This window comes from Enterococcus sp. AZ109 (genome assembly GCF_051714625.1).
Taxonomy (GTDB): domain Bacteria; phylum Bacillota; class Bacilli; order Lactobacillales; family Enterococcaceae; genus Enterococcus_A.
The window spans coordinates 634,388-692,058 of the sequence record NZ_JBIOSF010000002.1; the positions used below are offsets into that span (position 1 = coordinate 634,388).

Below are 57,671 nucleotides of genomic sequence, written 5' to 3' on the forward strand. Positions count from 1 at the left end.
TGACTCATTTGCTTCATAAATGCCCCATTGTAAAGGATGGGTGTGTTCTGGCAGAACTACCTCATGCTTGTGCGCTGGTAATTTGACATTATGTTTATGACTTGGCAAGGACACATTATGCGAATGGGCGGGGATCGATAGATTGTGTGAGTGGGATGGAATATTAATACTGAATCGATGGCTATGGGTTGGAATATTTACCGTATGTGAATGCGCCCCTGAAGCCGACGCCGTCACTAAGTCTCCACCAGCACCCAAAGTTTCAATCATAACTAATGGTACAGCATGTCTTCCAATATACGTTTCTTTTGTAGGGACACCGTGTCCAGTGTTGTATCGCCCGTGATGGTCAAGAACAACATGGGTATGGTCGCCGCCACCTCCAGATGATTGAGTAGAACCTCCACCACCTTCTGTCGTAGAACCATTCGAATAGCCACCACCAGCCGTACTGGTTTGCGTTGTTCCCCCACCGCTATGACTAGTTACTACTTTAGAGCCGCCATCTTCACTCGTTACGACATTTGATCCCCCACTTTCACTAGTAATCGATCGTGCACCGCCACCTTTAACGGCTTTTGTGTATCCCCGATAGCGTTTTGTTTTAAAGGTTAATTCAACAGTATTCACATGAAAAACATCATCATCTAAATAAAAATCGATAACTGCAGGATAATCTCTCTCGCAATTATCCTGATAAGAGTAATTCAAAATATTGGTTGCCCCTTGGGAGTAGGTTTCATTGATTTGCTGCTTTCTGCTTATATCTGACATTGTAGTATTAATATCCCCGCTAAGATTGCCAAGTTCTAATTCAATATCTTGCGGTGCGCCAAATACGTCTCGTTTGGATTCCCTTTTGATACGTAAATCAACACTGCCAAAGTCGTTGGTATTCACCATTACTACGTTGCCAATTCGCAGCTGATCAATGGTTAGCGGTTGATTAGTCAGCTTCATAAGATCTGTCGCTTTGATCGTCCAGGAAACTTTCGGCTCCGACCATTTTTTTAATAAGCTATGTGCACTCTCCTTTAGCGCCTGAGCTTGAGTGAAGCGTGTGTCGGTCCAAACATATTCAATCAAACCATGTTTTTTTATGCTGGCTTGATTTTCAAGGTGAGCAATCCCATTGTTGACTGATCGGATGTTTAATTGATTGACCCCTTCTCCTGATCCTAGGGGGTACACGCGATTAACTAAATTGTTGGGATCGCGTTCAATTTCAAACCCTTGCATGTTATACCCTTCTTGAATTCGTGCCACAGCAGTCATTGTTGGTTTCATTAATGACAATTCAAAAGGATAGGTTTGAGTATTCCATGTCCAGAGGTACTCTTCATCAAAAACTTCTGGAATCGAAAAAAGCGCATCTGCCAAACCATTTTCGTTTTCCCAGGAATAAGAAAAATACTTGTTAAACTGACAATTTTTCAACACCCAATGCTTAGTGGTTTGCTTCGATAAAATGAAATTGATCACATCAGCTGTTTTCTTGTTGATTGTTTCGTAATAGCCAAATAGCACCGTATCCAACAACGTACATAATGCATGATTGGCTGAATAAGTAATGGTATTGTTAGCTGCATCTTTTTGAATTGTTGAAGGCATTACTCGGTACAGCCCAATGTACTCATTTTCGTTATCGGTTAGTTCGACCCACAGCATCTCTTGCAAAAAAACATTTTTAGGGTCATCTAGTGGCATGGAAAAGGTTAAATTCCCAATCTGGTTTTCTATTTTTTCGTAACTCACATTAAATGCACTCTCAAGGATTGCTGTATACTCTCTCGAGAGATTCATTGCCATCAGCATCTAATCAGCCTCCTATAAGAATCGATTTGGATAGCGAATGGTCAAACGAAAATCGCTATCCTTAGCTTGAACATACAATGGTTCGTTGGGATAAATGTAAAAGTCATTCATCGGTCGAATCATCGCCTGTCCATTTTTAGTAATCGTAAATGACTGGGTGTTAATCACAATTTCCGAACGATCAAAATCACCTAAATCAATCGTATCGTTACGGGTCTTAATCCATACACCTCGACCAGTGCCTGATAAAGTGATGGTCGGCTTAACTTTTAAGCCTTCCACTGTTGGATAAATTTCAATCGGTTTAATTTCTTTTCCTTCATCACCCATCAAATAAGCTCGGTTTTGGAAGGTGATCATGGTCGACCCCCAGTAAGCCCCACCTTCGATTTTGATCGGCAGATTGACGGCACCCGATCCGGTATTTCCCATTAAATAATTTGCCTGGAAGGTGATTGTGGTTGATCCCCAGGTCACACTGGTGGCATCTGAACGGGTATATTTATACGGATCATTTAGTAAAATAGTAAACGTACCCGTTACTTGATTGACACCTTCTGGAACATCACTGGCAGCCAATTTACTTCCGGTCCAGCGCATTTCTGGTTCATCATTGAACCAGATGTCTACATCTCTTTCGGAAAACAAAACCACATTTAGTCGATTAAATTTGTCGCGAAAGGACTCATTATTTGATGCGATCAATTGATACTTGATGGTCAACAAACGATCAGGAATTCGAGCATAGACATGTCTTTTCCCATCACGTATGCCTAATTGGTAACTTTGAACTTCGGTTGCTGCTAGCTCACGGCCGGTAACATTTAATGTACGATAGCCGGGAATTAGCGTTTCTAAAAAGTATCCATTAAAATTCAGTGCCTCAGAAGGAAGAGAACGTTCCTTTTGAGTTGTGGTAGTATCTATAAATTCATACAAGCTCACCGTTTATCCTCTCCTTCCTAACTGATTGTTTCGCCGGTCTTGTTGTTTTTGTAATAATTTCGGCATGAACGGTGCCGTGGTTTCAGCAATGATTCGACCATCTGGTAAAGTGACATAAATGGGTTGGTCATTTCCGATAATGATTGGTTGGTTTAACGAATCACCTGAAAAATTAGCACCGATACTGCCCATACTTTGGTTCATGGCATATTCCATTGGCTGCATGTCAGGAATAGCGGCTTGTGCCAACTGTTGAGCGGTTTTTTCGACGTCTGAGATCATACTGTCCATTCCTAGAATAAATCCTTGTCCAGTGTATTCACCAATTTTTCTAAACACTCGAGAAGGTGATTGAATCCGCAAGAACTCTTTCACTTTATTCACCGCTGCTGAAGCTAATTCGGCTGCTTTATTGACAACACTACTAATCATTGAGCCAATGCCGTCGATAAAGCCGTTTACCAAATCTCTACCGGCAGCTGCCATATTCGATCCTGCTTCACGAATTTTTGCCACAAGATTTGAAACGACTTCCCGTGCTTTTTCCTTCACCGCTGAAATTTTGTCAGCAATGGACTGAATAAACCCTTGCATTAGGCGCACACCGGATTCGATCATCTGTGGTAATTTTTCAAGCAGTCCTTGAATCAATGAACCTACAACCGCACCGCCCGTATTGACTACCTCAGCCATTTTTTCACCTATTGTACTCAACAGTTGATAGATAATACTGATGGCAACCGGAATTAGCTGCACCACCGTTTTTGCAATTGCTGAAGCTAAGGTGACTAATATTTCAACCCCTTTAGCAAAAATAGTTGGTAAGTAAGTTGTAATCCCCTCAGCAAAGGTCGTTAAAACATTCGTAACCGTCTGAACAATTTGATCGGTATTTTGACTAATCCCTTGAACGATTGCCAGCAATAAATTGAGTCCTTGAATCATTAACTGCGGAGCGGCCTCGATTAAACCAATTGCTAAAGCTTCAATCATCTGTAAAGCTGCTGGCATTAACTGAGGTAGCGCTGCAATCACCCCTTCGATTAGTGAACTGATAATCGCAACTGCACCAGTAAAGATCGGTTCAATATTGGTCGTAATTGCGCCCATTAATGATGTTAAAATTTGAGCTCCAGAAGCAATCAAAGCGGGTAATGCCGTGGTAATACTGGTTACTAGTCCGTTAATTACTTCTGGTCCTTTGGTGGCGATTATGGCGATCATCCCTGTCATTTCCTCGCCAAATTGTTGGTTGGCTAATCCTAAACCTGCTAAAGCAACCCCCAAGATGGCCCCGGGACCTAAGACTTTTAAAGCTAGACCAAAGACATTGCTTAGACCGCCGATCATACCATTGACGACTCCTTGAACTTTTTCAAAAGCACCTTTCGACTTTTCAACTTCTTCGCCGATTTTTTCCGCCGGATTCGTGCCACTCGACTTGTTGTCGGCTTGGCAGGAACAGTTTTTTGCCTCTGCACCGCCTTTGCAATCGCCGGCTGGTTGCTCTGCTTTTTTACCCGTCAACAGACCGGCAGCTTTTCCAACGGTTTTATCAATTGCTCCATTAAACTTGCTCAACACCTTTTCAACTGGTGTAACGACGCCTTTTATGTTATTGACTAATTCGATAAATTTAGCAATACCACTGTTATCTCCCAATGTTTGAAATGCTTGATTGACTTTATCTACGCCATTTAAAATCGACTGCCAAGCTTTCGACAGTTCATCCACACTAGTATTGACTGATTTGCCTAGATTAGTGATTGCTTTTCCGTAATTATCTAAACTATTGGTTTGAACGGTGGAGCGATTCAAGGTATCTCCAGCGGCAGCGTCTGCCAGATTTGAAGCTACTCGTAAAATTCCTTTGACAGGTTCTGCTTTGTCACTTGTTGTCTGGGATCTTTGGAAAAAGCCACCCATATTGGAGAGTGTTAGTTCAAAATTGTACATATCATCCATTTAGTTCCCTCCTTTCCCGTTGTAATTGGCGATAAACCGCTGCAACTGATCTCTATCTGATTCGGTTGCTGATAAGTCTTCTGTCGCTCGTTTTACCGCCTTTTTATAATCAAAGAACTTCTCAAAACGTGTGTAAATCGGTTTGCCCTTTTTAGTCGCCTGAGCCATCGCATTAGCCCACGCTTGGGAATGGATCACGTATTGTTCATCTACTTGCCGCAAACGAAAGGCCTTCATCCGTATTTCATATTCACGAATCGTCATCCGTTCAATATCTTCAAAATGAAAGAAGTTCAGGCAACGCAACGCGTTGACTTGAACTTCTTCGTAATACTCGCAAAATAGCCTTGGTTTTATCCGATTTTTTGGGCTTCCTGTAGGGTTTGGTTCACTAGACGTTTTGTATATTCCGACTTTTTTAACTCTTCAATCACATCATTAATTAAGGTTTCGGCTCCTACTTCTTTCAAATACTGATCCAACACATCCAATGTGATTTTTAGTTTTTCGGTCTCATTTGCCATCTGTAAGGTTTCGAAAACCGTCTGCATATCCCCTAAGGTCAAATTGGTAATAATCATCCCAATTCCTAACCGCAGTTCGATGCCGTTTTTATCTAATGAATACTTTTCGTTGATGCGGGCTAAAAAACCATAGCCAAACTTAAACTGATATGTTTTTTCATTGACAGTAATTTTCACAAAAAATCCTCCTATCGACTATGGTGCCGCTTCTACTTTAACAGTGTCCTTGAAGGCGTAATCACCGCCGTCGCTTTCATCAATGACTAATGTCGCATACCCGCTTTTGCCCGTTGACTCGATTGACCATTCTAATGTATATTCCACTTTATCTTCTGCGTTGTCGGTTGGTTCAAAGGTTGTCAAATATCCTTCGAAGTATTTTGCTTTGTATTTAGAGGCGTTTTCGCCAGCTCCGACTTCTTTTGTGCTGATACGCCATAATTGCATCCGTTTGCCGGCATCGATGCCTTTTTCTTCTAATTCATCGATACGGGTATCACCGACTTTATATAACGTGGTCGCTGATGCCGTTGTTTCCACAGTGCCGGGTGTGACAACTGTGCCATCTTTGGTTACAGTAGTTTCACTGCTTTTTGATTTTGAATATCCACTTTCCGTTGTATAAGCTAATCCCCATGCGGCTTCATTTCCTTCTTCTTCGGTAAAACGGTAACGCCACAATACATCAATTCCATCTAATGCTGCCATTTTTTATTCCTCCAGTTTTATTTAGTTTAGTGGCAAAGTAAGCTTTATCCACTGATAGATTTGTTCTTTCAATTTTGATACTTCAGTCTCTAAGACTGCTGATGCCAGTTCCTGTGATTGATCCGCCAACAATAATTCGATTGTCAATTTGCGTTGAAATTCCTGCCAAATGGTTTCAACTTGCTTAACAAGCAGTTGCTGCTGATAATAGGCATCCAATCGCAGAAGTTGTTCTTCCTGTTTGTTTTTTTCTTGTAGTAATTTCTCTTGATTGCTCTCAAGCTGGCGAATGTAAAGCTGTGCTTCTGTTAATCGTCGCTGATGTACATTTTTCAATGCTTGTTCTTTACCAATTCGTTTTTGCAATTTACGAATCACTTTTTCTGAATCCAATGATTAGTCCTCCTTTTACCTCTGCAGCGGTTTGTTTAGCAACTAATTCGTTTCAGATACGCTCATTTTTGGTCACTGGGAGACCCACACAGGTTTTATTTAATGTCCACAACAGATGGAAACGGACCGGTTTCGTTTATTTGTTTGCCAGGTTTTAATGAACTATTTGACATTACCAATTTAACGCAGGTAATTGGTAGAAAGATATATGTGTTATTCTACTTTTAACAAAATACCTCGCTCAATCGCCAATTTCTCTAATATTCGATGGCGTTTTTTGTAAATCCCGGCGGTTGAACAATAGGTTGCCTTAGCGATTTCCGACCAACTCATATAATCAAATTCCCCCCATAGATAATCGTCGACTAACTGTTGTAAATCTTCACTCAGCTGTTCGTACGCATTCGTAATATCGTCATACAAAGTCGCATAATAGGTATAACTCTTGTTTTTTTCTTTGCGAATCAGATCATTTAAGGCTTTTTCTTGGTGCCCAGCTCCTTTTATCCAGGCATTTACATCACTTGGCTTCCATTCCTCGGCGATCAAGGCTGCTGCCATTTTTCTAGGTAATTTTTTGTAGGAACGAAAATCTTCTTCTAAATTTGCCAATTTTGCTTTGCTTAATTCTGCCATATTGCTTCCTCCTTTATTTGAAACACGAAACGTTACTAATAAACCGCCAGTCTTCATTGCTATTTTTTATACAATTGTGTAAAATGGGTGTATAGGAAACTTTTTACTAGCTGTAAGTTAGTGAGTAAGCCTCTTACAGTATTCAATGTTAGTACATATTGTGTAAAACATCAACAATAAAGTTACGTTTTGTATAAAATATTTTAGGAGTGTGCATCATGACTGTTTTTGAAAGGATTCAGGAGTTGGCAAGAAAACGTGACAACAGCCTACAAGATGTCGCGACCCGTTTGAATTTTAGCAAGAACTTGTTTTATCGCTGGAAAACAACCGAACCCAAAGCCAAAGATTTAGAAAAAGTCGCCGATTACTTTAATGTCTCTGTTGATTATCTTTTAGGACGGGAAGACAAAGCACCTATCACCGATAATCAATCCATCGCAAGACAAATTATGCTTCGCTCGGATACTGGGGATCTCTCAGAAGAAGATGCCGAAGATATCGAAAAAGAAGTGGAACGCTTTTTGAATTGGCGGTTGCAAGAAATCAAACGAGAACGTAGAGAAAAGGATTGATTGCATGTCAGGCGAATTAGAGGAATACCTTCAGTTTTCTACAAAAATTAACGAATATCTTTCGGCAACCATGCTAGGATTAAGCATGAACGTCGAAAACTATAACCACGAAGACATTTGGCAATGTATCATGGGGGAAAAGGTAAAAATCCGTGGATTTCACTTTGAAGGAAAAGCGCGGCAAGCTCTTTCTGGTATGATAGTGAAGGATGAAAACGAAACGACTATCACGTATAATAAGTACATGAACCAGAATCGCGTCAATTTTACGATTTCCCATGAGCTGGTTCACTATTTGTATCATTTGGATAATGAAACCCCTTATTATTATGATACCAAGCAGACTTTGACCACTTATGATCACCATTCTTTGGTGGAATTCCAGGCCAATATTGGCGCAGCTGCGATACTTTTGCCTGATCCTGTTTTTATTCATGTATTAAAGCAAGGAAAAAAACCGGCGGATATCTCACAAGAGTTTGGTATTTCGGAAACGGCCTTGAAGCTGCGGTTGATTCAGACGATGCAAGCAGAATTCAGTGCCTCTTACGAAGCTGCCAGCAAAACCAGCTTTAAAATTTTGAATCAATTTGGCTACACCGGTGAAACGCTAATGAAGGATTTAGGTGCTAATCTGGAAAGAAAGATCATTTACACCAACCCTTTTTATGAGGCGTTGTGTGTTTCTTAGAAAGGCTTCACAAAGCTGAGCAGGCTTATGAAGTAGGACATCGTTAACTTGGTTTTGACAAGCTTTATAATTACGATAGATTTATAAAAAAAACGGACAGAAAAGAGGGAGACAGCATGGGATTATTTGATGGATTAATGGGCAACGCCTCTGAAGTAAAACAAGCAAAAGCCGATAAAGATTTAGAAGATGTATTGGTACCTGGTGAGACAGTTGACTTGGCGTTTGTATTAGTAAGAGATTTGATTGTCTTCACCGATTATCGCTTGATTATTGTCGATAAACAAGGGATGACGGGCAAAAAGACGGAATACAAAAGCTATCCTTACAAGAGCATTTCCCGTTTCAGTGTCGAAACTTCTGGTCATTTTGACTTAGATGCCGAACTGAAGATTTGGGTTTCAAGTGCTTTAGAACCGGCTGAAACCTTGCAATTTAGAAAAGATAAAAATATTGTCAAAGTCCAGCAAGCATTGGCCGCTGCTGTGATGAAATAACCAATTAAGCTAGCAACCGACTCGTTTTGTTACGAGCCGGTTGCTAGCTTTTTTACTAAACAATCAAACAGTCCATGTTTACAAACAATTTACACAAACTCCATCTTATAAACAAACAGACTCATTATACTGAAGTCATGGGAGACCTCCCACCAAGGCAACAAATTGGTCAACGTAATCCATTTGTGCTATAATAACTAATGGAATTTCGTTATCAACGTGATAGTTGCCTTTCGTTACTACCAAGAAAGGAGAATAAATATGACATTCTATAACACAGAATTAAAATATCGTGTAACGCTAGATACAGATTTGAACGTCTTTGTTGTTATCAATCAAGATAATGCAGACCAATTTGCTACTGGCGTGACGATCGAACAAGCAGTACAAGAATTGAAAAAAATCGCATAAGGAGTGCCATCCTAAATGAACGGTTCCAGTTCGCTGTAAAGGCATCTACTGTAAGTCAACGGTAGATGCCTTTTGTTTTGCTTTTTTACATATTCAAGTCAAAAAATTGATATTTTTTCAGAAATAGTTTGAATTTTCATAAATATGGCGTAAATTCAAGGAAATCGGATATCAAAATTTCCCCAAAATCTAAAAGTATGCTATACTATAACTATACGAAAGATATTTTTATGCGACAACTTTAACTCATTTTGATGAAATTTAATCAATCTGGCGTAACTAAAGGGTTACAAGGATGTATTAGAAGGATTTGGGAATACATCGTTTAAACGAGAAATAGTTAATTTTTAGTAATAGTCAACACCCTCAAACTTTAAGATATAAATATTGATTAGTTAGATAGCCTTCTCTTAACAGAGAGGGCTATCGTTCATTTTATAGGTGAATTAGGAAGGAAAGGCTCCGCAACCTTGCGCACTAAGATTAAACTTTGGAGAAACTGCTCCTTAAGTTTTTACCAATTTTCTCTTAGTACCAACAAAACCACTTTTGGGGAAACGGATATCGACAGACATTGGTTCATCGGTGGTTTCACTCTACATTGATAATATCCTTCATCAACCTATCAATTGATTCCACCGTATCCTGATAGGAAATATCAATTGTGTAGATGTTGTCTTTTTGATAAGCCTCCCAGGAACGCCGCAGGTCTATACTGTTCTTGATAATTTCCATGCCTTCTTCATAGTATTTTTTTAAAGGCTCCGGTCTCCCGCGCTTAGTAAATGTATTTCGAACGCTGTTTTTCACTTTCACCATGTCTAGAGGTTCCATTTTAGGAATTTTGTACAAATCATAAAAATCTTTGGCGCGACTATTTACATCTAAAAAGCCGAAAGTAGTACTTAGTTTCTCAGCCAAGATTTGTTCGGTTGGGTAGGCAGCAATCTGGATTGTTTTATTTTCAAAAAGAAGTTTATGTTCGGTTGTTACTATATTAGGATAGATAGAATCACCTGTAGTAATATCTACCTTGAAGTCAGTTGTCATTTTTTCCAAGTGTGCCAAGATATTTAGTCTAAAGCCTGGGTAAAAATCAGCTTCTCGGGTTTCTTTAATAGAAACAATTTCAAATCTAATTCCGTCCTTTGTAGTTTTAGAAAATATCCGCTTTAAAACAGCTTCAAGTGTTTTTCTGGTTAATTTCAGATTTCTGATTGTAGTATCTATATCCTTAGTTGTCCGGTTTTCAATACCATATTTCGAACCAATCAAGAATCCGCCTTTTAAGACAAAATTATCTCTAAATTCAGATTCAGAAATTTCTTCTAGAAACTTCTCCATCATATAATAACGAAGGACAAGTTGAGGATTCAACTCTTTTTCCCTCGCTAAATTCCTTACCTTTGCCTTCAATTGTGTTGGTGTCATCACTAATCCCCTTATACCAATGACTTAATATAGTACTTCATCTCATCCGAGGTTGGAATAATTTTCCTATATCTGCTAAGTTTGTTCAGGTCCCGCTCTTTTTTAGTCATATATCCCTGCAAACTTTTAATCTTTATCTCTTCACTACTTTTGCTCCACGGATTCCAAATGTCGCAAAGCGTTCGTTCCATATCGTAGGCGATAATTGGGTTGCCGACATAACTTTGGGTTACTGTTTTTCCAACTGCGTACCACTCTGGCTTAGTATAGTGTACTTCAACAGCATACTTCTTCAAACTTTCGGCAGAAATATGGTAATTATAAGGTACCGTTAAATGGATTTTTTTAGGAATATCATCGGATAAATCATATAGATCCAAGGCCGTAGCGTGGGAAATAATCCCTTTGTCAAATTTTGCTTGCGCCACCAGCAATTCGTCTGCGAATTGTCCGGGCAGCGTATAAACACCTGGGTATTCCCGTTCGATTTCCCTATTGTCCACCATTCGTTTAAGCGTCACTCTCGAAACTCCTGCAGCAGTGGCATCCTTTAAAATCAACGTTCCATTGTACTTTTTCAACAAATCGTATACTGTTTTCTTCATACTGATCCCACCTTTTTGTATACGTAATAACTGAACTTTATAATAATTATACGTTTATTCGTTAACAAAGTAAAGGTGGCATCATCAGCATCAAACGTTTTAGCGGGACAACAGGGTCTTTGAGACTAAACAACCTTTGATTGACCTAACCAAAGTATGAAGCAGATAAAGAGTAACTAATTTCCACTTTAAAACAATACCTGTACTCAAAAAAGAAAGACGTAACAAAATTGACGGTGTAAGCATGGATGTTTAATATGTCTATCGTGCCTTCTCTTATCAGAGAGGGCTATCGTTCATTAAGAAAGTCTTCGCAAACTCGCACAGCTTTGGAGCATTAAGACTAAAATTTGGATAAACTGTTCCTCAAGTTTATCCAAATTTTCGCTTATTGCCGACAAAGTTAGCTCCTTAATGTGGTAGTGAATTTTCTGCAAAAATTCACTTTATTCTCGTACACATACCATTTCCACTAAACGGTTCAAACTTAATACTCGTTAATGACTGATTATCTGATAAACCAGCTTTTTTAAACTGTTAAAAGTGGAACTGGCAAGCTAGTTTGGGAAGCCGGACATCGTTACCTACTCTTACAAGCTTTTTAATTGTGAAATACTTATACTTACTTCACTTGGCAACAAATCTTCTTTTAGTTATAAAAACGGTTGCTTGCAATTGGAAAGAATGATAAGATTATCTTGTTTCGGGAGTGGATGGGTTCTGGTGTGCCCTCTGGTCTTCAAAACCAGTATGAGGAGTTAGTAGCTTCTTGGGTGGGTTCGATTCCCACACATTCCCGCCAATTATGCCTATTCTGCGATGGACTTTACTTAAAGTTCATCTTTTTTTGTGCAAAAAAGCTGATTAATCCATTGTTCCATGTCCAGCTTAGCAAACTAGCTTTGTCGGCATTAAGCAAACATCGGGAGAAACTGTTCCTCAAGTTTCTCCCAATGTTCGTCTTAATGCTCCAAAGCTGAGCGAGTTTATGAAGCCTTTCTTACGGATCAGTCGGGTACAAATCCGCCGTTGTTTGATTCCCGTTTTGGGAGTAAACACTGGTTGATTTTTGCCCTTTTTCTTTTTCGATGGCTGCGTTCTTATCATCCAAATTGTGGTAGTCATATTTTTTGGCATCCACTGGCGTAAAGTCTTGCGGCGTGTAGAAGCGTAGCAGGTTTTCTTGGTTCAATTTGTCAGACAAGGACAATTCGGTTTTGACTTGTTTTTGATCCTGTGCCACTTGGTCGACTAAACCAGCAGCTGAAGGATCAATCACCTGCCCAGTTTGATTGTCATAAGTCTGTCCACCTAATTCTGTGTACTGGGGTGTAACATAATCACCATTTCGAAAGGCAATCACTTGATTATGCTGCGGTGAAAGTAAATCCGTTCCAAAATGGATATAGTTTTTGTCGTCAATTCCTACTAAATGCAGCAACGTTGGCAAGGCATCAATTTCGCCGCCGTATTGGTGTTGGATCCCGCCATTTTCAAAACCGGGAATGTGGAACATCATGGGCACCCGCTGCATCTGAGCATTGTCAAATTTGCTCCAAGTCGCCGGATCTTTGCCTAACGCCTGTGCCAAATCTTTGTTGTTGGTATCAGAAATGCCAAAATGGTCCCCGTAAATCATGAAGATCGAGTTTTGATAAATACCCGCATTCTTCAAATAAGTAAAGAACTGCTGCAGCGATTCGTCCAAATAATGAGCGGTTCGTACATAATCATCCACCACACTGTTCCCCGTATTCAAAGATGGGAAATCGAAATTCGTGTCATCGGTATAATAGGGTGTGTGATTAGTAACGGTTAAGAACTTGGCATAAAACGGCTGCTGCAAATGCTCCAAATGCCCAACGGATTCTCGCAGCATATCCTTATCCAAAATCCCATAGCCCAAACTTTCGTCAGACTCATCAAAATAGGAACGATCAAAGAAATTTTGGTAGCCTAAATTTTTGTAGACATGGTCTCGATTCCAAAAGCTGCCAACATTCCCATGAAAAACGGCACTTGTATAACCTGCTGATTGATTCAAAATCGCTGGTGCACCTTGGAATACGTTGTCGGAACCTAGTTGCGTGAACAAAGACCCCTGAGGTAAACCATACGTGCCGGTTTCCAGCATATTTTCCGCATCACTGGTTTTTCCTTGCCCGACTTCATGGAAGAAATTGTCGAAAGCTAGTGTCTGCTTGTCGCTATAAAGACTGTTCAAAAATGGCGTAACCTCTTGACCGTCTACTTTCATGCCAATCAAAAATTGCTGGAAACTTTCCAAATGAATCACGATCACGTTTTTACTTTTTGCCACGCCGAACAAATTAGGGTTCGGCGCCGCATAATGGCTGTCGGTGTATTGCTTCACTTCATCCAAGCCATTGCTGGAAGCATGCGCCCGCACACTATTGGCCATTTCAGTAGTAATCCCATCGTAAACAGTAAAAGCATCCAACCCTAAATATTTCACAATATAAGACCGGTCAAAGGTCCGTTGCAACAACTGCGGACGATTGGCTTCACTTAAGGATAAATTCACGGTGAAAAACAACACCGATAAGGCCGTCATAGCAACAGCCGTCGGTTTCTTCACTGGTCGACTAGCTACTGACACTTTTTTAACAAATAACCAAAGCAATACGCCCAAAAATACCAAAATATCCAGCCAGTAAAAAATGTCATGCCCACTCATCAAGGCAAAGGAACTGCCAGAGATGCCCTCAGATACTTTCGAAAATCCCAGCACTGACTTAATCGTCACAAAATCGGTAAACTCCCGATAAAAAATGATGTTCAAATATAGAAGCAACGTGTTCAAAACATCTAACACAAACAACGTAATCAAGGCCGGCTTAAGCTTTTTAATATAAAGGAAAATCCCAAAAATCAGGGTAGTTGTAGCAATCGGATTAATCCATAAAATAAAAGTCTGAACCGATCCTTTTACCCCCAACGAAAAATCTAGATGGTAAGCCAACATTGTCTTTGCCCAAAACAAAAGACTTGCAGTCAACAGGATTCCCCAGCGACTGGTTATCCCCCGTTTTATTCGGTCCATCGGAACCACTTCTTTCTACTATTAAATTCTCCAGTGTAAACTATAGACCTTTTGATAAAAAAACAGATACTTCTGATAAATAATTTAGGAAGTTTATGGTTTATTCCCTAATTCCCCGCACCGCAGATGTCTACTGTCGCAAAAATGCGACAAAATAACTACTCACGTCAATCGGTCGCTTATAATCCTTTAACAATTTATCTCACTTTTTTCATAATTACGTTTAGAAAGCATAAAATAACAAAAAACAGCAAGGAGTTATCCCTGCTGTTCCAAAACTAAGTGTGTATACATCCAAACGGTAACGGCATAATACATGAAGTACAATAGGAAAAAGATTCCAAATGGCACCCAAAGCTGATGGTACGGTTCGCTTAAAAAGGCGCTGAACATTTGTAACCCAAACAGTACATGAATCATCCCCAATAAACCAGGTCCTAAAAACAGCACGCCAATTTCACGGCGAATCGATTGCTTCAATAATTCTTGACGCGTTCCGATTTTACTTAACATTCGGTAGCGTTGCACATCACTGTGGGCACCTGATAAGATTTTGAACATCAAGCAGCTAGCTAGCATCGTCAAGAAGGCTAGACCTAAGAAGAAGCCCATAAATTCCAAACCAGAAAAGAAGATATTGTACATTTCGTAAGCGGAAGCTTTTTGCCCCGACATGCCCATACCTTCGATGCCGACAGCAGAAGGGTTATTTTGCTCATTTTCCTTCGCTAAGGCTTGGATCGATTTAAGTTGATCTTGGAAATCTTTCACTTGGACGACTTGCAGCTGCCCAATTGGTAAATCAAGAGCAGCAAAATCAGTCGCTGAAACGAGGTGAATTTCCTTGCTCTGCTGATCCGGCAGCTCTACACTGCGAATGGCATCCTGCGTAGTAATATTCTCTTGCATCTCTTGACCAGTGTAGGTTTTCTTAGCCGTCTTTCCGTTAGTTTGATATTCCACCGTTGTGATCGGTTCTTGATCAAACTCGTCGGTCACGTAATAAATATTGTCCGCATCTTCTTTAAATTGATAGGTCGCATTAGATGTCGGACGCAAATCAGCGACCTTCTGCTGATCCACTTTTTGTGAATTATTTAATACCAAATCATAGGGTGCTACTGCATCGGCCATTTTAGGAATTTCGTTACGGAAGCCTAATCCTACCGTCAATGCCCCTAAAGCTAAGGCTACCAGCATTGCCACCATCGACAAAATACGCGTGTATTCCTGCATACGAAAACTCAATTGTGACAGCGTAAAATTATTCAACCGCTTCAAAGCAATGGTATCGACTTTTTTTAATAGTGATAAAATAAAGACAATCACTGAATGAAAGACAAAATAGGTACCTAAAACAATCGTCACCAGTGCTCCGGCAATACCGAATAGCTGCAGAGTCATCAACATGTCCATCATCAGATAGCCTAAACCAAGAAAAATTACTCCAACAATTGCTTCAAACAACAAACCAATTTTTCGACGCTTCACCTGCACTGGCGTTGAATTTTCCCGCAGCAAAGTCAAAAGCGGCTTTTTGGCAATCGATGAAGCATTTGCGACTGCTGCGATTAGAAACAGCACCGCAAAGAAAATAACTGTGACTAAAAAAGCTTTCTCATTCACCGGCGAAAAGTGCTGCACTTGAATAGCCAGCTTAGTGGTCAATAGATGATTCACTACTGAGGATAAGCCTAGACCAAGTACTGATCCGCACAGTGTCGCTAAAATCCCAATAAAAAAGGTTTCCACAAAAATCATTTGTGCGATTTTCCCGGTTTTTGCTCCCAACATCATGAACATGCCATAATCCTTCTGCCGCATCGCCATCAAAAAAGAATTGGCATAGAATATATAAACTAAAGTAATGATAGAAAGCAGCACTGTGCCAAAATAGAAAATAATCACGATGGAAGAAATGAAAGAATTGCTTTTCAAAAACGTTTCATTGCTGGCCATCGACTGGAACATATAAAAGATGGCGGCAGCCATGACCAAGCCAGAAAACAGGACTAAATAATCTCGCAGGCGACTTTTCACGCCGGCTAATGATAATTTGACTAACATACACAACCTCCTTCTATTGTTCCAGTGTTCCTAATGTATTTAAAATCTCCCGATAAAAACCTTCCCGACTTTGCTGATCCCGCGTAATTTCCTGATGAATGACACCATCTTTAATGAAAAGAATGCGTTGGCAATAGCTGGCAGACAACGGATCATGGGTCACTAGTAAAATCGACACTTGATCTCGTTGATTTAATTCTTCCATTGTATCCAACAAATCTTTGGCACTTTTTGAGTCCAAAGCCCCCGTCGGTTCATCCCCTAATAAAATTGTCGGTTGAGTCACCAGCGCACGAGCTGCTGCCACTCGCTGTTTTTGTCCGCCGGAAATCGCCGAAGGATAACTATCTAAAATATGGTCAATGGATAAACGCTGCGCCACCTGCTGCACCTTTTGTTTAATTACTTTAGGCTTTGCACCTTGCAGGGACAACGGGACGGCAATATTCTCAGCTGCGGTCATATTTTCCAGCAAATTGAAATCTTGAAAAATAAAGCCAATTTCCTTACCGCGAAAATCTGCCAGCTGATTGCCCTTTAACTTTGCTACGTCCTTTTGATTAATCTCGATCCGGCCATTTGTGGGACGGTCCAAGGTAGACAACAGATTCAGCAGCGTAGATTTCCCTGAACCCGAGGCACCCATGATGCCGATAAATTCTCCTTTTTCAACTTCAAAGGAGATTCCCTTCAATGCTTCGGTTTTCTTTTCATTTTTCTTGCCATATACTTTTTTGACATCCTGAATTGATACAATGGTTTCCATTAGTGAACCTCCTGTAATTTTTCTTGGGCTTTTTTCGGTACGTCTTTTTTCTGAACCTCTTCATAAGAGGTCACACCCTTATTTTTATTCCAGGTGATTTTTAGAAAGGCATCTTTACGAAGTGGTCGGTTTTTCATTGACGAAAAATCCATGTCCTTTTCTTCACCGTTTTGATCGTAGCCTGGCAGTACATAGTCGTAATTTACATAGTTTTGACCTTGATCATCCCGCTCTGTTTGCTTTTGGCCATCGGTAGTTACCTGAACGTAATAACTGTCACCACCCATTACTACGATATCGGCTATTTTTAAGCTGGCAACGCCGATAACAATTAATGTGACTAAACCTATTACAATTTTTTTCAATTCCATTCGCTCCTTTGTTTTATCGTTAAGGTAAGTATAGGCTGATCCAGCTGACTGCTCCATCGAACCAGGAAACAACGAACTAACAGTTTTGTCATATCAAGGGCTTTGAAAACCCGCTCAGCTTTGGAGCATTAAGACTAAACTTAGGAGAAACTGCTCTTCAAGTTTCTCCCAAGTTTCGCTTAATGCCGACAAAGCTAGTTTTCAAAGCCCGCCGTCGTTCAATTTTTATGAGTGCACAAAAAAAGACCCAAACAAAGAAATTCACTCCTTCATTTGAGTCTCACATTTTTATTCTGCCAAAGTCTTGACCGCTGCCACAATTATTGGGGATTCTTTCTCATCAATCGTGCGCACATCCAAATAATTAGCCTGACTTTTAATGCGGCTGATAATCGGTACTCGGCTTTCCCGCAGTTTTTGCTGTACCTCTTCTGCTGAGAACTTATCTGATTTTAAAGCCACCACATAGGTTGGCAGTAAATGTTCCGGATATGAGCCGCCACCTACCGCACTAGCGTCTTTTTTTACCATTATAGATAGCTCGTCTGCGACTTCTTTTAACTCCGCCGCTAAACTTTCAGCTTTTTGACGACACGCTTCTTCATCTAAAGACAGCATGTGCAACACTGGAATTTCCTTCACCGCTTGCGCTGGGTCTAAATACAATTCGAAAGTCGCTTCTAATGCACTCAAGGTCATCTTGTCGATTCGCAATGCTCGCAATAATTGATTTTGCTTCATTTTCTCGATATAAGCCTTTTTCCCAACAATGATGCCGGCTTGCGGGCCCCCCAACAGCTTGTCGCCACTGAAGGTCACCACGTCACATCCCTGCTCCAACGCTTCTTTCACTGTCGGCTCATAAGGCAATCCAAATTGCCGCATATCAATAAACAAGCCGCTACCTAAATCATTAATCAACGGCAATCCCGCTTGATGGGCCAACTCCGAAAGTTCCGCCAACGAAACACTTTCCGTAAAACCGACAATTCGATAGTTGCTGGTATGGACCTTCAATATTCCGCCAGTTTCTTCGGTTATGGCCTGCTGGTAGTCCTTCAAGTGGGTTTTATTAGTGGTTCCAACTTCGATAATTTTTCCACCACTGGAAGTCACCACATCGGGAATGCGAAAAGCCCCACCGATTTCCACCAACTCACCGCGAGAAACCAAAACTTCTTGGTCTTTGATCAAGGTACTCAAAACAAGCAGGACCGCCGCCGCATTATTGTTCACCACTAGAACATCCTCTGCGCCGGTCAGCTCTTTGATAATTTCCACCAAATGACTGTAGCGAGAGCCCCGGATGCCCGTTTCCAAATCAAACTCTAAATTGGAATAATGGAAACTAATGTCTTCCACCTGCTGCTTCACCCGTGAGCTTAAAGAAGAGCGGCCTAAATTCGTATGGATCACTGTGCCAGTACCGTTAATCACTCGTCGCAGTGAAAATTGATGCTCTACTAATTGCTGGGAGATCATTTGCTCCAATTCCGCCAGTTCCGGTAATTTTTTGCGTTTTTCCTGCAGCACTTCTTGGCGAATCGAACTTAGTGTTTCCTGAATCGCCGCCTTCACTGCTCCTCGGGGATACTTCTCCACTAATACTTCTATCGCTGGACGTTTTAAAAGGACATCCACTGCTGGCAAATTCGCCAAAAGTCCCTGAATTTTTTCTGCCATAATTTTCCTACTTTCCTTCCGTCAATGCCCGCAAGGCACGCAGGACTTGATCGACTTCCTCTTGGGTGGTAAATCTGGAAAAGGAGAAACGAACTGTTCCCCGTTCTGCCGTCCCCAACGCTTCATGCATCAAAGGGGCACAATGATAACCCGGTCGCGTCGCAATTTCGTAATCCGCCCACAGCAAATCACTCACCAACGCCGAATCGGCATCCGCGATATTCAAAGAGAACACATTAACTCGCGCTCCTTCAAAATCACCATACAAAGTAACCTCCGGCATTTCATTCAACTGCTCCACAAAATACTGACCTAATTCTTCCTGGCCCGACACAGGATTTTCCATCCCCCATTCAACTGCCGCTCCAAGGCCAGCGATTCCCGGCACATTTACCGTTCCGGCTTCCAACAACGTCGGTAATTCCTTCGGCTGTGTTTTGGAAAACGAACGCATCCCATCACCGCCGGTTAACACTGGTTCGATATCAACATCTTTACGAACACAAACGCCGCCGGTTCCCTGTGGTCCATACAAGGATTTATGCCCCGTAAAACAAACTGCCGCAATCTTCTCGTCACTCAAATCAATCGGCAAAACCCCTGCCGTTTGAGAAATATCCAAAATCAACAATAAGTCGTAGCGTCGGCAAAAAGCCTTCACCCAGTCCAAGTCCAACACATTACCCGTCACATTACTGGCATGGTTGCAGACCACCACCTTCGTTTCCGGACGCAACTTTTCTTCGAATTCCAAATAGTTCAAACGCCCAGTCACCGCATCACTGCTGACAAAATCCAGCGTTGCTCCTGCCTCTGCCAATTGATACAAAGGCCGCAGCACCGAATTATGTTCCCAACTGGTGGTCAGCACGTGATCCCCTGGCTGAATCACACCTTTTAACACTTCGTTCAAAGCCACCGTCGCATTATTGGTAAAAGCTACTTCATATTTATCCGTTGCCTGAAACAGCTTTTTCAGCGATTCCCGTGCATCTGCCACCACTTGATAGGCCTGCAAAGAATATAAATGCGCCCCACGAGAAGGATTACCATAGCTGTTAGCACTCAATACCTCCGCCACTTTTTCCGCCACCACTTTTGGCTTGTGAATTGTCGTCGCGCCATTATCAAAATAGAAACTCAATGCTATTCCCCCGTTTCTGTTGATGCTCCTAGGACCCGATAGTTTTCCACCCGTTTGGTAATTTCCTGCTTGTCCATGTATTCCAAAATCAGCATCGAGGACTTCCGACTGGAATTGGTCATGTCCCGGAAATCCCCTAAGGTCATCTGCTGGTTTGCCGCAATTGTTTTTCGGGCCTGTTGAACTGCCTGCCAATATACTTTTGCCAACAACACATACTCATGAGTCAAGAAAATCACCGTGTCGCCATTCAACGACTCCAACACCTCTTCAGCATTTTTATCTAGATGATACAGCTCTTCTTTTTTCACCGGCGTGTAGCCGTTTTTCGCTAACGTATTTTCGATTTTTTCCTTGGCGGCCTGTTGATATTTGTTAAAGGTCACCTCAAAGTCTGCCGCAGCCAATTTATCCTGCTGCTCCTTGATCGTCCCGTTTTCCTTCAGCAAACGAATCAACGCCGATAATTCTTTTTCTGCCAGCTGATCCCGCATCCGGGAACGAAACTCTTCTACCGGCATCCCAAGTCGCAGACGATGTTTCTTATGGTATTCATTTAACACCGTCAACGCTTTATCCTGCAAAGCTTGATAACTGGTTTCTGCCAAATAGCCGGACTTGGTTTCGATCACTTGCTGATTCTCTACCATTTCCGTCAGCAACGGACTCAATTCTTCCGCTGACTGCCCTAAATATTCATGCAATTCCTTCAAGGTGGTAAACGGCTGTTTCTTATTAGTCATAAAATCAAGAATAATTTCTTCAATACTGCCGGCTTCCTTGGCTTTCAAGCTTTCCAAAATTTCTACCTTGAAACGACGATGCTTAGTTGGCGCCGCATCCAGCACTTCGCCCCCAGCAATCGTGTGCATCGGCGAGTAAGAACGCAAAATAAAATGATCCCGATCCTTCACCGCCACCTGATCCTCCAAGCGCAGCTGCAAAAAGCCTTCTGTTCCCGGCTCAATCCATTCCGTGCCCAGTGGTACTGTCCGCGCCATGACTTCTCGGGTTCCAATCAACAAACGAACCCGATCCCACAGACCAATACCTGTTTCAACTTCTGGCAGACATTTCACCTTCACATCCAGCATCCACGTTGGCTGCAAATTAGCCGAAGCCGACAAAACATCTCCCCGCTCCAGCTCGTCTTTACCAATATTTGCCAAATTCAATGCCGTCCGCTGCCCCGCCTGAGCCTGCGCCACATCCTGTTCGTGAACCTGAATATTTCTGACCCGCACTTTTTTGCCGCTAGGATAGACAAACAATTCGTCGCCGGTGTGAATCGTGCCGTCCAGCAAGGTTCCGGTAATTACCGTGCCAAAGCCCTTCACACTAAAGACCCGGTCAATGTTCAAACGGGCAATCCCGTTGCTGCTTTTTTCCGTTAGTTCCTCCGAACGCGTCTGGATCGCCTGCCGCAATTCCTCAATCCCAGTTCCGCTCACTGCGTCGGTTTCGATAATGTCTACCTCAGCCAGCGGCGTATCCGAAAGCTGCTCGCGAATATCTTCCACTACTAATTCCTTCAGATCCGGATCGACGGTGTCCACCTTGGTCAGCACCACTAGAAAATCCTGAATCCCCAGCAAGGTTAAAATATCAATGTGCTCCTTGGTTTGGGGCATGATCCCTTCGGCGGCATCAATCACCAACAGCACCAAGTTAATCCCCGGCAAACCAGCCACCATATTTTTAATAAACTTTTCATGACCGGGCACATCCACGATCCCCACACGCTGCTGATTGGGCAAATCCAAATAAGCGAAGCCTAAATTAATCGACATGCCCCGCTTTTTTTCTTCCTTGGTGGTGTCGGTTTCGATCCCAGTTAGGGCCTTAATTAAGGTGGTTTTGCCATGGTCAATATGTCCTGCTGTCCCGATTACAATATTTGCCATTTAAAGGTCCTCTCTTAATTCATAGTCTGTTTTCAACCCAACACGAGTCACATGATAAAAGCCTTCTGATTTCACATTTCCCTCTTTTAAAAGTTCTCGTAGCTGACCTTCTTCTGCCAGTTCGAACTTTAAAGAAAAGCCGCAACTGGCGTGAATTTTCTCCGGTGTCGGGATAATTCGCACCTTCAGTTGGGCTTCCTTGGCTAGTTTTTCCGCTTTCATGGCTTCGTGGGTTGAGTAAAAAAGAGTTACTCCATAGGTTTGCATAGTCGGCTCCTTTATGGTTTCACCACTTTTGGTGCTTGGCGCATCATTTCCACAATGCGGTACATGTTGGTGATCTCACCAATCGCCACTTTTTCCGTTAATTCAAAGAAATTCAAGCAAGCGCCGCAGGCATAAATTTCCACACCTTGATCTGCCAGCATTTGCAAGTCCTCCAACGAATCCGAATCTTTGGTCACTAACGAAACCCCGCCGTTGTAGAAAATTACCTGCTTCGGCAACACATCCTGTTCAGTCAGGGAGTAGATAAACATCTTCAACAGATTTTTACCCAATTCATCCGAACCGCGCCCCATCACATTCGTATCCACTACCACGATATAATCTTCGGTGGTCACGACTTCTTCCACCATTTCCGGATCAGCCATTTCCACCAAATCCTGATTGCCTTTTGCGATAGTCACCTTGTAATCATCACCGATTGGTTCCATTTGATAAATGTAGCCCAATTGATCCGCCATTTTTTTCAGATTCTGGGTAGCAATTTCATTATCTACTAACGTTTCCACCGCATCATTTTCTTTTAAGGCTTTTTTCGTTTCAATTACTGGTAACGGACAAGCCTTGCCAATTGCATTGATTTTATACATAATCCTTTTCCTCCAAATACTTCTTGTTTAGTTTCTGCCAAAAACAGTACTGGCAGCTATCTCTTATTAAGGTAATTATTTTCTCTGTAAAATAAGGCTTATTTTCGTTGCGCATACCATTCTACTAAGTGGCTCGTGACAAGTCCTGATTTAAAAATATTTTCTTGAATCTCGATCCTTTACGTATTGCGAAAAGTAGAACTGGCACTATTGCACGATTATATCTTTCTCACCACGCTCAGTCACCACACCGAAATCCTGGGCGGGTATCCCAGCTGCTTGCAGTTCTTTCACCAAGGCTTCCACCTGATCTACTGGCACACTCACCAAAAGACCACCAGAAGTTTGCGGATCGAATAATAATTCTTCAATCGCAAAATCATCCACCACAAAATTCATCTTTTCTTCCATGTAATTGCGATTGCGCTGACCACCGGCCGTCAAAATAAATTCCTTGGCCCCCGCATACGCTTCTTCAAAGTAGGGCAGCTGACTAGACAGAATCTCCGCCGAAAACTGCTCATTTAACATCTCAGCCAAATGCCCTGCCAGTCCAAAACCAGTCACATCCGTACAACCGTGAATCTCGTACTTGCGAATAATATCCATCGCGTATTTGTTCAAGGTCTGCATGCTTTCAGTTGCCTTCACGAATCCTTCTTCACTAATCTCGCCAGCACTGTATCCAACTGTGATGATGCTTACACCCAACGGTTTAGTCAGTACTAAATGATCCCCTGCCTGGCAAGTATTATTTTGATAAATCCGGTTCGGATCAATTGTCCCCGTCACCGACAAGCCATATTTTACCGAGTGGTCGTGGATCGAGTGCCCGCCGGCCAAAATCGCGCCAGCTTCCAGTACCTTTTCCGCACCCCCGCGTAAAATTTCTTTTAAAATCGCCAAATCCTTTTCTTCCGGAAAGGCGACTATATTTAAAGCTGACAGCACTTCGCCCCCCATCGCATAGACATCACTCAAGGCGTTGGCTGCCGCAATTTTGCCAAATAAATACGGATCATTCACCATCGTTGGAAAAAAATCCAACGTCTGAATAATCGCTAAATCATCTCGCAGTTTAATAACAGCCGCATCATCGGTTGAATCAAATCCTACCAGTAAATTTTCACTACTTGATTTTGGCAAATCTGCTAATAACTCTCCTAAATTGCCGGGACCGATCTTGGCATTACAGCCACCGCAGACAATTAATTGTTCAATTGTATCCATTTGTTCATCCCACCTCCGCACTTTCTATTATAACAGTTTACCTATTGGTTCTCCATGTAAGCGGCTAACTTTTTCTGTACCATAAAAAAACTATTTACTCAAAGATGCTTGAGTAAATAGTTCCCATTTTTTTATTGTGCAACTGCTGGTTTGCGGCTCTTACGGATATACGTGATGCCTGTAATAATAACTACTACAATGATCACCCATGTAAGAATCGTCAAATCCAGATTCGTCACGAATTTCGCCGCAATAATTACACCGACGATCCCACCTAAAGCAATCCCCAGACTGACTTTGCGAGAATATTCACCAGTTTTGATAAAGTTCAAACTTGCAACTGGCATCAAGGCGCCGCAGGAACCGGACATAATTGGAAATGCTACTAAAGGACTCAAGCCCAGCATGTAAACCATTGCCATACATGGTGCATACAATCCGACACCAATTGTCATTAAAGCCCCGAAAATCCCGTTACCGATAATCCCAACAATCAACAATCCGCCAGATAAACCAGTGGCTGTATTTCCTTCACCTAACAAGTTAATCAAGCCCAATGAACGCAAGGCCATTAAAATGGCGGTGACGATTAACGCCCACCCCATCCAAAATTGAACAGTTTTTTCTGGTAATTTTGTTACAGTCTTTGAGCCCAGCCATGATCCAACAATCGAAGCTGCGATCAAAGAGAACAACGTCAACGGATCAACATTCACTACTGTGATAAAAATAAGTCCTTCTAATAAACATGAAAGTGCATGTCCAACGTTGAGTGTCCCAGGTAGATGCCGATCGGTTTCTAATTGCTTGGTGGTGTCCAGCAGCATCGCTGTAGGGGCAAAGCTCCCAATTCCCAATGTATCAAGAAAGTCGGTAACAAAACCAATAATAATGGATATAATCCAATTCCCACTGCCAAGATTGTTCCTATGCTTGACCAAGTCTCTGCCTAAAACAACAATATGCATTACTGCAAATAAAACCAATACGCCTAAAACAATTTGTATCGCGAGTTGTGCCATTTTCTCTTCCTCCAATTTTTTTAAAAAGACCACTCGTCCCTCCAAAATGAAGAACAAGTAGTCTTAATCATAACATACTATGCAGCTGCAGGTCTCATACTCTTACGAATATACGTAACCCCAGTGTAAATAATAACAGCGATAATGATATAAGTCAGAATTTCCAAGTCCAAACCTGTAACAAATTTCGCTGCAATAATTACCCCAACGATCCCACCAATGGTAATCGCCAAGCTTACTTTACGGGCATAGTCCCCTTTCTTAACAAAGTTGATACTTGCTACCGGCATCAAACCAGCACAAGAACCCATCATTACTGGGAAAGCTACTAATGGGCTTAGTCCCAACATGTAAACCATCGCCATACATGGTGCATACAAACCAACACCGATTGTCATCAACGCACCTAAGAAGAAGTTGATCACTACACCAATGACTAGCTTAATACCAGTTAAGGCAGTCGCTGTATTATCGGCACCCAAGATATCGATCCAGCCCTGTTGACGCGCGAACATTAATACTGCAGTAACGATTAACGCCCAGCCCATCCAAAGTTGGACTTTCTTTTCTGGTAAGCCTGTTACTAATCTTGAACCAATAAACGCACCCACTGTTGCAGAAGCGATCAATGAAAATAACGTTACTGGCGAAACATCTACTACTGTAGTGAAGATGAACGCTTCAACCAATACCGGAATCCCATGCCCGACGTTCAGTGTTCCTGGCAATAAACGGTCATTGGATAATTGCTTCGTGAAATCCAGCAGCATCGCAGTCGGCGCAAAGCTCCCAATTCCAAGTGTATCCAAGAAGTCAGTAATAAATCCGACAATCCCTGAAACAATCCAGTTTCCATGCCCCAAATCATCTTTATGGACAACTAAGTCACGCCCCATATTCACTGCGTGCATTAAAATCAAAACAACATATATTCCTAAAATAACTGTAACCATATTCTTACCCCTCCTTCATTTCTATCCTAGAAGAAATCCGTCCTTCAAGGAGTCTTTTGGATCAACCAAAAATGTGTTATACCCAGTAACATAAGCTGATCCAGATACGCGAGGGATAATCCCTTTGTAGCCACCCACTTCAGCTTCTCTAACAATCTCACCTTTGAATTTCGTGCATAAAATACTTTCGTAAACAAACGTATCGCCAACCTTCATTTCGCCCTTGCCGTATAAGGTCGCAAGCTTTGCGCTTGTACCAGTTCCGCAAGGTGAACGGTCTACCTGACCATCCCCGAAGACAACCACGTTTTGATACGTTGCATCAGGACTAGTTGGCGGTCCATAAAATTCCACCAAGTCCACTGTTTTAATGTGTTCCAAGGTTGGATGTTGAATTTCCACTTGCTCATTGACGGCATCACGAATAATCATTCCCAAGCGATTGAATTCTGAGGCATTTTTAGGCTCAATCTTCAAGTCCAATTGTTCAGCTGGCAAAATCGCAAAGAAGCTACCGCCAAATGAAATGTCGATGGTCAATTCGCCCACTTCAGGCACATTGACTTTGACGCCTTCTTTATATAGGAAGGATTCAACATTTTCAAATGAAACTGATTCTGCTGAAAAGTCTTCATCTAAATGCACGGTACCCCGCACGATGCCTGCTGGTGTGTCTTGAACGACCTTCACTTCACGATCGCCTTCTTTTACCTCAACCCAGCCCTGTTCTACAGCTGAAGTCATGGCCGCGATCGTATTGTGTCCGCACATGTTTAAGTAACCGCCGGAATCCATAAAAATAATACCGTAATCCGCTTCGTCGTTTACCGGCTCGGTAATAAACGCACCGAACATGTCCCGGTGGCCCCGTGGTTCAAGCATCAGCATCTGACGCAATTGGTCCTGCTGTGTTTCTAAATATTCTCTTTTTTCAGCCATCGTTTTACCAGGAAATTTTGGAATTCCGCCAATAATCAAACGTGCTGCTTCACCTGCTGTATGTGTGTCGATTGCTGAGATCATTTTTGATACTTTCATGTGTATCCTCCTTATAGGTAAGGAAATAATTTTTCCAGGAAAACTCACTTGATCTTCATCTCATGCTCTGCTTTTTTCAAAGCAAATAAGAACGTCATTTTCACAGAAAAATTAGTTCGGTTTTCATGTCAGGCTTGCTATGCTGCCCAACTATCTAAGTGTTTGATTCTCTTTACGCATCTTTAATTTGATTGAAGCTAAAGCCTTCGCTGCATCCCGTTGATTGATCGTGTTTTCACCAACTACTTCGGTTTCAATGCCTTTTTCTGATTTATTAAAATCCAAAACATGCTCTGTATAGGCATTTTCCACCACAAACCTCGCTTGTGAACCGATGAACTTTAAACCAATTACGCTTATATCACGCTGGCCGATTTCCTCCAGCATGTTGGCAAAGTCCACGTCAGAATTCCCCCAGCCGTCGGTAGAAGCGATCACGCCGTTTGTGCGCATGCCTTCCAACCAAGCTGCGACCCTGCGACCAACCAAGTGTTTCATTACATTACTTTGGGGTGTACCAACAACAACTATCCCTTGAAAATCAATATCCGGGTCGTTGGCTAACAAATCCACCAAAGGGTCCTGAAAATGATGCAGCGAAGTCTCTTTCGTTGATGGACCGATTCCCATAACATCTCCCCCTCACAAAATTCAGACTAAACCATCGAACGGATCGCACCATCGCGATATTCATTGGCTGTTAAATACACCGGCATGTTGTTCATGTCAATGATCGATACCCCGCCGGAAAATCCGCTGGGCTCGTGAGGAAACAGCAGCATGTCATACATGGCGCCTTGTCCTGCCACCTGTTTCACCAGGGCCACTTTCGGTTTTCCTGGATGATTGGTTTCTTCATACACATGGGTTTCAACTGCCTGCGTGCCTTCTAACATCTTCATTCGTTCCCGAATTTCTTGAACATAGCGATCCACGATTTCGAACATTTTCAAACTCAGCTCACGATTAAAAGGAGTGCCCTTTTTCGCCACTAAGTCAATTAATATAATGAAATCGTTCTCTTTCGGTGTTCCTGCCCGATTCAAAACCAGGTGATCCCGCAAATTCCCTTCAGAAGAGCCGAACTCATGCATCTGTTCGCCTTCTTCAATCGCACCGGTCATGACAACTGCCACGCCGGTCAAGGTATGGGTGATCCCGGTCCCCAAAGACCCCAATACCTTCGTGGATATCGGCAGGACATCCATGATGGTATTGGTTTCAATATCCAGTTGATTGGGTTGGAGTACTTGAATGGTTAGTTCCTGAATCTCGGGGCAGCCTGCCTCAAAGTCGGCTGGAATCGTTAACCGATCGGCCTCCACATGGAAGTGATCACCAACTGTGACCTCCTCCATGTGGAAAACTCTGATTTTCAGTGCTTCGCCTCGCATAAATTCACCTACACTCTATACGTGTGCAATATACTCGTATGGTAATGGAACAATCTTTCCTGGTGTTTCAATGGTAACTAAGTTGGTTAAGGTATCCTTCAAGATACCTGTTTGCATTTCAATGTTGTGTGGTTCTCCAGCATTTGCGCCCATTGGAACCATCGGTGCAACCGCACGTGGTGATCCATTTTGACGAACAACTGGTGGTAATGCTGCAATTAAAATAGTAGGAATTCCCGCTTCCTCAATAGCTCTCTGCACGATCACGGCAGTTCTATGACAGGTTCCTCAGCCAGCGGTCATTACGACAGCGTCGACTTCTTCGTCAACTAATTTTTGAGCGATCTCTGGACCAGTTACATCGTGAAATGCTTCTTGGTCTCCCCCGCCGCCCATAAATGCGTAATGTACTGGTGCTGCTTCTTTAATAAATCCAGCTTTTGCTAGTTCATGCAGACGATCGATCGGGAACATTGCGTTCACGTCACGGTTTACGTCTCCATTATCGTATCCACCATGAGATACCATTAATTCATCGCTTGGTGTACCATCTGGAACCTCGCGGTACGTAGTATCTCCTGCTAAATTGAATCGTTTATCACTTTTTAAATGAACACCCGCTGCTGTAGCTAAAGCAACGCGCATTTCCTTAAGCTCTTTTGTGACGGGTGTGAAGACAGATTTCGGCGTAATCGGCACGAAAATTTCTGACTGCAGCCCTTCAAAGACTGTTAAGCCCATGTGTTAATTCTCCTCTCCTTGTGTCTGTTCTTGTTTTTTCAGAGCTTCCAAACGACGACGCTCATGCTCTTTAATGGCATGTACATAGTGGTCATTAGGTTCTTCTTCCAAAACTTCGGGATAAGTCATTAAAAATCCCACTTCTTGTCCAATCGCTAAATCGTATTGGGAAATCAGCATCCGACGAGGGATTTTTAATTGCCCTAAACGTCCTTTAATGTCGATGGTTACACTTGCGTCATGAAGTTCGACAATGATTCCCTCAAACATTTGCTCGGTTGACGTATATTTGAGTAAATCCATTCTATCCATAGTTTTTCGTCACCTAAATTTCTAGTCTTTTTCGTAAATTTCTTGACGTTTTTTGCTCTTAGGTAAAATTTGCTCATTGTCGACAAGGTCAATCTTCTTGCCCGTTGTTTTTTCAATGATTTCGATGTTGTTCAATTTCACGTTTGGGTTCCATTTGCGTTCAGCCTTTTTAATTTCGCCGCCGCCCATCAATGTTTTCAACATTGCCAAGTCGCGAATTGCATCTTCTTTACACAACGTATTGTTCGACAAGATTTCGTTTTCGATCCCTTGTTTTGATTTGTTGTTGTCCACCATCGCACCCATTTCAGTATTCCCTACTACTAGGGCACCCTGCATCGCTGAGTAAGAATCGCCGACAACTTTCACACCACGTTTTCCAATTTCTTCAATATGTGAAGCAAAGTCAATGTGGTTGTTCCCAAATCCTTCAGTCGTTACAATAGCTCCGTCAATATCCATCGCTTCAACAGTCATACCTAGACGTTTTGACACATAATATTTTTCCGTATTTGCTTGTGGTGAACCAACAAACATAATACCGACTAAATCAATTTCTTCATCATTCATGGCTTCAATCACCAATGGTTCTCTCCAGTAATGACGAGAAGTTTCCTTCGATGCAGGCCCAATACATGTTAAGGCATGGATACCGCCATCTAAAACTTCAGTTGGAGCTAACATAATTGGCAAGTTCCCAAGGTCAACGTTTGGTTTCGCACCTAACGTTCCCACTGGTTCAACCGGCATAATCAAGTTGTCGTGCATTGCTCCTTGACCCATGATTTCTTTTACGATCAAGACCCGTTTGTTGCCACGACGACGTGTTTGAACAATTTCTTCTGAGCTTGCTACCAAGGATTCGTCCGCTTCTTTAATGGCTACGCGAATTTCTTGGGCAATGTAATCAGACACTTTATGAGCAGCCAATGGTCCTGGACGTTCCATGTTGGCATGTGCTTTGATGGTTACTTGCGTTTTAATGAAGATTTCGCCTTTTTCTGGTGCACCAGGACGACCCCACATGATATTGCGGTCTAATTCACCTTCCGATGAACCAAATTCCCCGATTTGTACCCCATTAGCATCGGTACCAGTCACGACTAATACGACGCCATCCAAGACGCGGGTAACCCCATGGCCGATTTCACCTTCTGCTTTAGCAGCAATTGGCTGTACGTCCATGATGGTTTCACTATATTCTTCATAACGATCTGGTGTAATAATTTCAAATGTCATGCCTTCTACCAATTCTTCTAATTCAACGGCTTCGGCACACATATCTTCCATTTTACGTAATGTTAAGGTTGTTCCTTCGATTTTGGTTTCATCGCCAAATTCAACTTTGTCAATTTTTAGATGATCCCGACGTACGGAACGAACCACTTGTTCTTCGACTTTTTCTTCTGCCCCCGCAATCGGTGCTTGCGGTGCAGGTGCGGCTGCTTGTTGTTCTGCAGGAGTAGCAGGTACTGAAGGCATTACGCCCATTGAACCGACTACTGACATAGGAACCTCTAAGTCAATGCCTCTTCCTTCCGCAATGTGAATTTTGATGGTTTGTCCTCCATAAGCAGGTACTGGAGGCACTGGATGAACAGGTGCAACAGGTTCAGGAGCTGCTTCTACTGTAGGCTCTGGTTCAGCTGGTGCTGCCGGAGCTTCCTCTGCAACCTCTTTTACCCCATCAAGAACTTCTCTCGTTAAAGGAATCAAAGCATCAGTTGTTTCCTTTAGAGTCGTGCCAAGTACTTGTTCGATTGTTAACACGTTTTCAGGAATCTCTAGTAATCCTGAATCTTCCAAATCTTCAAAGATCGCTGGATCTTCTAAATCATCAGGCGCGATCACTTTCCCTGCTTCTGCACGGCAACATAATACTGCAGGATCTTTTGCATGTTCTTTAGCAGTTTCTGCTGTAATAGACATTCGTTAATTCCCCCTAAAATTTTTCTATTTCGTCGGTAATTTACGATATAGTCTGTGCCCGTCTGCCCGCAGTACGTGATCAGTGTGATGATAAACCGGAACTCCTAACCTAGGAGCTACACCCATGACGGTGTTTGTTCAATCAGAACAGGACCCGGTCATTACTACCTCGGCTCCTTGTTTCTTCAAGGCTAATACCGTTTGAGCTTGACCCGGACAAATACCTGGTAAGGCACACCTATATCTTCCATTTACTTCTACCATTCGCTTGCAACGTTCTGCAGCAACAACTTCGGCACCCATGTTATTGACAATTTCGGTCATGCGTTCGGCTGAACCGCCGCACTCACATATCAATAAACCGACTTTACGATGTTCTTGTGGAAATGGCATAGCAACTAAGACACCGCCGCTAGTTTTGGTAATTGGTGTGGTTTCCTCACCGCTGCGACCGGTCATTGGTCCGCCGATTACAATTTCGCCATGAGGCTCGACGTAACCGCCAACATTATTAATCAAGGTCTTCACCGGTGTTCCGATTGGTACATCCACAAATACTGTTTCCTTTTGCTTCACTCGACCGGAAACCGTCACATCCTTGTCAATAAACGGCTTACGATCTTCAATCGCTTCTGCAATTCGTTTAATTGTTTCCACATTATCAACGACCGCTCCTACTGCGATAGGAATCTGGCCTGGTTCCAAAATGACATCCATCACTTCACGAACAATCATCCGTTCATCCCCAGCTGGATAAATATCCGGCAATTGATAGACTTCGATATTCGCTTCTGACTCAACAGCTTTAATCATCCGCATCACCAATTGACGATGCTTAGCTTTGACGGCAATCACACCTTTTGGCGCTTGCGTCATTTCCATACAATACTTCATTCCGCGAATTAACTGATCAATGTGTTCACCCATTTGTTTCACATTATGAGCAAGCAGCGCTTCACATTCTGCGCCGTTAGCAATGAACAATCCTTCGGGAATCTCACAGTTAAGCTTCAAGTAAGTCGGAAAACCAGCTCCGCCAGCCCCGACAACGCCTGCTTCCTCCACCGCTTTAATCATGGTGTCGGTGTCAGGAATCGGAACATAGCTGGAAAAATCCTGCTCCTCATCAATCATGAGAACCACATTTTCCTCGCTGACATCTACGACTTTCCCAGAAAAACTGCTGTGAATGTTGGCTCCAAGACCATTTGGCTCCGCAACCAGCTGACCTCGTTTGACCATTTCTCCTGCTTTGACAATCCCTCGGCAAGGAGCACCTACGTGTTGTTTTAATGGTATAAGAATCTGTGTCAAATTATTTCACCTCCCCCGCTTTTATCTTGTTCGAACTTGAGCAAATCAGCCGCCCTTAGTTCAAATAAAGCATATCACAACCAACAATTTTAATAAAGGTGATTTCCAAGCTTTTATCTTTTTTTCTTGATAATTTTATCCCTGAAACTAGTCTTTTGGCTAATTATTTTTAAGGTTTACTATAGAACGATCTAAAAGGTGCTTAACATCAAGAAAACGCTATTTTTTCGTATAAATGAGCTTTTTTGTCTAAAAAAGTATTTTCTAATCTATTTCTTTCTGTATTTTAATACAGTTATTTATAATCTATATCTATATAGGGAATTCGTTATTTAAGTCTCCACTTTAGTCAGCGATTCTTCTTATATTTTGTAAATATTGTTTATTATTTATCCTTAAATCCGTTATGAAAATGAATATGTAGAACAATTCACATAAAACCGTTTACCACTAGATTAATACAAATTATATTGGCTTAGTTTATTCCTTTAATCGTTTAGCAGTTTTCATAGTTCCCGACAAAAAAATAGACCTCCGAAGAGATCTATTTTGTCAGTTATTCTGCTGTTTCCAATTTATCCAAGCTCTTGCTGCCAAACCATAAAATTAAGCCTAACACAATAACGATTACAGCTAAGATACCATAACCTCTTTGGAAATCTCCAGGTACGTCTGTTTCCAAGAAAGCGTATATCACTGGATAAATCATTTGTGAGAAGAATACGGCGATCGTCCACACACCTAGTAGCAAGCCCATCAATTTTGCTGGAGCAAGTTTAGAGATAAAGGAATTTCCCAGAGGGGAGAAGATCATTTCTCCTAATGACATTAGTAAGCTTACCATGATTAGCCAAATAATGGATGTGGCTCCGTTACCAATCATATCAGCAACTACCATAACAACATATGAAATGCCCACTAAAATCATACCTAATGCTGTTTTTTTGAACATACTCATATCACCTTGCGGACGTTTAGCTAGTTTTGTCCATAAACGACCTAAGACCGGTCCCAAGACAATACAGGTTAAAGCATTCATTGAATCAAAGTAAGAAGTTGGCACTTTGAAATTGCCGACTAACCAATTGGCACGTTCAAGGAACCCAGCTCCATCTCCATGTCCAAAATAGAAGTAAGCAGGCATATATGCCATATACCAAACAGTCCAGAAAACAACTGAGAACAAAGTAACTAAGATAATAGCAAAAATACGTTTCCAGTCGCCAGACGTCAATTTAGTGTTTTCTCCTTCTGCCTTTTTACCGGCAGACTCAAATTGGCGTTGATCAATTTTAAATGGTTTCTTGCCAGCTTCTCCTAATGAACGACCGTTTAGTATGAACCATAGTGCATCAACAAACAGTAACACTCCGCAAATCATAAAGACGAAATTAAATCCAAACGGTTCAATCAATAATACTAAAAATGTTGTACCTATAAATGATCCAATATTTACGAAAGAATATTGGATAGAGAAAGCTTCGTTCAGTTCTTTTTCATCACTGAATAAAAGACCATTCACACCTGACAGATTTCCCTTAAATAAACCTGTACCAACAGCAACTAAAATGATCATTGCCCAAACCATAGCCATGGAGCTTGCCACCCAAGTCAACATATAACCGGCACCCATCATCAACATCCCTGCAGCTACACAAAGTCGTGGGCTCAACCAATAATCGGCTAGTAAGCCGCCAAATGTAGGAGTAATATATGTTGCAGCAACAAACCAAGCTGAAATTTGCACGCCTTGAGCACTTGTCATCCCTAACCCGCCTGATGCAGCATTTGTTGCAATCCAAATTGCCAGCATGTATTTGGCTGTATAAAAGGCACATCGTTCAAAGGTAAATCCGAGCGCACAGACATAAAAGCCAAATGGTTTCTTCTTTTTCACTGGAGTTGTATCCATTATCATTCCTCTTTCCCTAAATAATTTTTAGTCGTTTTCTGCAAGCCAGGCTTCCAGGATGTTGACATACTTCTCACGTTCTTCCACAAACGGCATGTGACGACTGTAGGCAAACAATTCCCATTTGGCATTAGGAATCGCATCATACATGGTCTTGGCCACAAGTGGTGTGGAAAGATCGTTGGTGCCGCTAGTGATCAATATTGGCATGTCAAGGGTCGGCAGCTTATCAGTATATTCATAAGGCTGCAAAGTGCCGGTTGGAGAATATTCATTTGGACCCCAAGCGGTGATATAGCTTTCGGTGCCGGGAACTTTTTCTCGCCGCAATGGTTCTGGTGAGTCTTCGGTTGGCACGGCTGCTGCGTGGCGAACCATGAAGCGATCGTTGGCTGCTAAGTAAGCCGGATCGTCGTACACACCAGTTTCTTCCGCTTTGGCAATGGCTGCTTGGTCTTCGTCAGACATGAATTTAATCATACGGTGCTGCTCTTGCGCCCAAAGTGAAGCCGAGGACAAGGTGCTGGACAGGATCATACTTTTAATGCCTTTTGGTGCATAATCGCAGGCATAAATAATTTCCAGCATGCCGCCCCAGGATTGGCCCAATAGATGAACTTCATCCAAGCCAAGATGCTCCCGCAGTGCCGCGAGTTCGTTGACCCAAGTTTCTTTCGTCCATAGAGATGGATCGGATGGTACCGCTGATTTGCCGCAGCCTAGCTGATCGTACATAATCAATTGCCGACCATCGACAGCCATATCGTCTAGCACTTCGAAATAGTTATGGGTGGAGCCGGGGCCGCCGTGGAGTAAAATCAGCGGTTTTTTATTGCCGCTGCGTTCGCCTACCACACGGTAATACGTTTGATGTCCTAAATAAGGCATGTAGCCTTCTTCTAATTTCATACTTCATCCTCCTGACAGTTTCTAGAAAAGCTTCTATCCGCAATTACTTGCGGATAGAAGAGAAAAATCGTTTAGCCGACGATTTCTAGATCTTTTGGATAGTGGTTCAAGTTTTCACAGCCATCTTCAGTAACAATGACTAAGTCTTCAATACGCACGCCGACTTCACCTGGAATGTAGATGCCTGGTTCAATCGAAAAGACGTTGCCGACTTCAGCTACGTTGTCGTTAGAACCAGAAACATCACCCGTTTCATGGCATTCGATTCCGATAAAGTGCCCTAAGCGGTGAGTGAAATACTCGCCGTAGCCTTTTTCCGTGATGTAGTCACGAGCAGCTGCATCGATATCTGAGAATTTCACTCCTGGTTTAACTAAGTCGATGGCACGTTGGTTGGCTTCTTTGACGATTTCATACACTTCACGACCTTTATCAGATACTTCTTTATAGAAGAAGGTCCGAGTTAAGTCAGAAGCATAAGAGTTTTTAACTCCACCGATATCCAGAATCACACTGTCTCCTGGTTTTACTTTAGAGTCATCGGTTTCGTGGTGAGGATCTGCCGCATTGGCACCATAACCTACGATTGGATCAAAAGAGAAACCGCTGTTACCCAACTCTTTATAAATCCCAGCTAATTTTTCCGCCATTTCAGCTTCAGTTAATTCTTCAGGTAATAGTTTTTTTAGACGATCTACTGCGATTTCATTGTCCGCTTGAGCATCTCGCATTAATTGCTTTTCTTCTTCGTCTTTGATCGCTCGAACTGCGTCGGTTACTTGTGAGCCGTTGCCTAATTTAGCATTTGGTACAAGCTCTAGTAAGCGTAACAAGAATTGTGCCGGCCAATTTTTGTCGACACCAATTTTTTCGTCAGTATTAACATATTCCAGAACTTTTTTCACTGCATCATCGGTATCATCGATAAATACTTTTTCCACACCCAGATCTTCTTCGATTGGGAATAATTTGTTAATGATCAGTGTATTTTTACCTTCTGGAGTAATGACTAATACTAACAATCTTTCACCTGGATGAATCCAACGACCGGTTAGATAAAAAATGGTTGCAGGATCAGAAACTAGCAATTGCCCGTACCCTTGTTCCTTCATTTTTTCAATTACTCTTTCCACGCGACGTTCCTTCAAAATAGTTCACTCCCTCGATAGATTGTTTGCCTTTGCGGCTATTAAAAACAGCAAAACTACTGTTTAAAATCTGAATTTGAACGCGAATAAAAACCTGTCAAAAAAAGACACCCTTAGTAAAACCAAAAAAATGCTTGCTCAACCATTCACCTAACACAGGTTTAAAATAACCATATAAAATGAACAATTTCAAGCTTTTTTACATAAAAAGATGTTTTTTTCTATTTGCTTCCGCTTACATAAGTTTACTACAATTTTTTGTCAATTTAAACAATTCTTTTAAATTTCCTCCAAAATTCCGTACTTTTTTTAGCTTTGTCAAAAACTTTCCAAATAAACGCTATATTTTTTTTCCTCATGAATCTCTTATTAGCTAAGGAAATCATCAAAAACATTATATTATAACTTGATTAAAAAACTCTTTTTATAACACATATATTCTAATCGCAATCTTATTTTGTGATTTGCTTAACTTGATCCCGTATTTTTTTAAAACTTTTAGAAACTATGAGTAGTTGTCTATGTCTAGCAAGAAAAGATACAAATGTCTTTACACCTTTACTCGCTAGACCTTTTTTGCTCAAAAAAAAAGATAGAGCACTCTAGTCTCTATCTCAAATTAAAATAATTATAAATCGACCGATCATATTTTATTCAAAGCCTTTTGTCTCCTTCGATAGGAAAAAAAACACTTCGGAGATAATTCGTAGCCTACTGTGATGCCGATTGAGATAGCAATTGCAATTTTTAGCACCTGCACACCGATTTGTGCTGCTTCAATCGAATCACCAATAAAGAAGTTGTAGGTAAAATTATATACACCCATCCCAGGTACTAGACAGAAAATACCACAGATCAAAAAAATGGTCACTGGCGCTCGTAAAGCAAAGGAGGCTTCTCTGGATAAAACAATCAATACTAAGGAAGCAATAAAGGTTGCGGTAATTGGGGCAGTCCAAAACTGCATAATCAGCAGATAAATAAACCAACCCAGTGCGCCAATAATGCCACAAAGCAAATAATATTTTTTCGGTGCTTCAAATAAAATTGCGAAGGATATTGTACCTAAAAATCCCGCTACTACTTGAAATATCATATTTGTCATCTTCTTATCTCCTCATTAATAAAGTGTTCTATTTTCTCGAGAAAAATGAGTTCCCCTCCGCATTTACCATTTTACGTTAACCAATTAAAAGCTGTTAAGACTAAACCAACCCCTACTGACACACACAATGCGGTTATTAAGGCGTAAATCATTTGTCCCCAGCCTGAGCTATAATCTTCATTGAACAAGTAGCGGATACCATTTACAATGGCAACTCCCGGTAGTAATGAAATAATTCCGCCAGTAACTAAACTGGTCAGCTGCAAGACTGGAAAAAAATGTACAAAGATACAAGCTAACGTACTAACCCATATGCTACAAGTAATATTCCAAATGATTTGTGACATATTAAATTTTGGTGCAATAAAAAAACTATAAAATGCTAATAGAAATCCTAATATAAAAGCTCCAGTAGCATCCCAAAATGTTCCGCCGAATATATAACAAAAACTGGCGCTACCAAAAGCATAAGCAAAAAATTTCAATCCAACCGAGGCAAAATGCTCTTGCTTAATGATATCTAAGCGTGCTTTTGCTTCTTCCGGTGTATATTTTTGTTCGGCAATTCTTCGCGACAACGTATTAATTTCCTCAATCCGTCCAAGGTTTATTGGTGAAATCGGAATATCTCGCACTCGTGCTTGAACGGTTTGATCCTTTAAACGGGCAGTCATGAAAATACCATTAATTAGAACAAAACTGTCGAACTCTTTTAAGCCCAATGCATCTGCAACATGGCGAATAGTACTTTCAATTCGAACAATCTCTGCGCCATTTTTCAGCAACGTTTCACCAATATCATATACAAAATCAAAACGTTCACGCTCATTCATCCGCCATGCCTCCTTAATTGTTATAGAAAAACAACGACAGCGTCTGCTGTCGTTGCCCTAGTATAGCCTATTTACCTCTTACAATTCAATCAAATCATGAGAAATACTGATCATATTTTCGTAACCATCATCAGTAATCAAAACTTGGTCTTCAATTCGCACGCCGCCCCAGTCAGGAATATATATGCCTGGCTCGATGGTCATGACCATACCTGTTTCTAACACATCGTCATATTGTTCATCAATATATGGCAATTCATGCACGAACAAACCAATGCTATGACCAATATTACGGTAGGTGTATTGCGGATATTCAGTTCCTTCTAAAGGTTTCAATGAAGCCTGATAAATGTCACGAACGGCAGCTCCATTTTTCATCACAGCTTCAGCGGCTTCCAAACTTTGTTTTTCATATTCATAAACTTCCCGTTGTTTAGCCGAAGCTTTCCCAACTACCACAGTCCGAGTCATATCAGACATATACCCATTGTACTGGCAACCAAAGTCCATCAGTACAAAATCACCATATTCCACTGCTTTTTTTCCAGGAATCCCGTGCAATAGCGACGTATTGGAACCAGAAATTAGAATATTCCCATAAGGTTGTGTGTCCGCTCCTTCTTGAACCATATATAAGGATAGTTTGGCAGCAAGTTCTTTTTCCGTAACTCCTACTTTAATATCTTCTAAAATTCGATTAAATGCACGACAAGAAATTTCACAAGCATTGCGCATGTATTGGATTTCCTGTGGTGATTTGATGGCCCGCATTTTATCGATGACGCCGCCAGCTTGGATAAAATCAGCTGAGGTTTTGTCGTTAAAATCCGTGTACATATCATAGGTTAAGTAGTCGGCTTCAAAGGCAATTGTTTTAATTTTTTTCTCTTCAGCTAGGCGCGCCACGGTGTCGCCAACAGTCTTGCCTGGCAATCGCCAGTTAATAATTTCATAGTCAGGCACTTCGATGTCTGCTTGTTCGGTATAGCGTGGATCCGTTAAGAAAAACTGCTCCTCCTTAGTCAGTAGGATAAAAGAATCATCCCCTGTCCAGCCACTGGTAAAACGAACATTGACTCTCTTAGCAATGAAAAAAGCGTCTACATTTTCTTTTTGCAAATACGCACGAATCTTCTTTTCATTCATCATTTTGCATACCTTCTTCTCTTTTATTCGCTGAAACAATCCCTTGTTTCTATCCCTAGAGTAGCAGTCAAACTTTCCATGGTCAAAGCGTTTTCAACAAAAATAAGGAAATTCTCATTTTGACTGCATGCGTTCTTTGGTCTTTGATTGCATCGGGCTTTCGTCAATTTCTCGGTGTAGAAAATAGGAAATGACGGTGCGAATAATCACGATTAAGGCTAGTTTGATGATGTCCTGAAAAGTAGGATTAATAATCGATTCAATGATATCGGCAATGATTAATACCTCCAAGCTTAGCAACACATAGCTACCTAAATAGGCTTTGATAAAATTATTCTCTAACGCAATCTCCACCTGATCGGTTCTTTTTTGAATCAAGTTTTTGAAAAAATCAATACAGGCCGTCGCCGCTCCCCACAAAATGATAAAGATCGAAACCATGTTCAATAAGAAAACAATCACTTGGAACGCTGGCATTAAAAATACTAAAAATTGATGGGTAAGATCATCCATTATTTTCCCCCCTCGTATTAAGGTTAATTCTTTCACGAAACGCCTTCATCGTTTCAGTGAATAAGTGCTTAGGTTGGTAAACCAATTGTATTTGATTGTACAATCGCTGGTGGTAAAATGGCAAACAACAGACCTTTTCTTGATAAATTGATTTTTGAACTAGTCGTTTAGGCAAAAACGTAATCCCCGTACCAGTAGCTGTCATGGCCAACAGTGCTGGCGAGTTGATGCTGGTCATAGTTGGACTAGCCTGCTTTTGCTGCAATTGCAGCCAGCTGTCTAATGTATCACGAATAGCACTGCCCTTTTCTCGTAGGAACAGCGGATATTGTAAAAATTCCTCTACTGTGACTGCTGTTTTTGTTGCCAACGGATGATCGACTGCTGCCACAACCATCAATTCATATTGATCAAAAGGTTCCACAACCAAGTCCTTCTCACCAACTGTTCCTTCCAGCAAAGCTAAGTCTAAATCCTGATTGCGCAAAGCCTTCAAAATCCGTTCTGCCGTATCCACCTGGATTTCTACCTGATGTCCTTGCTGTAAAAAAGACGGAATAATTTCCGGCAGCCAAAAGTTGGCAATCGTCAAATTGGCTCCAAGCTTCATCGGTGCTTGCTTTTCCAGATATTCAGCAAAATCCTCCAACTCTTGGTATTCCTGCAAAAAATGCTTCACCCTTTGATAAAAAGCCTTCCCCGCTGGATTTAATTCAATCGCCCGTCCGGGTCGGTCAAATAAGCGCACGCCGATCTCTTCTTCTAATTCGTGGATGGTTTGACTAACCGCTGGCTGGGAAATAAAGGAGCGGTTGGCAGCCTCCGTCATGTTCTCCACTTCAGCTACCGTCATAAATAATTCCAGCTGTCGTATGTTCATCGATTTCCTCCTTATAAGTATTTAGTTATTGGTTTGATAAATACATTGTATTTCACTTATGGTCATTTGTCTCGTATACTATCTTTAAGGAGGTTTTTTTGTGTCTTCATCTTATTTACGCCTTTTCGGCTATAATTTTTTTATTAGCGCCTTTACCTTTGGTGGCGGCTATGTCACGATTCCCATGATGGAAAAGTATTTTGTCAGTTATGGCGATATCACCAAAGATGAGCTGCTGGATTTAGCCACGATTGCCCAATCTTCCCCGGGAGCGATTGCGGTAAACCTTTCCGTTTTGGTAGGAAAAAAAGCCAAGGGCCTAAAAGGAGCTTTTGTCAGCGGATTAGCTGCCATTATGCCTTCTTTTATTATTTTGTCCCTTGTTTCATTGGCTTATACCGCTTTTCAAAACAATCCCATGATCCGTGCAGTGCTGCAAGGAATGGAAGCAGCAGTGGCAGCCATCATTGTGGACTTAGTAATTGATATGTATATGGCCTTGCGGCGGGAGAAAAAAGTCCTGCTGATGATTTTGCCGTTTGTGGCCTTTGTTGCCAACGCATTCTTCAACGTACACCCGCTGTGGATTTTGCTGGGAACGATTTTAATCCTCTTAATCCAAGCGAAAGTTAAAGGGGGCTGCTAATAATGAGCCTCTATTTAGAGATTTTTATCAGCTTTTTCCAGATCGGGATTCTCAGTATTGGCGGCGGGTATGCAACGCTACCATTGATTCAAGCAGAAATCGTTCAACAACAGCAATGGCTGACCTTGCAGGAGTTTAGTGATATTGTCACTATTTCCCAAATGACTCCAGGACCTTTGGCAGTTAACAGTGCTACATTCGTTGGTTTGCGAGTGGCAGGAATAGTTGGTGCGATAATCGCAACCGTGGCCTGTGTTATTTCCGGCTGTGTTATCGCACTACTCTTAGAAAGATTGTTTACAAAAAACAAAGAAAATGTCACGCTACAACTGGTTTTTTCTGGATTAAAGTCAGCTACAGTGGGTTTGATCGCCGCAGCAAGTTTGTCCATGATTACCTTGGCCTTTAGTGGAACGTTAAATTGGTTTGAGGTGGATCATCTAAACTTTATTGCTGTCGTACTATTTCTAGTTTTCTTTCTATTATTACGGAAGAAGAAAATAAGTCCTATCTCATTACTGATAGTTGCCGGAGTCTTAGGATTTTTCCTATATTGATGCCTGTTTCATGTGAAACTTCACAAAAAAACTACCTCAAAGTGCTGATAATAGCATTTTGAGGTAGTTTTTATTTGTGTCGACTACGTCGGGAGCGTGAAACTTCCGGTGTTGTATTTTTCTTTTGCATCTTTTGATTAACTGATTTCTTCAAGGTAGGTCCTCCCCCACCAATGGTAACTTTATGAACTAGCAAATTTGCTAAAAAGCCCGCCAGCCAAATCCACAAAAACAATTGAACTGGAAATAAAAAGAGAAACAAGCAAGCTGTTGCAAAAGGACGTTTCATAATTACAGCACAAGCACTAGCCGTAAAAATAGCTACTAACAAGCCCGCAGAATATGGAAATACCTTGATCAACGCCATTGCTACCGCTACACTAGAGAAAATCATTGGGAAAATCGTTCCTCCGCGCCAGTTACAAGCTAGACACACCATTGTAATAGCGACTTTACCAAAGGCAATCAATAAAATAATCAACAAGCTCATGGTCTCTGCTTGACGTGTGAAGGACAGTAAACTGTGTTCGCCAGAGAAAAGAAAATAAGGAGACAGCATCCCTAAAATTCCTAAAAGTACACCCGCAGTAATTGTCAACGGCAACGGACGCCTAATTCGTTGATTGATTCTAGTTGCCTGTTCTTGCATCCATAAAAAGAACTTACCAAAAAATGCCCCCAGAATAATCGTTGGGATTAAAAGCAAGATACCTTGCCAAGACAAATCAGTAGCCATTCGTTGGATAGCAAAAACTTGTTCACGATTTGGAAATAACCCGTAAGTGATTAGATAACCAATAAAACCAGTAAATGTAGCAAAAATAAATAATACGTATCGTTTCAGCTTACTTTCGGTGATTGTTTTCAAATCATCTTTTTCTATTGCACTGCCAACACCAAATAGTGGTGCGGTAAAGATGACGCCAAGGACTGTTCCAATGGCAAATTCTAATAAATCTTTTCGTTGCGGCAGACTAACTTTGAATCGATCGCAAAACAGGGTTACTACCCCACCGACAATTATAATCAAAGCTGCTTCAGGACTGACACTTGCACCAAACAGCAACACCAACATCGCACCAAGAATGTTAAAGAGCAATTGCCCTTTTCTATATTCAATACGTCCGGTTTTTCGCAACGCGCCACTTGTATCCGATAGCATTTGCGGGTATTTGCCAACATGTTCAACGAAAAAGCCAATAGCAATTCCGCCCAGTGAACAAATAATCAAAGGATAGATAACAGGATCTCCCATAGCATGTGGAATAACTTGCCACAATAATTGGGTCCCCAACTCTACTATTCCCATGAATAAGGCAGCTACTATCCCTGCAATCAGACCCATACCACCGCTGTAGGCAAATGAGGTTCCGGTAAACTTATTCATAACTCAAACCTTTCTGAATAGACTCTGCTACATTATAGCAGAGCTTGGCCCTTTTACGAGCGATATATCGGATTTTTTAGTTCATTTTACCCGATTTTATTAAATTTTTCTTTACTAAAGACGTGTTTTACCCCAGAAAGTGTCTTTTCCAGTTCAGGAGTCAGCTCATAGTGATCCAACAAATACTGCCGGGTTTTCTCGGTAAAATAGCCTCGCATGAAGGCAAAGAAGAAGGCCTCTGGATTCCGAACTTTGTTAAAGCGGTACATTTGTTCCATAGCCTTAGCTATAGCATCTGCTAAGCCATTTTTGTAATACTGATTTTCCTCAAAGGTTAAAACTTCCGTTTCAGCAGGTAGTCCAGCCTTTAGAAACTGCTGATTGCTGACATATTTAGCTTTAAAAATGGTGTCTACAAACCACTTAGCTTTGTCATACTTGCCATCGCAAAACGGCAGGAAGCGTTGAAAAGCCACGTTTGGAATTAATTGGGCATAACGCGACTGCAGCCCGGCAATTAGGGCTGATTCTTTATCCACCTGTGGATAACTCACCTGATGAGCACCGCTTTCTGTTGCACTTGTTTTATTTGTTGGTTTATTTACTAGCTGTTTTTGTGTACTTGTCGGTAAATTTTGCGTCTGCGTGTCCGCAGAATTTGCGTCTCGTGATTCTGAAAGTGCTGCGGCTGTTTTTTCCGTTGCAGGTAGAACCTTTTTACTGGTTGTATAGTTTTTAAAGGCTAGTTTCACAGCTACATTTTCTGCTGGGGCTTCAGGATTTGCCACATAAATCCGGTAGTTTTTCAAACCATGACGAAACACCTTGATTAAACCTTGCTCTGCCAAGCGGTTTCTCAAGTTTGTAATTTTTCGCTCAGAAACTCTTAATAATTCTGCGGCTTCATCATTGGAAAAATAGATATAGGGAAGGCCCTTTTCGTCCAGCCAGCTGCCATCCTGCTGACTGTTGTAAATGCTGCAAGTCATGCGCATTGTGTATAACGCATGCAGCATCATTGCTTCAATCGAAAGATTTTCGTATTTAGGGTTGTTGATAAGATTCAAATCAATAGGTAAATAATTCCCGTTAGGCAAATTATTCACAGTCATTGTGTTAAAAGACATGCCAATCGCTCCTTGGATTTTAAATCGAAAAAAATCTTAAGGATTTGAGAGCCGTCACACTATAAATGATTGAGAAAACAGTGATTTTATAGTATACTAAATAGAGGTTAGTTAAACGCCAATTTTTCTAACCGGTTGCTAAATTTATATGTGACATGCTAATTCGCCAAAATTAGCTCAAACCTTGGGAGTTTAAAGATCGCCAAATCTTTAGACTCTTTTTTTCGTTTATTGTTTACATGTATTAGAATAATGGATAAAAAGCGCGTTGTAAAGCGATTTGTTGACATCTTTTTTTGAGGTTAACTTTTATAAAAGTTACGAAGTGATTTATGGTTTACTTTAATACTAGAGATAACTTTATATAAGTTTACCGAAAATAAAATTTAAGCTTGTATAAAGGTAAACCTAAATTGAAGTAGATGAAGTAAGGGGCAGCTGTTGAGTGTGGAAAAACCCTTTGAGAACAGTTGGTTTTAAAAAAAGATATCCACAGGTAAGAGTTATCCACAGCACATCAAAAGTAAACCTTAATCAATGATCCCTCCGTTAAAAAAGTAAACTTTAATATATATAAGCAAAGAAAAAAGTAAACCCCAAATCATCGGGTAAAGATGATTAGAGTTTACTTTTTTTAATTCTTTTTCTCATCGTTTTCTAATTCTGCGAATAATTTCTGATATTTCGGCTTCTCTTTGTACTCTTCCATCGCCGTTTCTTCTACATGATTCAAGAAATCGCGGTCATCTTTTGACAGTTCTTTCTCAATATAGTATTCATACAACCAATCGAACATTTTATCTGGGGTAAACCCATCAAACTTAGCATTAATCAGGTTCTGAATGCGAATTTTGGTGCGAGCCGAAATTTTTTGCATCTCTAACGCCTTCAAACGTGGATCGTAGTACTGCCTTTTACGTCCCCTCTTCCCCACTTCCTCTTCAGATGCAATGGTCGGTGTGGACTGCGGGACTTGATACTTCGGCGTTTCAAAGAAATGGCTGCGATCAATCGTGTTTTCAGGCTTTTTAGTAGGAACTTTTTGGATCGGCGCATTGGCCAGTAAGTCCTTGGAACTGGGTTTGGCTAAAGGTTTCTCGATTTGTTCCTGATTGGAGTATTCTGACATCTTCTCAATGCCCTTATTCTTCTTGTTCGCCGTCAAAAGCGAGTCTAGCTTCATCTTTTTCGCCATTTAACGTCTCCCCTATTCGCCTGATAATAAGTAGCGATGTTCATCAATCTCGTCCAAAATATGCACAAAAACCTCATGAGCACGGTTATCCCACTGCTCCACCTTGCCATTTTTATTGATATCGTAAGTAATCCCAGAACCATCATAGCGTTTCAACCGGCTTTGATTCAAAACGACGGTGTTCAGCAAGTGATTGCCATAGATTCCTTTTGCAGCTTCATAGATTTCTTGGTCGACAGAGTCACGCTTTTGCATCATAAACGGAATGATCCCAACGACTTCTAACTCTGTTTGGTACTGATCAATGAAGAAATTCATGTAATCAATGTAGTTTTGCGCACCCTTAAGGGATTTAACCTGGGTTTGCAGAATGACAATTACATACTCGGCTACGTACATCGCAGCATTGGAATACGTACTAATTGTCGGGGGTACATCAATGTAAATGACATCGTAAACCGATTTTAGCGGTGAAATCAGCTTGTCCATGTACTGGAACTGGGACAGCTTGTCATTTGGAAACATCGAGATCATATAATCGGGAAAATCTGAAAATGAAATGTTTGCCGGGATCAGATCCAGATTAGGCATAATATTATAGATAGAACTGGAAATGTCACCGGTACGGACCGCTTCCCAAATGGTCGAATCAAATTCGTCTGGTAAATCACTGTTCCCAAAGTTTTCGGCGGTAATGGATAAGACATCGCTGGTATTCCCCTGTGGGTCCAAGTCGATAACCAATGTTTTGCGATTCTTTCTGAAGGCACTCTCAAAAGACAGCATTTGTACAGTGGTTGATTTACCTACCCCACCTTTAAAGTTTCCGACGACATATGTCTGGGCTTTCTTTTCTGGCATATACTACTCCCCTATCTTGTGTGAGACTCTTTTAAAGTTTACTATAAATCTGAGCAAAAGGCAATACGGTTTACTATAATAAAAAAAGTAAACTTCAATTAGTTAAAGTAAACCAATTCTGTTCTGGAGGTGCAGGAAGAATCTGATTCATTGAGGTAAACTTTATTATTTAGCAAAAGAAGTTTACCTTATTAATTTTATAAAGTGTACTTTAAATACTAAAGAGGTTTACTTGTTATTTATTAAGGTATACTTTATCAATATATTATTACTTCTATTATAGTCTTTGTCATATAAAAAAGTAAACCTTTAGATATATGAGGTAAACTTCATTCATATAAGAAGTATACATTATTTTGTTTTCTAATGAAAAAAGTAAACTGCAAATAGCTAAGATATCTATTATTTGTGTTTAAAGTAAACCTTAGACTTGTATTGACTCTACAACCATGCGCTTGAAAGTATACTTTAAATAAATTGTTTAGAGTTTACTTAAATGATTAAGATGACCTATACGGTTTACTTAATAGAAAGAAGCGCTTTGAGGCTGCAGATCAACAATAAGTTTTGCGGTATACTTCATAACTGAATATATAAAGTAAACTCTATAGACAATAAAGTATACTTTATAATAAACCTTAATACGGTTTACTTTTGCTGTAAATACTGATAAATCAACGATTATTTAAGGTATACTCAATTAGAAGATTTCGTGCAGGGTAAACCTTTATTAGTTGCAGTTTACTTTTAATGTTGTTGTTCGAGGCTATTAGGTTTATAGGTAAACTTTATAAAGTAACTTAAAAAGTATACTTTAAATCAAAAGGCTGATATAGCAAGGATAACTATGAAGTTAACTTCAAATATTGATACTGAAAAGGTTTACTTTATATATTAAGGTAAACCTTTTTCAATAGGGTTATCAAGTAGTTATTTAAAGGTAAACTGCAATTATGATAGAATAAAGTTTACTTCTATTGATGGAATGAGATAGATTATTAGTCTGAGAATACTATATCCATAGTGTTTATTTGAAGTAAACTATAATTAGCATTTGCTTTATGGTATACCTCAATATATAAAGTTTACCTTTAAATAGCGCATAGTGTATCAGCTTATTGGCGTATAGAATCGTTCATTGATTTGAAGTAAACTGCTATTAAATAAAAGTAAACCTCAACAAAAAAGGTTTACTTTTATTAAGTCTTGTAGAATGCGTGCTGTAATAGGGTTCGTGGTGAAAATAGGGAAATCTATTAGAGATAAACCTTAATATTAAAAAGTTTACCTCTAAACGTCGTACGAGTTTACGGTATACGCTGCATGCAGGGTTTTGTTGATTTGAAGTAAACTACTATTAATAAAAGTAAACCTCAATAAAAAAGGTTTACCTTTATTAATTATTCGAAAAAAGATTGCTATCATGGGTTTTATTGAGCAAATAAAAAACCTATTAGAGGTAAACTCTAATAGGTTTGAAGTTAACTTTAAATGTTTACGGTAAACTTTATAATGATTCTACGACTTGAATCGCTTGGTAGACCTGTTCTGCAGTGATGTCTGCATCAATCATGTTGAAGGTTTCTTCAGCACAGGCTGCGTGATCGGTACAAGGTTTCAATGAATCTGCGTCAGTAGCAGTCACGTTTAGCTGTGAAAGCTTAGTTGGCAGGCCAGTTGCTTGATAAAACTCCTGTAGCTTCTTGATTTCATCAATTTCATTGGTATGAGCCAGTTGAACTAGGATACCGTAAGCAACTTTATTACCATGCAGCTGATCATGAGTGGATTCTAAGTAAGAAAGACCATCGTGAACCGCATGAGCTCCAGCAGAACGGCCATATGCGGCAGCAAATCCACCTGTTTCACCAGCTAAGCCAACGATTGCATCGGCAACGCGGCCAAAAGCCGGGGTAATTTGTTTGTTTTCTAAGTCTTTGATTCCTTGAATAGAATCTTCTAATAGAATGTCCAGAATAACTTTAGCACTGGCGATTCCTAGGCGAATATAAGCTGTCTTTTCATCAGCTGGCAATTGCTCAGTAATCCCTTTGATTTCGTACCATTTTGCCACGGTATCACCGATTCCAGCGACGAAATAGTCCTTTGGTGTAGCTAATAGGAAGTCATAGTCCACTAATGTTAAATAAGGGGCCTTTTTCATATAGCCCATTTCACGGAAGGTTCTGTCAGGATGGTAAACCGCTACGATTGGAGTAAATGGTGCACAGTTTGAGATCAAAGTAGGGACCATAATTGCGTCAATATTCATCACTTCAGCCACCATTTTACCAGTATCTAACACACGTCCGCCGCCAATAGCTAAGATAACATCTGCTTCGCCAATTTCGTCAGCAATGCGTTGGGCATCTTCGCGACTGGCGCTACCATTGTAGCGGAAAACCGGGTATTCTAGGTCTTTCTTATAGTAATCAGAAAAAATTTGATAAGAAATTGTTCCTGTAACTACGGCTACTTTTCCGAAAGGTTCTAAGTATTGTGGTAAATCCTGTAAAATATTTTGTCCAACGGCGTAGCGATTCGCGCCGGGACGAACTTCTGTTGCTAAATTCATTCAGTGGTCAGCTCCTTGTTTTTTAAATTGAGATTAGTCTAAGCTTTTCTATTATTAAAGTCAACTGTGAAAAAAATGAACAAAGTGGTTGACAGATGAAAAAAAGATGAGTAATATACGTAGCATATCAAAAAGCTAAAAACGTGATGAAGAGAAAAGTACAAGTGATGAAGCATCAAAGAGAGTCTGGGCAGGTGAGAGCCAGGCATGTGGAAGCATTTAGAAAATGGTCTCTGAACGGTGGTGTCGATACGTAGGCACCAACGGGGTAGCGCTCGTTAGACACGCTCTAGTATGAACACGTACTAGTTAAGGCATTCAGCTGCGAGGCTGGTGCGAACAAAGGTGGTAACGCGGGTAAGCTCGTCCTTTTTCTGACTCATTAGAGTGGAAAAGGACGAGCTTTTTTTGCTTTTGGTAAGAAAATAGTAAGCGGCGCTTGCTAAAAAACGGAGGAATTATTGATGAAAAAACATGGAAAACAAGCACTTTTATTAGGAACGATCGCAGCGGCGACACTATTATTTGCAGGATGCGGCAACAATGCTCAGTCAGAAACATTGGACACAGAAAGTGTAACCGTCGGCGTAACCTCGGGCCCTCATCAGGAGATTTTAGAAGAGGTAGCTAAACAAGCGGAAGCGGACGGCTTGACCATCAATATCAAGAATTTTGATGACTACAATACACCAAACACAGCGCTAAACGATGGTGATTTGGATGCTAACAGCTACCAAACGATTCCTTTCTTGGATCAGCAGGTGGAAGACAAGGGCTACGAAATTGAACAGGTATTTGAAACGGTGGCCTTTCCGTTAGGGGCGTATTCTGAACAGATTAAGGACTTAGATGAACTGAAGAGCGGTGATAAGGTGGGCGTGCCGAATGACCCGACCAATGAATATCGGGCGTTGAAGCTGTTGGAGGAAGCTGGCGTGATCACCCTTAAAGATGGTGTGGCAGTTCAGGCAACCAAAAATGATGTGGAGGACAATCCGAAAGATATCGAAATCGTAGAATTAGAAGCCTCCCAGATACCTTCACAGCTGGGGGAACTAACAGCAGCAGTGATCAACACTAACTTTGCCTTCAGCGCTGGTTTAACCATTAATGACGACGCGATTTACAATGAACCTCTAGTGGACAATCCTTACCCCAATGTCTTCGTGGTTCGCAGCAGCAATAAAGACGATGAAGTGGTGAAGGAAATCGAGAAGTATTACCATTCCGACGAAACCAAGAAATTTATTGAAGAGAAATACAAAGGTTCGGTAGTACCAGCCTTTTAAGAGTGAGGAGAGCAGCAGATGATTGAACTAAAGCAAGTGACGAAAACCTATCAGCAAAAAAATAAAACCATCGAAGCCGTGAAGGAAGTCAATTTGACGATTAAAAAAGGCGAGATCTTCGGGGTGGTAGGTTATTCTGGGGCCGGAAAATCCACCTTGATCCGCATGGTGAACTTCTTAGAACCGCCAACTACCGGCGAGGTTTGGATCAATCAGCGGAATTTAAACGAGCTAACTAAAAAGGAATTATTATTGGCACGGCGGAAAATCGGGATGATCTTCCAAGGCTACAACTTGCTTTCCACGGCGACGGTCTATGAGAATATCGCTAAGCCGTTAACCTTAGAAGGGGTGCCAGAAGCGGAAATCAAACAGCGGGTGGAGAAATACTTGACCTTGGTGGGCTTAATGGACCGCAAGGACAACTATCCGGCCCAATTATCTGGCGGCCAGCGGCAACGGGTAGCAATTGCCCGGGCCTTGGCCCATGAGCCGGAGATTCTGCTCTCTGATGAGGCCACCAGTGCCTTGGACCCGGAAACAACGGAATCGATTCTGGAGCTGTTGCTGACGATTAATCAGGAGCTGGGTATCACGATTTTCTTGATTACCCATGAGATTGATGTGGTGCAGCGGATTTGCGATCGGGTAGCTGTGATGGAGGAAGGGGAAATCATCGAAGAAGGCCCCGTGATTCAAGTCTTTACCCAACCTAAAAAGGCGACCACGAAACGATTTATCGGAGCAAACGAGAATTATGATGTGCCGGTGGAAGTCTTAAATGATTACAAGAAGACCGGGCGTCTGCTGCATTTGCAGTTTATCGGCGATGAGGCGACGGAACCGGTACTTGCTCGGGTGGCGAAGGATTATCCGTTGACTCCCAACATTTTAAGCGGCAATATCAGCTACTTGAAGGATCAGCGGCACGGTCAGCTGTTGGTGCAATTGGCAGGGGGCAGCGAAAGCGACTACCAGGGAGCGAAGGAATACATCGCATCCCAAGGAATTTTTATTGAGGAGGTCCAATAATGGCACAATTTTTTGAACAATGGGGGTCCGTCATTTTAGAAGGCTTGGGCCAGACCTTAATCATGGTAGTAATTGGCCTGGGAATCTCCATCATCGTCGGGATTCCTTTAGGGGTGCTGCTGGTGTTGACCCGGCCAGGCGGCTTGAACAACAGTCCAGCGGTTTATTCGATTTCTAACTGGCTGATTAATATATTGCGGTCGTTACCTTTTATCATCATGCTGTTTCTGATTTTGCCGGTTACTAAGTTTATTATGGGTACCACGATAGGTGTGCGTGGCGTGCTGCTGCCGCTGATTGTCTACACGGCGCCATATCTGGCTCGCTTAGTGGAAACATCGCTGCTGGAAGTGGATGGCGGGGTAATTGAGGCGTATCAATCAATGGGCATCAGCAACTTCAACATCATTAAGACAGTCTTGCTGCGGGAAGCTCGCGGCGGCATTATCCGCGGATTGACGATTGCCATGATCGGTTTGATTGGAGCAACGGCGATGGCTGGCTTAGTCGGTGCCGGCGGTCTTGGAAGTATTGCCTATCAGTATGGCTTTTTGCGCAACGAGCCGGGGGTAATGTATGGTACAATTCTGATATTAATTATCTTAGTGCAAATTGTGCAATCGATTGGGAATTTCGTTGCTAAGAGTTTAGATCGGAGTTAATAATATGCGAATAACCTTGCTGCAGCTGGATATCCATTTTGGAGCACCAGCAAAAAACATGTTTCATGTGGAACAGTCCTGTGAAACAGCCGAGCTGGTTCCACACAGTTTAGTGGTTTTGCCGGAGATGTGGAATACCGGCTATGATTTGACCCGTTTAACCGAGATTGCCGATGTGGATGGACAGGAAACACAACGCTTTCTCGCTGGACTGGCTAAGAAGCACCAGATTTACCTTGTAGGGGGCTCAGTTGCTCGCAGACAGGGATCGGAGTATTACAACACTACTTACGTCTATGGGCCATCTGGTGAGCTTCTAGGCAGCTATGACAAAGTTCATTTGTTTCGTTTAATGAAGGAAGAGCAGTTTTTGACGGCTGGAGATCAGCCGTTGGCAGTGGAAATTGTGGATACAGTAGTTTCGCCGGTAATTTGCTACGACCTGCGCTTTCCTGAATGGTTTCGCAAGCAAGCCAGTGAACTGGGGACCCAGCTGTTTGTAGTGCCGGCTCAATGGCCTACGGTGCGAATTGACGCTTGGCGCAGACTCCTGCAGGCGCGGGCGATTGAGAACCAAGCCTTTGTGGTGGGTGTGAACAGGGTAGGATCAGATCCTGACAATCAGTTTGGCGGTCATTCGCTTGTGGTGAATCCTTTAGGAGAAATTTTGCTGGAGCTGGATGAGAAAGAGCATACGGACTCGGTGACGATTGATCTAGCAGAAATTCCAGCGGTTCGCAAAGAAATTCCGGTGTTTCACGATCGCCGACCAGAGCTTTACTAGACCTGAGAGGGTCTTTTTTTATTGCCAAGAGAATAGCAAGTGCTCCTGATAAGCACAACGAGGTAAATGGTTGTAAGCTTTTGGAGTGAACCTAAGAGGAATTTTTAGCTTTTATAGAAGAAAGCGGTATAATAAAGTGAATTGAGTAACAACAGGGGTGGATAAAAATGCGCGGGAAAGATTTATTGACGGCGTTACAAGTTGACGCAACCGGTAGTTTAAATATGCTGTCGTCTTTTACTTATGTCTATGCAGTAATCGATGAGAAACAAACAAATCATCTAGTTGTGGTAGCAACAGATAATAAAATCGAAATCAAATATGAGGCTAAGCAACCGCCGCTAACAGTAATTCAGCTGGTGGAGATATTAAATGATCATAAAGAAGCCTCTCTTTACTTGAAAAACAGTGAGGATCAGCTAATTTATGGCTATCGCTTAGTGGAAGAGGGCATTATTATTGGTTAACTTTTCATCTAGTTGTAACAACTAGATTGAATTATTTTGATAATCATGATATGCTGTTGTTAATAATAAATATGAGGTGAAGTATATGAATGCAGAGTTTAGTCGCAGATATCTAATTGCAAATGAAGTATTGAATGCTGTAACACATGGGATTGCAGCGATTTTAAGTTTAATAGGGTTTACCTTTTTATTAGAGAAGGCTACTACTAGACTTGATTATGTCTCTTTTACCATTTATGGCATATGCTTGTTTGTACTATTTTTCGCCTCCACTTTGTATCATAGCTTGATTTTTACCAAGGCGCGGAAGATTTTCCAAGTGTTTGACCATTGTTCGATCTTTCTGCTGATTGCTGGAACCTATACACCATTTTGCTTATTGCGGATTAAGGGAACCTTGGGGATTGTACTCTTGGTAGTGATCTGGTCGGCAGCTGTCGCTGGTATTATATACAAGAGCTTGACTTTAACTAAACAAAGCAGTGTTTCGAAAATGTCGACGATTTTGTACAACGTGATGGGCTGGGCAGTGGTGATTGCTTTACCGGCTTTATACCAAAGTGTTGGGATTAAAGGTATACTTTTATTGGTCGGAGGAGGACTTTCATATTCGGTTGGTTCGTTATTCTATAGTATGAAAAGCAAGAAATTCACTCATGTTATATGGCATTTGTTTGTTATCCTAGGAGCCTTGTTAATGTTTTTTGTGGTTTACCTTTATTAAATGAAAAGAGCAAACAAAAATCCGCAGAGAATGCGGATTTTTGTTTGCTTATTTACTAGCTTCTTTTAAAGCAATTTCGTACGCTTCGATTTGAGCATATAAACGTTGGATTTGAATTTCATTTTCAATATAGTTAATTGAATTGCCTAAGCTTTCGCTGCGATGATCTTCCAAGCGTTCCACTTCTTTTTTTGCTTCAATTAATTTACTGTTTAAGAATTTTTCCATAATTCCTTCACTCCATTTCTTCTTCTATCTCTAAACTAGCACTTCTGTTTAAAAATTACAAAGATTGAGCTTGAAGAAAAGTTTCTACAGATAATCCTTCTCGGAAAAGTCAGTGTTTTCGTAAGTACCATTTTGACCAAAATATTTATTGTAGCGTTGTTTGAATTTGCGGAAGGTGAAGACTACCAAGAGCTTAATCATGGAATAAATAGGAATTCCGAAAATGACACCCACTAAACCTAATAAATCTCCCATCACAAGTAAAACGATCAGGATTGTTACCGGATGAATTTTTAAACGGTCTCCCATGACTCGTGGCACGACTAGATCGCCATGAAGCATTTGCACGGCGAACCAAGCAATGACAAATTTCAAGACCATAAAGGAAGAATCCTGAAAGGCGATGAACAGTCCAGGAAAGAAGGCGAGAAAGGCACCGATATAGGGAATAATACTTAAAATCCCAGCCGCTATCGCAATCACTGTCGCAAACTCTAAACCAATCACCAAAAAGACAACCCAATAAATAGCCCCTAATAGCAGAGAAGCGATAACCTGTCCTTTTAAGAAGGCCCCCAGCTGTTGATTAGCAACCTTGGTTAGTTCTTGGACATCATGGCGAAATCGAGGCGGCACGATCGCCATAAAAGCTTGGTACAGTTTTTGCGGATTCTTGATTAAGAAAAAAGCGACGATTGGTCCGGTGAATATAGTAATTGCTACACTGGATACTGCTGAAAAAATCGTCCCAATGCCTTGGGCACCTTTTTGCCAGTTGTTGACGATAAAGCTGCTGAAATCTTTGACAATATTATCAATGGACGCCATCGCTTCATCAGATTGGGCCGCAAAAGGTGTATCGTCTAAAAAGCTTTGGATTGTTTGCTGAAAATCATTGAAGAATCCCGGTAACTGATTAAACAGGTCGACGGCTTGCCGCTCAATCACCGGTACTAGCTGAAAACCGCCAATCACTAGTGCTCCCAGAATCACAACATAACTCAAACCGATACTCAACCCACGTGACAGACCTTTCTTACTGAGAAAATTGACAATTGGATTAAATAGATAATACAACAATAAAGCAAAAACCAAGGGCGGCAGAACGGTTGAAAAAATCACTACAGCAGGATGGAAAATAAAAGAGATTTTATTCAATAGATAAATGGTGACAGACAAGAGAGCCACCAAACCGATTAAATAGTAGGAAGTCTTCCCACCAAAAAAATTAATTAACGGAGACTTTGAATCATTTTTCACATGAACACCTCGTTTTCTTTTATAGTAGGTCCTCTACAGTATAACGAAATAATTAAGGGGTGTACATTTGAAAATTTCATTTGGTTTTCAGAATCCAAGAAAAACTACTACAGATTGAAAGCGGTTTTATTTGTGGTATATTTAAGTAGTAGTTTTGTGCTTTACTTATATCATAAAAAGGAGCTGAACGTATGAATTCTTACATTATGTCGATTGACCAGGGGACCACTTCATCACGTGCCATCATTTTTGACAAAGCCGGTAAAGAGGTAGCTTCATCGCAAAAAGAGTTTAAGCAGTATTTTCCTCAACCAGGCTGGGTGGAGCATGATGCAAATGAGATTTGGAACTCGATTCAATCGGTGATTGCTGGTGCTTTGATTGAAGGCGCATTGAAGCCGGATCAAATTGCCGGGATTGGGATTACCAATCAACGGGAAACAACAGTTATTTGGGAGAAAGAAACCGGATTGCCGATTTATCCAGCGATTGTCTGGCAATCCAAACAAACGAGTTACATTGCCGATGAGTTAAAAGATGCGGGTCATTCAGAAATGATCCAAAAGAAAACCGGACTATTGATTGATTCTTATTTCTCTGCTACGAAGGCGAAATTCATTTTGGATAAAGTAGAAGGCTCAAGAGAACGGGCAAGAAACGGCGAGCTGTTATTCGGTACCATTGATACTTGGCTAGTTTGGAAGCTGACAGGGGGCAAGGTGCACGTAACCGATTACACCAATGCCAGCCGGACCATGCTTTACAACATTTACAAACTAGAATGGGACGATGAAATTCTAGGCTTGTTGGATATTCCGAAAGAAATGCTACCGGAAGTAAAATCAAACTCAGAAATTTATGGCTACACTGAAGATTATCATTTCTATGGCAACAATGTACCGATCGGCGGAATGGCCGGGGATCAACAGGCAGCTTTAGTTGGGCAGTTGGCGTTTGAAAAAGGTATGGTTAAGAACACTTACGGTACTGGCGCCTTTATCGTGATGAATGCTGGTGAAGAGCCAATCTTATCTGAAAATGGCTTGCTAACCACCATTGGTTACGGCATTGACGGCAAAATCACGTATGCGTTAGAAGGTAGTATTTTCGTGGCTGGTTCTGCGATTCAATGGCTGCGAGATGGTTTGCGCATGTTTAAGACCGCACCAGAATCTGAAAACTATGCGAAAAAAGTGGAAGACAGCGGCGATGTGTATATGGTTCCAGCCTTTACTGGCTTGGGTGCACCATATTGGGATCAAGAAGCTCGGGGCGCGATCTTCGGCTTAACCCGGGGAACGACGAAAGAGCACTTTATCCGGGCAACCTTAGAGTCTCTGGCGTATCAAACAACCGATGTAGTAAGAACGATGTCGAAAGATTCAGGCACCGACATTAAATTATTGCTGGTAGATGGCGGCGCTTCGA

57 protein-coding genes, 1 tRNA gene and 1 other annotated feature (2 of these 59 running past the window's edge) are annotated in these 57,671 nt (G+C 41.4%); of the genes, 14 read left to right on the forward strand and 44 right to left on the reverse strand.

Translation table 11 applies throughout. The annotated features are described in order from the left end of the window. The 8 genes from IGI42_RS19670 to IGI42_RS19705 all read right to left on the reverse strand — a co-directional run. Positions 1-1,815, reverse strand: the 5' portion of a protein-coding gene (locus IGI42_RS19670; RefSeq protein WP_438717729.1) for a phage tail protein. Its footprint begins 216 nt before the window's first position; the window shows 1,815 of its 2,031 coding nt (coding positions 1-1,815); its start codon is at positions 1,813-1,815; its stop codon lies beyond the left edge, outside the window. A gap of 12 nt (positions 1,816-1,827) precedes the next feature. Beyond that, complete coding sequence (locus IGI42_RS19675) at positions 1,828-2,754, reverse strand: distal tail protein Dit (RefSeq protein WP_438718329.1); 927 nt, start codon at positions 2,752-2,754, stop codon at positions 1,828-1,830. A gap of 9 nt (positions 2,755-2,763) precedes the next feature. Next, positions 2,764-4,725: a phage tail protein gene (locus tag IGI42_RS19680; RefSeq protein WP_438717730.1), complete on the reverse strand. Its 1,962-nt coding sequence runs from the start codon at positions 4,723-4,725 to the stop codon at positions 2,764-2,766. Continuing rightward, positions 4,726-4,989 carry a hypothetical protein gene (locus tag IGI42_RS19685; protein ID WP_438717731.1) on the reverse strand — a complete coding sequence of 88 codons (264 nt, stop codon included), beginning with the start codon at positions 4,987-4,989 and terminating at the stop codon, positions 4,726-4,728. An 89-nt stretch (positions 4,990-5,078) separates the two neighbouring features. Continuing rightward, the gene (locus tag IGI42_RS19690; protein ID WP_438717732.1) at positions 5,079-5,426 is read right to left on the reverse strand and encodes a tail assembly chaperone; all 348 of its coding nucleotides are present in this window, start codon (positions 5,424-5,426) and stop codon (positions 5,079-5,081) included. An 18-nt stretch (positions 5,427-5,444) separates the two neighbouring features. Then, a complete protein-coding gene (locus IGI42_RS19695; RefSeq protein ID WP_438717733.1) occupies positions 5,445-5,957 on the reverse strand; it encodes a phage major tail protein, TP901-1 family in 513 nt (170 codons plus the stop codon). Positions 5,958-5,978: 21 nt separating this feature from the next. Further along, a complete protein-coding gene (locus IGI42_RS19700) occupies positions 5,979-6,350 on the reverse strand; it encodes a hypothetical protein (RefSeq protein WP_438717734.1) in 372 nt (123 codons plus the stop codon). A 213-nt stretch (positions 6,351-6,563) separates the two neighbouring features. Beyond that, complete coding sequence (locus IGI42_RS19705; protein WP_438717735.1) at positions 6,564-6,986, reverse strand: transcriptional regulator; 423 nt, start codon at positions 6,984-6,986, stop codon at positions 6,564-6,566. Between the two features lie 218 nt (positions 6,987-7,204). Between IGI42_RS19705 and IGI42_RS19710 the strand changes: the two genes are divergently transcribed. From IGI42_RS19710 to IGI42_RS19725, 4 genes are all read left to right on the forward strand, one after another. Next, positions 7,205-7,561, forward strand: coding sequence for a helix-turn-helix domain-containing protein (locus IGI42_RS19710; protein WP_438717736.1), 357 nt, complete (start codon positions 7,205-7,207; stop codon positions 7,559-7,561). A gap of 4 nt (positions 7,562-7,565) precedes the next feature. After that, the gene (locus IGI42_RS19715; RefSeq protein WP_438717737.1) at positions 7,566-8,252 is read left to right on the forward strand and encodes an ImmA/IrrE family metallo-endopeptidase; all 687 of its coding nucleotides are present in this window, start codon (positions 7,566-7,568) and stop codon (positions 8,250-8,252) included. Between the two features lie 116 nt (positions 8,253-8,368). Further along, entirely contained in the window at positions 8,369-8,749 is a 381-nt protein-coding gene (locus IGI42_RS19720) for a PH domain-containing protein (protein ID WP_438717738.1), read from the forward strand. Between the two features lie 261 nt (positions 8,750-9,010). Continuing rightward, the gene (locus tag IGI42_RS19725; RefSeq protein WP_438717740.1) at positions 9,011-9,160 is read left to right on the forward strand and encodes a hypothetical protein; all 150 of its coding nucleotides are present in this window, start codon (positions 9,011-9,013) and stop codon (positions 9,158-9,160) included. A gap of 591 nt (positions 9,161-9,751) precedes the next feature. On the opposite strand, the gene IGI42_RS19730 is transcribed toward IGI42_RS19725, so the two are convergent. Continuing rightward, a complete protein-coding gene (locus IGI42_RS19730) occupies positions 9,752-10,591 on the reverse strand; it encodes a nucleotidyl transferase AbiEii/AbiGii toxin family protein (RefSeq protein WP_438717741.1) in 840 nt (279 codons plus the stop codon). An 11-nt stretch (positions 10,592-10,602) separates the two neighbouring features. Beyond that, entirely contained in the window at positions 10,603-11,196 is a 594-nt protein-coding gene (locus IGI42_RS19735) for a type IV toxin-antitoxin system AbiEi family antitoxin domain-containing protein (RefSeq protein ID WP_438717742.1), read from the reverse strand. Between the two features lie 705 nt (positions 11,197-11,901). On the opposite strand from IGI42_RS19735, the gene IGI42_RS19740 reads away from it, so the two are divergent. After that, positions 11,902-11,998 (forward strand) — tRNA-Sec (locus tag IGI42_RS19740). A gap of 198 nt (positions 11,999-12,196) precedes the next feature. Here the strand turns inward: IGI42_RS19740 and IGI42_RS19745 are convergent. The 27 genes from IGI42_RS19745 to IGI42_RS19875 all read right to left on the reverse strand — a co-directional run bounded on the left by IGI42_RS19745 (position 12,197) and on the right by IGI42_RS19875 (position 41,449). Beyond that, a complete protein-coding gene (locus tag IGI42_RS19745; RefSeq protein WP_438717743.1) occupies positions 12,197-14,260 on the reverse strand; it encodes an LTA synthase family protein in 2,064 nt (687 codons plus the stop codon). A 258-nt stretch (positions 14,261-14,518) separates the two neighbouring features. Continuing rightward, positions 14,519-16,327 (reverse strand): ABC transporter permease, encoded by a 1,809-nt coding sequence (locus IGI42_RS19750; RefSeq protein WP_438717744.1) that lies wholly within the window; start codon positions 16,325-16,327, stop codon positions 14,519-14,521. 13 nt (positions 16,328-16,340) lie between these two features. Beyond that, positions 16,341-17,093 carry an ABC transporter ATP-binding protein gene (locus IGI42_RS19755; RefSeq protein WP_438717745.1) on the reverse strand — a complete coding sequence of 251 codons (753 nt, stop codon included), beginning with the start codon at positions 17,091-17,093 and terminating at the stop codon, positions 16,341-16,343. After that, positions 17,093-17,458, reverse strand: a complete 366-nt coding sequence (locus tag IGI42_RS19760; RefSeq protein WP_438717747.1) for a YxeA family protein — start codon at positions 17,456-17,458, stop codon at positions 17,093-17,095. The genes IGI42_RS19755 and IGI42_RS19760 overlap by 1 nt, the downstream gene beginning before the upstream one ends. A gap of 294 nt (positions 17,459-17,752) precedes the next feature. Then, positions 17,753-19,147 carry an L-seryl-tRNA(Sec) selenium transferase gene (gene selA / locus IGI42_RS19765; protein ID WP_438717748.1) on the reverse strand — a complete coding sequence of 465 codons (1,395 nt, stop codon included), beginning with the start codon at positions 19,145-19,147 and terminating at the stop codon, positions 17,753-17,755. A gap of 7 nt (positions 19,148-19,154) precedes the next feature. After that, positions 19,155-20,291, reverse strand: coding sequence for an aminotransferase class V-fold PLP-dependent enzyme (locus tag IGI42_RS19770; protein ID WP_438717749.1), 1,137 nt, complete (start codon positions 20,289-20,291; stop codon positions 19,155-19,157). A gap of 2 nt (positions 20,292-20,293) precedes the next feature. Next, positions 20,294-22,195: a selenocysteine-specific translation elongation factor gene (gene selB / locus IGI42_RS19775; protein WP_438717750.1), complete on the reverse strand. Its 1,902-nt coding sequence runs from the start codon at positions 22,193-22,195 to the stop codon at positions 20,294-20,296. Continuing rightward, a complete protein-coding gene (locus IGI42_RS19780) occupies positions 22,196-22,462 on the reverse strand; it encodes a DUF3343 domain-containing protein (protein ID WP_438717751.1) in 267 nt (88 codons plus the stop codon). A gap of 11 nt (positions 22,463-22,473) precedes the next feature. Then, positions 22,474-23,070 carry a sulfurtransferase-like selenium metabolism protein YedF gene (yedF, locus tag IGI42_RS19785; protein WP_438717752.1) on the reverse strand — a complete coding sequence of 199 codons (597 nt, stop codon included), beginning with the start codon at positions 23,068-23,070 and terminating at the stop codon, positions 22,474-22,476. A 207-nt stretch (positions 23,071-23,277) separates the two neighbouring features. Further along, a complete protein-coding gene (gene selD / locus IGI42_RS19790; protein WP_438717753.1) occupies positions 23,278-24,300 on the reverse strand; it encodes a selenide, water dikinase SelD in 1,023 nt (340 codons plus the stop codon). Positions 24,301-24,431: 131 nt separating this feature from the next. Continuing rightward, positions 24,432-25,322, reverse strand: coding sequence for a TSUP family transporter (locus IGI42_RS19795; RefSeq protein ID WP_438717754.1), 891 nt, complete (start codon positions 25,320-25,322; stop codon positions 24,432-24,434). A gap of 77 nt (positions 25,323-25,399) precedes the next feature. After that, the gene (locus IGI42_RS19800; RefSeq protein ID WP_438717755.1) at positions 25,400-26,275 is read right to left on the reverse strand and encodes a permease; all 876 of its coding nucleotides are present in this window, start codon (positions 26,273-26,275) and stop codon (positions 25,400-25,402) included. Between the two features lie 21 nt (positions 26,276-26,296). Continuing rightward, positions 26,297-27,313: a proline racemase family protein gene (locus tag IGI42_RS19805; protein ID WP_438717756.1), complete on the reverse strand. Its 1,017-nt coding sequence runs from the start codon at positions 27,311-27,313 to the stop codon at positions 26,297-26,299. Between the two features lie 150 nt (positions 27,314-27,463). Next, positions 27,464-27,943, reverse strand: a complete 480-nt coding sequence (locus IGI42_RS19810; protein ID WP_438717757.1) for a glycine/sarcosine/betaine reductase component B subunit — start codon at positions 27,941-27,943, stop codon at positions 27,464-27,466. A gap of 26 nt (positions 27,944-27,969) precedes the next feature. Next, complete coding sequence (gene prdD, locus IGI42_RS19815) at positions 27,970-28,707, reverse strand: proline reductase cluster protein PrdD (RefSeq protein ID WP_438717758.1); 738 nt, start codon at positions 28,705-28,707, stop codon at positions 27,970-27,972. A 15-nt stretch (positions 28,708-28,722) separates the two neighbouring features. Beyond that, entirely contained in the window at positions 28,723-29,448 is a 726-nt protein-coding gene (prdB, locus tag IGI42_RS19820) for a D-proline reductase (dithiol) protein PrdB (RefSeq protein ID WP_438717759.1), read from the reverse strand. A 3-nt stretch (positions 29,449-29,451) separates the two neighbouring features. Continuing rightward, positions 29,452-29,760: a CBO2463/CBO2479 domain-containing protein gene (locus IGI42_RS19825; RefSeq protein ID WP_438717760.1), complete on the reverse strand. Its 309-nt coding sequence runs from the start codon at positions 29,758-29,760 to the stop codon at positions 29,452-29,454. 21 nt (positions 29,761-29,781) lie between these two features. Next, the gene (prdA, locus tag IGI42_RS19830) at positions 29,782-31,689 is read right to left on the reverse strand and encodes a D-proline reductase (dithiol) proprotein PrdA (RefSeq protein WP_438717761.1); all 1,908 of its coding nucleotides are present in this window, start codon (positions 31,687-31,689) and stop codon (positions 29,782-29,784) included. Between the two features lie 24 nt (positions 31,690-31,713). Continuing rightward, positions 31,714-33,003 carry a proline reductase-associated electron transfer protein PrdC gene (prdC, locus tag IGI42_RS19835; protein ID WP_438717762.1) on the reverse strand — a complete coding sequence of 430 codons (1,290 nt, stop codon included), beginning with the start codon at positions 33,001-33,003 and terminating at the stop codon, positions 31,714-31,716. A gap of 556 nt (positions 33,004-33,559) precedes the next feature. Continuing rightward, the gene (locus IGI42_RS19840; RefSeq protein WP_438717763.1) at positions 33,560-34,915 is read right to left on the reverse strand and encodes a peptide MFS transporter; all 1,356 of its coding nucleotides are present in this window, start codon (positions 34,913-34,915) and stop codon (positions 33,560-33,562) included. A 27-nt stretch (positions 34,916-34,942) separates the two neighbouring features. Continuing rightward, the gene (pepI, locus tag IGI42_RS19845) at positions 34,943-35,824 is read right to left on the reverse strand and encodes a proline iminopeptidase (protein WP_438717764.1); all 882 of its coding nucleotides are present in this window, start codon (positions 35,822-35,824) and stop codon (positions 34,943-34,945) included. A 71-nt stretch (positions 35,825-35,895) separates the two neighbouring features. Then, positions 35,896-36,972, reverse strand: coding sequence for a M24 family metallopeptidase (locus IGI42_RS19850; RefSeq protein ID WP_438717765.1), 1,077 nt, complete (start codon positions 36,970-36,972; stop codon positions 35,896-35,898). Between the two features lie 643 nt (positions 36,973-37,615). Further along, positions 37,616-38,077 carry a threonine/serine exporter family protein gene (locus tag IGI42_RS19855; RefSeq protein WP_438717766.1) on the reverse strand — a complete coding sequence of 154 codons (462 nt, stop codon included), beginning with the start codon at positions 38,075-38,077 and terminating at the stop codon, positions 37,616-37,618. Positions 38,078-38,148: 71 nt separating this feature from the next. Then, positions 38,149-38,910, reverse strand: a complete 762-nt coding sequence (locus IGI42_RS19860; RefSeq protein WP_438717767.1) for a threonine/serine ThrE exporter family protein — start codon at positions 38,908-38,910, stop codon at positions 38,149-38,151. Between the two features lie 78 nt (positions 38,911-38,988). Continuing rightward, a complete protein-coding gene (locus IGI42_RS19865) occupies positions 38,989-40,059 on the reverse strand; it encodes a M24 family metallopeptidase (protein WP_438717768.1) in 1,071 nt (356 codons plus the stop codon). 111 nt (positions 40,060-40,170) lie between these two features. Then, positions 40,171-40,569, reverse strand: a complete 399-nt coding sequence (locus IGI42_RS19870) for a DUF1622 domain-containing protein (RefSeq protein WP_438717769.1) — start codon at positions 40,567-40,569, stop codon at positions 40,171-40,173. Then, entirely contained in the window at positions 40,562-41,449 is an 888-nt protein-coding gene (locus tag IGI42_RS19875; RefSeq protein WP_438717770.1) for a LysR family transcriptional regulator, read from the reverse strand. Before IGI42_RS19875 ends, IGI42_RS19870 begins: the two co-directional genes overlap by 8 nt. A gap of 100 nt (positions 41,450-41,549) precedes the next feature. Here IGI42_RS19875 and IGI42_RS19880 point away from each other — a divergent pair, with 100 nt between their 5' ends. Together IGI42_RS19880 and IGI42_RS19885 are read left to right on the forward strand one after the other, a co-directional pair. After that, positions 41,550-42,095 carry a chromate transporter gene (locus IGI42_RS19880; protein WP_438717771.1) on the forward strand — a complete coding sequence of 182 codons (546 nt, stop codon included), beginning with the start codon at positions 41,550-41,552 and terminating at the stop codon, positions 42,093-42,095. A 2-nt stretch (positions 42,096-42,097) separates the two neighbouring features. Continuing rightward, positions 42,098-42,652: a chromate transporter gene (locus tag IGI42_RS19885; RefSeq protein WP_438717773.1), complete on the forward strand. Its 555-nt coding sequence runs from the start codon at positions 42,098-42,100 to the stop codon at positions 42,650-42,652. 70 nt (positions 42,653-42,722) lie between these two features. Here IGI42_RS19885 and IGI42_RS19890 read toward each other — a convergent pair whose 3' ends face one another. From IGI42_RS19890 to IGI42_RS19910, 5 genes are all read right to left on the reverse strand, one after another. After that, a complete protein-coding gene (locus IGI42_RS19890) occupies positions 42,723-44,039 on the reverse strand; it encodes a chloride channel protein (RefSeq protein ID WP_438717774.1) in 1,317 nt (438 codons plus the stop codon). 86 nt (positions 44,040-44,125) lie between these two features. Continuing rightward, the gene (locus IGI42_RS19895) at positions 44,126-45,166 is read right to left on the reverse strand and encodes a replication initiator protein A (protein WP_438717775.1); all 1,041 of its coding nucleotides are present in this window, start codon (positions 45,164-45,166) and stop codon (positions 44,126-44,128) included. Positions 45,167-45,800: 634 nt separating this feature from the next. Beyond that, positions 45,801-46,361, reverse strand: a complete 561-nt coding sequence (locus IGI42_RS19900; protein WP_438717776.1) for a hypothetical protein — start codon at positions 46,359-46,361, stop codon at positions 45,801-45,803. A 12-nt stretch (positions 46,362-46,373) separates the two neighbouring features. After that, positions 46,374-47,222, reverse strand: coding sequence for a ParA family protein (locus IGI42_RS19905; RefSeq protein ID WP_438717777.1), 849 nt, complete (start codon positions 47,220-47,222; stop codon positions 46,374-46,376). Positions 47,223-48,729: 1,507 nt separating this feature from the next. Further along, positions 48,730-49,797, reverse strand: coding sequence for an iron-containing alcohol dehydrogenase family protein (locus tag IGI42_RS19910; RefSeq protein WP_438717778.1), 1,068 nt, complete (start codon positions 49,795-49,797; stop codon positions 48,730-48,732). A 137-nt stretch (positions 49,798-49,934) separates the two neighbouring features. Next, positions 49,935-50,171, forward strand: a binding site (T-box leader). Positions 50,172-50,261: 90 nt separating this feature from the next. Between IGI42_RS19910 and IGI42_RS19915 the strand changes: the two genes are divergently transcribed. The 6 genes from IGI42_RS19915 (at position 50,262) to trhA (ending at position 54,755) form a co-directional block, all read left to right on the forward strand. Further along, complete coding sequence (locus IGI42_RS19915; protein WP_438717779.1) at positions 50,262-51,086, forward strand: MetQ/NlpA family ABC transporter substrate-binding protein; 825 nt, start codon at positions 50,262-50,264, stop codon at positions 51,084-51,086. Between the two features lie 18 nt (positions 51,087-51,104). Beyond that, the gene (locus IGI42_RS19920) at positions 51,105-52,118 is read left to right on the forward strand and encodes a methionine ABC transporter ATP-binding protein (protein ID WP_438717780.1); all 1,014 of its coding nucleotides are present in this window, start codon (positions 51,105-51,107) and stop codon (positions 52,116-52,118) included. Next, positions 52,118-52,780, forward strand: a complete 663-nt coding sequence (locus IGI42_RS19925; RefSeq protein WP_438717781.1) for a methionine ABC transporter permease — start codon at positions 52,118-52,120, stop codon at positions 52,778-52,780. Before IGI42_RS19920 ends, IGI42_RS19925 begins: the two co-directional genes overlap by 1 nt. A 4-nt stretch (positions 52,781-52,784) precedes the next feature. Then, positions 52,785-53,564 carry a carbon-nitrogen family hydrolase gene (locus IGI42_RS19930; protein WP_438717782.1) on the forward strand — a complete coding sequence of 260 codons (780 nt, stop codon included), beginning with the start codon at positions 52,785-52,787 and terminating at the stop codon, positions 53,562-53,564. A 167-nt stretch (positions 53,565-53,731) separates the two neighbouring features. Beyond that, entirely contained in the window at positions 53,732-54,031 is a 300-nt protein-coding gene (locus IGI42_RS19935; protein WP_438717783.1) for a hypothetical protein, read from the forward strand. Between the two features lie 85 nt (positions 54,032-54,116). Further along, the gene (gene trhA / locus IGI42_RS19940; RefSeq protein ID WP_438717784.1) at positions 54,117-54,755 is read left to right on the forward strand and encodes a PAQR family membrane homeostasis protein TrhA; all 639 of its coding nucleotides are present in this window, start codon (positions 54,117-54,119) and stop codon (positions 54,753-54,755) included. A gap of 48 nt (positions 54,756-54,803) precedes the next feature. Here trhA and IGI42_RS19945 read toward each other — a convergent pair whose 3' ends face one another. Together IGI42_RS19945 and IGI42_RS19950 are read right to left on the reverse strand one after the other, a co-directional pair. Further along, complete coding sequence (locus IGI42_RS19945) at positions 54,804-54,983, reverse strand: hypothetical protein (RefSeq protein ID WP_438717785.1); 180 nt, start codon at positions 54,981-54,983, stop codon at positions 54,804-54,806. Between the two features lie 84 nt (positions 54,984-55,067). Next, positions 55,068-56,243, reverse strand: a complete 1,176-nt coding sequence (locus IGI42_RS19950) for an AI-2E family transporter (RefSeq protein ID WP_438717786.1) — start codon at positions 56,241-56,243, stop codon at positions 55,068-55,070. A 191-nt stretch (positions 56,244-56,434) separates the two neighbouring features. On the opposite strand from IGI42_RS19950, the gene glpK reads away from it, so the two are divergent. Next, positions 56,435-57,671 carry the 5' portion of a glycerol kinase GlpK gene (gene glpK, locus IGI42_RS19955; RefSeq protein ID WP_438717787.1) on the forward strand. The gene runs 269 nt beyond the window's last position, so 1,237 of the gene's 1,506 nt are visible here — the first part of the coding sequence; the start codon lies at positions 56,435-56,437; its stop codon lies beyond the right edge, outside the window.

Bases quoted from the DNA above. Each gene is read 5' to 3' on its own strand.
- IGI42_RS19680 (WP_438717730.1), bottom strand. From the start codon at position 4,725: ATGGATGATATGTACAATTTTGAACTAACACTCTCCAATATGGGTGGC.
- IGI42_RS19685 (WP_438717731.1), bottom strand. From the start codon at position 4,989: ATGACGATTCGTGAATATGAAATACGGATGAAGGCCTTTCGTTTGCGG.
- IGI42_RS19695 (WP_438717733.1), bottom strand. From the start codon at position 5,957: ATGGCAGCATTAGATGGAATTGATGTATTGTGGCGTTACCGTTTTACC.
- IGI42_RS19705 (WP_438717735.1), bottom strand. From the start codon at position 6,986: ATGGCAGAATTAAGCAAAGCAAAATTGGCAAATTTAGAAGAAGATTTT.
- IGI42_RS19710 (WP_438717736.1), top strand. From the start codon at position 7,205: ATGACTGTTTTTGAAAGGATTCAGGAGTTGGCAAGAAAACGTGACAAC.
- IGI42_RS19715 (WP_438717737.1), top strand. From the start codon at position 7,566: ATGTCAGGCGAATTAGAGGAATACCTTCAGTTTTCTACAAAAATTAAC.
- IGI42_RS19720 (WP_438717738.1), top strand. From the start codon at position 8,369: ATGGGATTATTTGATGGATTAATGGGCAACGCCTCTGAAGTAAAACAA.
- IGI42_RS19725 (WP_438717740.1), top strand. From the start codon at position 9,011: ATGACATTCTATAACACAGAATTAAAATATCGTGTAACGCTAGATACA.
- IGI42_RS19730 (WP_438717741.1), bottom strand. From the start codon at position 10,591: ATGACACCAACACAATTGAAGGCAAAGGTAAGGAATTTAGCGAGGGAA.
- IGI42_RS19735 (WP_438717742.1), bottom strand. From the start codon at position 11,196: ATGAAGAAAACAGTATACGATTTGTTGAAAAAGTACAATGGAACGTTG.
- IGI42_RS19745 (WP_438717743.1), bottom strand. From the start codon at position 14,260: ATGGACCGAATAAAACGGGGGATAACCAGTCGCTGGGGAATCCTGTTG.
- IGI42_RS19750 (WP_438717744.1), bottom strand. From the start codon at position 16,327: ATGTTAGTCAAATTATCATTAGCCGGCGTGAAAAGTCGCCTGCGAGAT.
- IGI42_RS19755 (WP_438717745.1), bottom strand. From the start codon at position 17,093: ATGGAAACCATTGTATCAATTCAGGATGTCAAAAAAGTATATGGCAAG.
- selA (WP_438717748.1), bottom strand. From the start codon at position 19,147: ATGGCAGAAAAAATTCAGGGACTTTTGGCGAATTTGCCAGCAGTGGAT.
- selB (WP_438717750.1), bottom strand. From the start codon at position 22,195: ATGGCAAATATTGTAATCGGGACAGCAGGACATATTGACCATGGCAAA.
- IGI42_RS19780 (WP_438717751.1), bottom strand. From the start codon at position 22,462: ATGCAAACCTATGGAGTAACTCTTTTTTACTCAACCCACGAAGCCATG.
- yedF (WP_438717752.1), bottom strand. From the start codon at position 23,070: ATGTATAAAATCAATGCAATTGGCAAGGCTTGTCCGTTACCAGTAATT.
- selD (WP_438717753.1), bottom strand. From the start codon at position 24,300: ATGGATACAATTGAACAATTAATTGTCTGCGGTGGCTGTAATGCCAAG.
- IGI42_RS19795 (WP_438717754.1), bottom strand. From the start codon at position 25,322: ATGGCACAACTCGCGATACAAATTGTTTTAGGCGTATTGGTTTTATTT.
- IGI42_RS19800 (WP_438717755.1), bottom strand. From the start codon at position 26,275: ATGGTTACAGTTATTTTAGGAATATATGTTGTTTTGATTTTAATGCAC.
- IGI42_RS19805 (WP_438717756.1), bottom strand. From the start codon at position 27,313: ATGAAAGTATCAAAAATGATCTCAGCAATCGACACACATACAGCAGGT.
- IGI42_RS19810 (WP_438717757.1), bottom strand. From the start codon at position 27,943: ATGGGAATCGGTCCATCAACGAAAGAGACTTCGCTGCATCATTTTCAG.
- prdD (WP_438717758.1), bottom strand. From the start codon at position 28,707: ATGCGAGGCGAAGCACTGAAAATCAGAGTTTTCCACATGGAGGAGGTC.
- IGI42_RS19825 (WP_438717760.1), bottom strand. From the start codon at position 29,760: ATGGATAGAATGGATTTACTCAAATATACGTCAACCGAGCAAATGTTT.
- prdA (WP_438717761.1), bottom strand. From the start codon at position 31,689: ATGTCTATTACAGCAGAAACTGCTAAAGAACATGCAAAAGATCCTGCA.
- IGI42_RS19840 (WP_438717763.1), bottom strand. From the start codon at position 34,915: ATGGATACAACTCCAGTGAAAAAGAAGAAACCATTTGGCTTTTATGTC.
- pepI (WP_438717764.1), bottom strand. From the start codon at position 35,824: ATGAAATTAGAAGAAGGCTACATGCCTTATTTAGGACATCAAACGTAT.
- IGI42_RS19855 (WP_438717766.1), bottom strand. From the start codon at position 38,077: ATGACAAATATGATATTTCAAGTAGTAGCGGGATTTTTAGGTACAATA.
- IGI42_RS19860 (WP_438717767.1), bottom strand. From the start codon at position 38,910: ATGAATGAGCGTGAACGTTTTGATTTTGTATATGATATTGGTGAAACG.
- IGI42_RS19865 (WP_438717768.1), bottom strand. From the start codon at position 40,059: ATGATGAATGAAAAGAAGATTCGTGCGTATTTGCAAAAAGAAAATGTA.
- IGI42_RS19870 (WP_438717769.1), bottom strand. From the start codon at position 40,569: ATGGATGATCTTACCCATCAATTTTTAGTATTTTTAATGCCAGCGTTC.
- IGI42_RS19875 (WP_438717770.1), bottom strand. From the start codon at position 41,449: ATGAACATACGACAGCTGGAATTATTTATGACGGTAGCTGAAGTGGAG.
- IGI42_RS19885 (WP_438717773.1), top strand. From the start codon at position 42,098: ATGAGCCTCTATTTAGAGATTTTTATCAGCTTTTTCCAGATCGGGATT.
- IGI42_RS19890 (WP_438717774.1), bottom strand. From the start codon at position 44,039: ATGAATAAGTTTACCGGAACCTCATTTGCCTACAGCGGTGGTATGGGT.
- IGI42_RS19895 (WP_438717775.1), bottom strand. From the start codon at position 45,166: ATGTCTTTTAACACAATGACTGTGAATAATTTGCCTAACGGGAATTAT.
- IGI42_RS19900 (WP_438717776.1), bottom strand. From the start codon at position 46,361: ATGGCGAAAAAGATGAAGCTAGACTCGCTTTTGACGGCGAACAAGAAG.
- IGI42_RS19905 (WP_438717777.1), bottom strand. From the start codon at position 47,222: ATGCCAGAAAAGAAAGCCCAGACATATGTCGTCGGAAACTTTAAAGGT.
- IGI42_RS19910 (WP_438717778.1), bottom strand. From the start codon at position 49,797: ATGAATTTAGCAACAGAAGTTCGTCCCGGCGCGAATCGCTACGCCGTT.
- IGI42_RS19915 (WP_438717779.1), top strand. From the start codon at position 50,262: ATGAAAAAACATGGAAAACAAGCACTTTTATTAGGAACGATCGCAGCG.
- IGI42_RS19920 (WP_438717780.1), top strand. From the start codon at position 51,105: ATGATTGAACTAAAGCAAGTGACGAAAACCTATCAGCAAAAAAATAAA.
- IGI42_RS19925 (WP_438717781.1), top strand. From the start codon at position 52,118: ATGGCACAATTTTTTGAACAATGGGGGTCCGTCATTTTAGAAGGCTTG.
- IGI42_RS19930 (WP_438717782.1), top strand. From the start codon at position 52,785: ATGCGAATAACCTTGCTGCAGCTGGATATCCATTTTGGAGCACCAGCA.
- IGI42_RS19935 (WP_438717783.1), top strand. From the start codon at position 53,732: ATGCGCGGGAAAGATTTATTGACGGCGTTACAAGTTGACGCAACCGGT.
- trhA (WP_438717784.1), top strand. From the start codon at position 54,117: ATGAATGCAGAGTTTAGTCGCAGATATCTAATTGCAAATGAAGTATTG.
- IGI42_RS19945 (WP_438717785.1), bottom strand. From the start codon at position 54,983: ATGGAAAAATTCTTAAACAGTAAATTAATTGAAGCAAAAAAAGAAGTG.